Below are 41,914 nucleotides of genomic sequence, written 5' to 3'. Positions count from 1 at the left end.
CGGGGTATCAACATATCTGGCGTTGACTTTTGGCACGCTGTTGAGTTCTCAAGGAACGGACGCTTCCTTCGGTCCCGTTTCACCGGGCTCCTCCGGGCGCTTCCCTTCGTTCTTGCGTTTCCGACTCTATCAGACTCTTTCGTGTCCGATTCCCGGTCGAAGCGGGTTGCTTTCGGTTCTCCGCTTTCGCGTTTCCCTTTCGGCGTGTTCACCACGTTAGCCGATTTCCTCGGTGACTCATAATCGAGCCGTCAGACGAATTCCGGCATGCCGAAATCACGCCCACCAGGGCGAATCGTAGATAGTGGTTGGCCCTCTCACGATGCTCCGGCGCGGTCCCATGGACCGCGCCAACCACGACTGCATCCGTTCAAGCGGCTCGGACTACTTTAGGGAAGAGGTGGGGTCGCGTCAAGCGGCGGGGCGACGGCAGGACGTATGCGCGCGGCGGGCGGCCGGGCCACCGTGGCGTCCCGCCAGTCGGCGGTCCCTTCCCGCAAGCCGCCCACGGGCCGGCCGGTGACCCCGGCGAGGCGCCCAGCGGCTCAGGCTCCGGCGGACCGCTCGGCTCTCGGACTCAGCCGGTACGCCGAGACCGTCGGATCACCGGCGAGGTAGAACCGGTGCTGCCAGTCATGGGCCTTGCTCACGCCCACCCGGGGGCCGGCCTGGATGAGCGCGGTGGGTACCGGCTCCCCCTCGGACAACACGACCGAGGTGCCTGCCAGGAGGTCCGCGCCGTTGTGCTCCGCCGTGATGCCGAGTGCCTGGCAGAAGTTGCCCGGCCCCCGGGCGAGACGCCGGTCCTCGACCTTCTCCCCCCGCCGCCGGCGTGCCAGTTCCTCCCCCTCGACGACCCTGCCTGCCCGGATGAGGACGGCCGAGGCGATGCCGTCCGTCCCGGTGACCACGTTGGCGCACCAGTGCAGACCGTGGGACCGGTAGACGTACAGGTGTCCCGGGGGCCCGAACATGACGGCGTTTCGGGGTGTACGGCCCCGGTAGGCGTGGGAGGCCGGGTCGGCCGTACCGGAGTAGGCCTCGGTCTCCGTGACGACGACGCTCACGGTCCCCTCGGAGGTCTCGCAGGTCAGGAGGGCCCCGAGCAGCTGGGGTGCGACCTCTTCAGCGGGATGGGCGAGGCGGCCGACCTTCATGACGCCCGCCGTGCCGTGCCGTGGGTGACGTCCACGTACGAGCGACCCGGCGTACCGGAGGTGACGGAGGTGCGTGCCGTCCCCCCGCGAAGGGCGGGGGCGCCGCGGTCGGCCTCCGCTCCGGCAGGCGTCGGCTCGACGACGCCCGCGCCGGTGGTACGGGCCGGGGCGCGGCCCGGCGGGTCGGGTGCCACGTCCGGGACGGGCAGGTCGAAGAGGTCCCGCGTGCGCGGCGTACGGTCCATGCCTTCGTTCATGGCGTCCGAGGGTACTGGGAAGCCCGTACCGGGAACCGGCTACGGTCGTCGCGCGTATGTAGAGGTCAGGACCAAGGAGGAGTAATCATGGGCTTCAAGCGGCTGCTCGCGAGCATGGGTGCCGGCGGTGCTTCGGTGGAGACCGAGCTGACCGAACTCAACGTCGTCCCCGGCGGGGTCGTCCAGGGCGAGGTACGGGTCCAGGGCGGATCCGTGGACCAGCAGATCGAGGGGCTCTCCGTCGGTCTCCAGGCGCGCGTCGAGGTGGAGGGCGGGGACCAGGAGACCAAGCAGGACATCGAGTTCACCAAGCTGCGTCTCGGTGGTGCCTTCGAGGTGAAGGCGGGCGCCGTGCACGTCGTGCCGTTCGGGCTCGAGATCCCCTGGGAGACGCCGATCACGATGTTCGCGGGGCAGCACCTGCGCGGCATGAACATCGGGGTGACCACGGAGCTGGAGATCGCCCGGGCGGTGGACTCCGGAGACCTGGACGCGATCAACGTGCACCCGCTGCCGGCCCAGCAGGCCATCCTGGACGCCTTCGGGCAGCTCGGCTTCGGTTTCCGCAGCGCGGACATGGAACGCGGCCACATCCGCGGTACGCGCCAGCGCCTGCCGTTCTACCAGGAGATCGAGTTCTTCCCGCCGCAGCAGTACCGCGGGCTGAACCAGGTCGAGCTGACGTTCGTCGCGGACGACCGTGAGATGGACGTCGTCCTGGAGATGGACAAGAAGCCCGGCCTCTTCAGCGAGGGCAGCGACTCCTACCGCGCGTTCAAGGTCGGGCTGGACGACTTCCGGAACACGGACTGGGCCGCCTACCTCAACCAGTGGCTCGCCCACGTCGGCGGACAGCGCAACTGGCTCTGAGGGCCCCCGCGGACCGGCCCGCTCCCGTGGACGACGCGGTGCCCCGAGGCGGTGCGTCGCAGGACGGTGGGGCGTCCGTGTACGGAATGCCGTGAGGACGTGCCGGCGACGTGGCGAGGAACCGCGGCTGTCGTCGCGCGCCCACCGGGAATCGGCGGCACAGCCCTTAGGGTCGACGGGAGACCCATCGCAGACGACCAGGAGAGGTGCTGACGTGACCGAGTCGAAGAGGGCGCCGCTGCCGCACGACTTCCATCCCGAGGTCCCCTCGTTCACCGTGGTGAGCGACGATCTCGCACCGGGAGGCGTTCTCGCGGACGCGCAGGTGCACTCGGCGGGGAACACCTCACCGCACCTGCGGTGGGAGGACTTCCCCGCCGGGACGAAGAGTTTCGCGGTGACGTGTTTCGACCCGGACGCCCCCACGGGCAGCGGGTTCTGGCACTGGGTGGTCTTCGACATCCCGGCAACGGTGACCGAGCTCCCGGCGGGCGCGGGTTCCGGCAGGTTCGACGGTCTCCCCCGGGGCGCGGTCCAGGTGCGCAACGACTACGGGGCGAAGGAGTTCGGCGGCGCCGCGCCGCCGGCCGGTGAGAACCACCGGTACGTCTTCACCGTGTACGCGGTGGACGCCGAGAAGCTCGGGCCGGGCAGCGACGCCACGCCCGCCGCGATCGGATTCAACCTCCGGTTCCACACCCTGGCCCGCGCCCATCTGATCGGTGAGTACGCCTCGCCCGACAGCTGACAGTTCTCCTCCTGTTTGCCCTGCCCTGGTCTTGGAGAGATCAGGGCAGGGCACTTTTTATTGCGTTGTCCATCACGGCTCGCCCGGACAGAGTTGATCCGGGCCCGCCGGGGGGCGGGCGGCACACGGGAGGTGGGCAGGATGCGGGACACACTGGTCCTCAACGCGAGCTTCGAGCCGCTGTCGACGGTGACGCTCAACCGTGCGGTGGTACTCATCCTGCAGGACAAGGCGGTCGTCGAGCAGGCGGATCCCGGCCTGCGTATGCGAGGTGCCGCCGTCGACATCCCGGTGCCCCGGGTCATCAGGCTCTGCCGGTACGTACGGGTGCCTTTCCGAAGACACGCCCCGTGGTCCAGAAGGGGGGTCCTCATACGGGACCAGCACCGGTGCGCGTACTGCGGGCGGCGGGCCAGCACCGTGGACCACGTGGTGCCGCGTGCCCAGGGCGGTCAGGACACCTGGCTGAACACCGTCGCCTCGTGCGCGGAGGACAACCACCGCAAGGCGGCCCGGACGCCCGAGCAGGCGGGCATGCCCCTGCTGCGGCAGCCGTTCGTCCCCTCGCCGGCGGACGCCATGCTGCTCGCGCTGGGGGCCGGGGACCGGTCCGCGCTGCCGGAGTGGCTGGCTCGGTCCGCGGCGTAGCCGCCGTACACGGCCGTGCGCGAGCGGCCCGTCCCCCCGCGACCGACGGGGAGACGGGCCCCCTCGGCGTCAGCGCAGCAGCAGTTGGACGATCGCGGCGGTTCCCACGACGACGACGAGGGCGCGCAGCAGGCGCGGGCTGAGCCGGCGGCCCACCCTCGCTCCGATCTGTCCGCCGATCGCCGAGCCCACGGCGATGAGCACGACGGCCGTCCAGTCGAAGTCCGCGACGAAGAGGAAGAAGAGTGCGGCGACGCTGTTGACGACGGCGGCGAGGATGTTCTTGACGGCGTTGATCCGCTGCATGGTGTCGTCGAGCAGCATGCCCATGAGGGAGAGGTAGATGATCCCCTGGGCCGCCGTGAAGTAGCCGCCGTAGACGCTGGCGAGCATCAGGCCGACGAACAGGAGCGGCCCGCCGTCCGGGCGGGCGACCGTACCGGTGCGGGCACGGCGCCGCTGCACCGCCCTGCCGATCCGGGGCTGAAGGACGACCAGGACGAGTGCGAGGGCCACGAGGACGGGGACGATCGTCTCGAAGGCCGTGGAGGGCAGAGCCAGCAGGAGGGTGGCGCCGGTGAGGCCGCCGACGAGTGCTCCGGCGCTCAGTTTGAGTATGCGGCGCCGCTGGCCCGCGAGTTCCCTGCGGTAGCCGATGGCGCCGCTGACCGACCCCGGGATCAGGCCGAGGGCGTTGGAGACGGTGGCGGTGACCGGGGGCAGCCCGGTGGCGAGCAGGACGGGGAAGGTGATCAACGTGCCTGACCCGACGATGGTGTTGATCGTGCCGGCGCCGACCCCGGCCGAGAAGACCGCGAGCATTTCCCAGACGGACAAGGCCATCTCCTTCGATGGTCAGTGATGCCTCCCCGCCATGAAGGTCGAGGGGCTTCACCGATCATGCACGAAGGGGTCCGCCGGTCAGTCGACCGGGGGCTGTTCCCGGCGCTCCGTACCGGTGTTGAAGCCGGGGACGCCTCCGCCGAGGTTGCCGAAGGCGCCGCTGAGGCCCTTCAGGGCGTCGCCGATCTCGCTGGGAACGATCCACAGCTTGTTGGCGTCGCCCTCGGCGATCTTGGGGAGCATCTGGAGGTACTGGTACGAGAGGAGTTTCTGGTCCGGGTCCCCGGCGTGGATGGACTCGAAGACCGTGCGGATGGCCTGGGCCTCGCCCTCGGCGCGCAGGGCGGATGCCTTGGCCTCACCCTCGGCGCGCAGGATGGCGGACTGCTTCTCGCCTTCGGCGGTGAGGATGGCGGACTGCCTGATGCCTTCGGCGGTGAGGATGGCGGCGCGCTTGTCGCGGTCGGCGCGCATCTGCTTCTCCATCGAGTCCTGGATGGAGGTCGGCGGTTCGATGGCCTTGAGCTCGACGCGGTTGACGCGGATGCCCCACTTGCCGGTGGCCTCGTCGAGGACGCCGCGCAGCGCCGCGTTGATCTCTTCGCGGGAGGTGAGGGTCCGCTCGAGGTCCATGCCGCCGATGATGTTGCGCAGGGTGGTGACGGTGAGCTGCTCGATCGCCTGGATGTAGCTGGCGACCTCGTAGGTCGCCGCGCGGGCGTCGGTGACCTGGTAGTAGATGACGGTGTCGATGTTGACGACGAGGTTGTCCTGGGTGATCACCGGCTGCGGCGGGAAGGGGACGACCTGTTCGCGGAGGTCGATCCGGTTGCGGATCGAGTCGATGAACGGGACGACGATGTTCAGCCCGGCGTTGAGCGTGCGGGTGTAGCGGCCGAAGCGCTCCACGATGGCGGCACTGGCCTGCGGGATGACCTGGATCGTCTTGATCAGGGCGATGAAGACGAGCACCACCAGAATGATCAGGACGATGATGATCGGTTGCATCGTGTGCCTCGTGCCCTTCGGTTGCCGACGGATCGCGGTGTTCGAGCTCGGACGGTCGCGACGGTCACGGTTCTTGTGACAGTCGCGGTCTCATATTTCTTATGAAAGTCGCGGTCTCATGATGATCGACTTCGAGTGTGGCAGAACACGGCCTGCCGTGGGGCGAGTTCGCTCACATGACGAGGGCCGTCGCACCGTCGATGTCCACGACGTCGACCTGGCGGCCCGGTTCGAAGCTCTGGTCGCCGTCGAGGGAGCGGGCGGACCAGATCTCGCCGGCGAGCTTGATGCGGCCGCCGCTGCCGTCGACCCGTTCCAGGACGACGGCCTGACGGCCCTTCAGGGCGTCGATGCCGGTGGCGTGCGGGGCCCGGCCGGACCGGTGCCGGGCGGCGATCGGGCGTACGACGGCGACGAGCGCCACCGACACCCCGACGAAGACGAGTACTTGGGCGACGATGCCACCGCCGAGGGCCGCGACGACCGCTGCGGCCACCGCTCCGACGGCGAACATCCCGAATTCGGGCATGGCGGTCAGGACGAGTGGGATGCCCAGTCCCACCGCGCCGATCAGCCACCACACCCACGCGTCGATGTCCACCCGGTCATCGTAGGACGCCGGTCACCTCCGCCGACAGGGCGCCGGAGGGGCGGCTGCCGGAAAGGGAGTTCAGGAGAGCGGGAGTCCGCGGGCCGTGTAGCGGTCACCGTGGTGCTCGACCACGAGCGGCAGACCGAAGCAGAGGGAGAGGTTGCGGGAGCTGAGCTCGGTCTCCATGGGGCCGGCGGCGAGGATCCTGCCCTGGCGGATCATCAGGACGTGGGTGAAGCCGGGCGGGATCTCCTCGACGTGGTGGGTCACCATGACCATCGACGGGGCGTACGGGTCACGGGCGAGGCGTCCCAGGCGGCGGACGAGGTCCTCGCGTCCGCCGAGGTCGAGGCCCGCGGCGGGCTCGTCGAGGAGGAGGAGCTCGGGGTCGGTCATCATGGCGCGGGCGATGAGGGTGCGCTTGCGCTCCCCCTCCGAGAGGGTGCCGAACCTCCGGTCGAGGTACTCGGTCATGCCGAGCCGGTCGAGGAAGGCGCGGGCGCGCTCCTCGTCGACGGCCTCGTAGTTCTCGTGCCAGGTGGCGGTCATGCCGTACGCGGCGGTGAGGACCGTCTGCAGGACCGTCTGGCGCTTGGGCAGCTTCTCGGCCATGGCGATCCCGGCGATCCCGATGCGGGGGCGGAGCTCGAAGACGTCGGTGCCGACGCCGCCGAGCTGCTCGCCGAGGATCCGGGCCGTGCCGGTGCTCGGGAAGAGGTAGCTGGAGGCGATGTTGAGGAGGGTGGTCTTGCCGGCGCCGTTCGGGCCGACGATCACCCAGCGCTCCCCCTCCTTGACCGACCACGAGACGTCGTCCACCAGAGCGCGTCCGTCGCGGACCACGGATACGTCCACCAGCTCCAGTACATCGCTCATGGCGCGTTGTCTCCCCATGCAGTGTCGAGATCGTCGCGTGCCGGTGGGCACGGCTCCCAGGGAAAACCTACGCCACCCGCGGAGTGCTCAGGCCCTGGGGCCGTTCCCTAAGGGCTGTCCCGCAATTCCCGGTGGATCAGCGGGCGGCGTCAGATGCGGGGCATCGCAAGGCGGAGGGACGTCCGCATACTGGATGTATGGGGACGTTCCGACAACGCGGCGAGGTGCCGTAGCTGTCGTCGCACGCCCGCCGGGAATTGCGGGACAGTCCTTAGGCTGTTCCCATGCTTTCGGAACCACGCTCAGGGCGGCTCGCCGCATGGGGAAACGCACTTCTGTCAGGACGTGTGTCGCCGGACGACGCGGCGCTCGCGATCGTCGGTGAGGACGCGGTGCACCGCGTCCTGGGACTACCGGGTGAGGCGGGGCCGGTCGGGCTCACGCTGGCGCTCGGGCGGCTGAGGTCGCTCGGTGCGACCGGTTTCCGGGTCGCGCTTCCGGTGCCCGGTCATCCGCTGGGGCTGAGCGGGCCGCCCGCCTTCAACGCACGGGCACTGGAGGCGGAGGAGGCGGTCGTCACGTCCGGGGCGCCGTACGGGCTCGTACCGGAGGTGACGGAGGCGGGGCCCGCCGGTGACCTGCACGTCGAGGTGGCGTGGCACTGTCTTCCGGTGCGGGAGGCGCCCCCGGCCGACGTGCCGTCGCTGGGTGAGGCGGAGCGGGAGCTCGCCGAGGCGCTGCGGGAGGCGACGGCGGTGCTCGCGCGGCTGGACGTCGCCGGTTCCGGGCCGGTCGCGGAGGCGGCGGTGGACGCGTACCGGGCGCGGGCGGCGCGGGGCCGGGAGGTGCTGGCTCCGGGCTATCCGGCGCGGGCGGCGCGGGTCCTGGAGCTGGCCCGGCGGGTGGGGCTGCTCGTCTCGGTGGCCCATGAGAACGGCCACGGGGGCGCGGTGAGCGCTTCGGAGATCGCGGCCCGGGGTGAGGCGCTGCGGCCGGTGGAGCGGGTGGCCCGGCGCGCGCAGGTCGCGGCGTACAACGCGTACGTGGAGGAACGCGGGCGGTGAGCGCGCCGGGCGGCCGGGGTGGGCCTGCCCGGCCGCGGGCCGCGGGACGGCCGCAGGAGGGGAAGCGCCGGACAGCCCGCTTCCCCCGGCCGGCCGCACCCTCGGTCCGCCGCTCCGTACCTGACCGCTGACCGGCCGCTCCCCTCAGTCCGCAGCTCCGTGCCTGACCGCCCAGAGCGCGGCCTGCGTCCGGTCCGACAGGTCGAGCTTCATCAGGATGTTCGAGACGTGTGTCTTGACGGTCTTCTCCGACAGCACCAGCGCCCGGGCGATCTCCCGGTTGGAGCGGCCGTCGGCGATCAGCCCGAGTACCTCCCGCTCGCGTTCCGTCAGGGTGCTCCCCCGCCCCGTACCGCTTCCGGAGTCCTCCTGGGCGAGGAGGGCGTCGGCGACCTCCGGCTGGAGCAGGACGTGCCCGGCGTGGACCGAGCGGATGGCGCCGGCCAGGGCGTCCGGGTCGACGTCCTTGTAGACGTACCCCGACGCGCCGGCGCGCAGGGCGGGGACTACCGTGCGCTGCTCGGTGAAGCTCGTGACGATCAGGACCTTGGCGGGGTTCTCCAGCGCCCTGAGCCTGCGCAGGGCCTCGATGCCGTCCGTACCCGGCATCTTGATGTCCATCAGGACGACGTCGGGCCGCAGCTCCTCCGTCCTGGCGACGCCCTCGGCCCCGTCCGCCGCCTCGCCGACGACCTCCACGTCGTCCTGGATCTCCAGGAAGGTACGGAGTCCGCGTCTGACCACCTGGTGGTCGTCGACCAGCAACACCCTGATGATCTTGTCAACCACTGGGGATCTCCATCCGGATCGTGGTGCCCTTGCCGGGCTCCGAGGCAACGGTGAGCCGGCCGCCGACGCTGCCCGCCCGGTGCCGCATCGAGACGAGGCCCAGATGACGGCCGGCCCGCCGGACCGCGTGGACGTCGAAGCCGCTGCCGTCGTCGGTGACCCGCAGCACCGTGACGGCGTCCCGCCTGCCGAGCGAGACGGAGACACGCTCGGCGCCGGAGTGGCGCAGGGCGTTGTGGAGGGCTTCCTGGGCGACCCGGAGCAGCGCCTCCTCCTGGGCCGAGGGCAGGGCGCGTACGCCGCCGCTCTCGAAGGTGACCCGGGCGGCGTGGGCGCGGTCCATGACCCGGATCTGGGTACGGAGGGTGGCGACGAGGCCGTCCTCGTCCAGGGCGGCGGGCCGCAGCTCGACGACGGCGGCGCGCAGTTCGTCCACGGCTTCCGCGGCCAGGACCGCGACCTGCTGGAGTTCACCCTTGGCGCGGGCCGGGTCGCGGTCGACGAGGGCGGCGGCGGCCTGGGCGGTCAGCCGGAGGGAGAAGAGTTTCTGGCTGACGGCGTCGTGCAGTTCGTGGGCGAGCCTCGTGCGCTCCTCGGCGATCGTGAGCTCGCGGCTGCGCTCGTACAGCCGGGCGTTGGTGAGGGCGATGGCGGCGTGCTGGGCGAGGATGCCCAGCAGTTCCTCGTCCTCCTCCGTGAATCCGCAGCCGCCCTGCGGCTTGGGGCAGCGCTTGTTCGCGAGGAAGAGGGCGCCGATGATCTCGTCGCCGTCCTGGATGGGCAGGCCGAGGAAGTCGGACATGTCGGGGTGGGCCTCGGGCCAGCCGCCGAAGCGCGGGTCCGCGCGGACGTCGGCGAGCCGCTCGGGCTTCGCCTCGTGGAGCATCGCGGCGAGGATGCCGTGCTGCCGGGGCAGCGGGCCGATGGCCTTCCACTCCTCGTCGCTGACCCCGTCCACCACGAACTGGGCGAAACCGCCGTGGTCGTCCGGAACGCCCAGGGCCGCGTACTCGGCGTCGAGGAGTTCCCGGGCGGACTGGACGATCGTCTTGAGGACGTCCCGCATCTCCAGATGCCGGCTCATGGCGAGCAGCGCGGCGCTGACCGCGGCGAGGCCCGACGGGGGGCGATGGCTCATGGCTTCACCGTACCGGCGGGCATCCGGCGGCCGTATCCGCCTGAGGGCGGCCGCGGGGTAGGGCCGCAGGCCTAGTCCTCCCGTTCGGTGCGGGCCGGGCTCGCGGCCCGTGGCAGGGGACCTCGGTCGCGCACCCGACGGCCGCCGGGCCCGTCCAGGCCCGAGGGCGTCCGCCCTGCGCGGGAGGGCGGGGACACCCCCGGTTCCGGCCGGTCGCAGGCGCTCACTCTCTGCATTACACAAGCAACATTTCGTGAAGCGAAGAGGCTCCGCGTGTGAGCCCAGGCATAGGACGCACGTCACTTACGAAGACGGATAGTTGACCCAAAACGGGCAATACGGCAAGCCCCAAAACGGACAGAGCGTCACGAACGGCGCCCCATTCCACTATCCAGCTTCGTACGTCACACCTTTGCCAGGCCATTTTGCTGCCGCTAAGAATTGCATCTGTCCCCGACGGAGATGCGCCCCGGCGCTTCCGTCCGCGTCCTCGCCGAGGACTCCTGCTATTCGAGAGGTGCGACTACATGTCTGTCTCCCGCATCACCAGCCGTAACCGTCGCCTGAACAAGGCGCAGAAGCTCTCCGTCGCGGGTGTGTCCACCCTGGCCGCCGCCGCGCTCGCGTTCTCGCTCGTCCCGGACGACGCTTCGGCGACGACCGAGCCGCAGGCCGCCGCGGCCGCGCCGGTCGTCTTCGCCGGTGCGGCGCAGACGAAGTCCGTCCAGAACAGCATCCTCGACCAGCACTCCACGGCCACCCAGCTGGTGAAGGCCGCCGACGCGGCCAAGGCCAAGGCCGCCGCCGACGCGAAGAAGGCGGAGGAGAAGGCCAAGGCCGTGGCGAAGGCCAAGAGCAAGGCCGCCGCCGCGAAGAAGGCGAAGGCCGCCGCCGACGCGAAGAAGCGTTCCGCCAAGAAGGCCGGCCGCGCGGCCGACCGCAAGCCCGTCTTCGCCGACAACCTCGACGGCTGGATCCGCGAGGCCCTCTCGATCATGCACGAGAAGAAGATCCCCGGCACCTACGAGGGCCTGCACCGCAACATCATGCGTGAGTCCAGCGGTAACCCGCGCGCCATCAACAACTGGGACATCAACGCGATCAACGGCGTCCCGTCCAAGGGCCTGCTGCAGGTCATCAAGCCGACCTTCGACTTCTACCACGTCAAGGGCACGAAGCACGACCAGTACGACCCGGTCGCCAACATCACCGCTGCCGCCAACTACGCGGCGGACAAGTACGGCTCGATCGACAACGTCGACAGCGCGTACTGAGCCGGCCCGACAGAGCCGGGGCACCGGCCCGGCCGGACCGCGTGACGGCCGGCGCGCATGCCGAAGGGCGGCACCCCACGGGGTGCCGCCCTCGGGCGTTTCCGGGTACGGGACGGCGCGTTACTTGCGCATGACCTCCGGCTCGTGGCGGCGCAGCAGCCGCGCGACGGCGACGAAGCAGATCGCACCCAGGAAGAGCAGCACCGCGATGTTGATCCCCCACTGACCGGCCGAGTGCTCCCAGAGCGGGTCCAGGTCGGTCGGGTTCTGCGGGTCCCACGGCGGCATGAGGTGGGCGAGGTCGAGGGTGGTGCCGGCCGCCGCCATCGCCCAGCGGGACGGCATCAGCCAGGCGAACTGCTCCAGGCCGGGCGAGCCGTACAGCTGGAAGAGCACGCCGGTGAAGACCACCTGGACGATCGCGAACATGACCAGCAGGGGCATGGTCTTCTCGGCCGTCCGCACCAGCGAGGAGATCATCAGGCCGACCATCATCGACGTGAAGCCGAGCGCGATGATCGAGAGGCAGATCTCCGCGGCCGGGTTCATGAACAGGCCCTCCTCCGGCAGATCGCGGGTGGAGAAGCCGATGCCGCAGATGATCACACCCTGAAGGGCGGTGATCACACCGAGGACGATCACCTTGGAGACGAGGTACGCGGAGCGGGAGAGGCCGGTGGCCCGTTCCCGCTCGTAGATGACCCGCTCCTTGATCAGTTCTCGTACCGAGTTGGCGGCGCCCGAGAAGCACATGCCGACGGCGAGGATCAGCATGATCGTCCCCGCCTTGCTGTTGAACCTGGCGGGCGGGGTGGGCTCCGCCAGTCCGAAGTCCGACGGGATGACCACGCTGACGATGCCGAGGACCGCCGGAAGGATCACCATGAGGCCCAGGAATCCCCGGTCGGATGCGATCACCGAGACGTACCGGCTCATCAGGGTCCACAGCTGGGCGGTCCAGCCCTGCGGCTTCGGCGGGCGGACCTGCTGCCGCGAGGGCATGTGGACGGGCTGCGCGGCCACGGCGTCGATGTCCGCGGCGTACATCTGGAAGTGCTGGGACCCGCGCCAGCGGCCCGCCCAGTCGTAGTCGCGGTAGTTCTCGAACGCGGAGAAGACGTCGGCCCAGCTCGTGTACCCGAAGAAGTTCAGCGCCTCCTCCGGAGGGCCGAAGTAGGCGACGGACCCGCCGGGCGCCATGACCAGGAGCTTGTCGCAGATCGCCAGCTCGGCGACGGAGTGCGTGACGACCAGCACGGTACGGCCGTCGTCGGCGAGGCCGCGCAGCAGCTGCATGACGTCGCGGTCCATGCCCGGGTCGAGGCCGGAGGTCGGCTCGTCCAGGAAGATCAGCGACGGCTTGGTCAGCAGTTCGAGGGCGACGGAGACGCGCTTGCGCTGACCACCGGAGAGGGAGGTGACCTTCTTGTCCTTGTGGATGTCGAGCTTGAGCTCGGCGAGGACCTCGTGAATCCGGGCGGTGCGCTCGGCCTCGGTGGTGTCCGCGGGGAAGCGGAGCTTGGCGGCGTACCGGAGAGCCTTGGTGACCGTGAGTTCCTTGTGCAGGATGTCGTCCTGCGGGACGAGACCGATGCGCTGCCGCAGCTCGGCGAACTGCTTGTACAGGTTCCGGTTGTCGTAGAGCACGTCGCCGCGGTTGGCGGGCCGGTAACCGGTGAGTGCCTTGAGCAGGGTGGACTTGCCCGAGCCCGACGGGCCGATGACCGCGATCAGCGACTTCTCGGGGACGCCGAAGGAGACGTCCTTGAGGATGTCCTTGCCTCCGTCGACCGTCACCGTGAGGTGGCGGGCCGAGAAGGAGACCTCACCGGTGTCGACGAACTCTTCCAGCCGGTCCCCGACGAGCCGGAACGTCGAGTGGCCGACACCGACGATGTCGTTCGGGCCGATGAGCGCGGAGCCGGACCTGCTGAGCGGCTGGCCGTTGACGTACGTGCCGTTGTGGGATCCGAGGTCCCGGATCTCGAAGCGGCCGTCGGGCGTCGCGCAGAATTCCGCGTGCAGGCGCGAGACCTGCAGGTCGGAGACGACCAGCTCGTTCTCCAGGGCACGGCCGATGCGCATGATCCGGCCGAGGTCCAGCTGGTGGAAGGTGGTCGGGCTACGGTCGCCGTGGACGGGGGGCGCCCCTGCGGCGGAGCCGGGCCCGCCCGCGCCCGGTGCCCGGGAGGGGCCGCCCTGCTGATGGGGTACGGGAGGCTGGTGCGCCTGCTGCTGCGGGGCGGGGGGCTGGTGCGCCTGCTGCCCCTGCTGCCAGGGCGCCTGCTGCTGCGGGGGCTGCTGCCAGCCCGCCGGGGCGCTGCCCTGCTGCGGCTGCCGCGCCGCCACCGCCTGCGCGCCAGGAACCCCCGCGGTCCCGGCGCCGGCCGCGGCGGTGAGGTTCAGCCGCGGTCCGTCGGTGGCGTTGCCCAGGTGGACCGAGGTCCCCGCGCCTATCTCCGTCTGCTGGACCCGCCTGCCCTGCAGATAGGTGCCGTTGGTGCTGCCGTGGTCCTCGATGGACCAGCCGCGGCCGTTCCAGCTGATCGTGGCGTGGCGCCACGACACCCTGGCATCGTCGATCACGAGGTCGCCCTGCGGATCACGTCCGAGGGTGTACGGCCTGGACGGGTCGAGCGTCCAGGTCCTGCCATTCAATTCCAGTACGAGTTCCGGCACTCCGCGCCCCACTAGTCGTCCCCCGTGTCGCCCCCGTCGCAGGGAGCCTAGGGATGCTGAACATCGTGGGGAACTATTCCAGGACCGGCCCCGGAACGGAAAGCCGGGCGGTCCGAAGACCCCGTGGAGTGCTCACCGCCCCCGGCACCGCCCGGGCGATACCGGTGCGGAGTGCCGCAACCGGGGCGGCCGGCGCACCTCGTCGCAGTCCCGTCACGGTCTGTCCGCCACTCGGGACGGGCTTCGGCGGGCCCCTGGCCGACCTATACGGTGGGACTCACCATGAGCGCACCTCAGCCCCCTCAGCCTCCCCGGTCCCCTGAGCTTCCTGAGCCCCCTCAGGGCCCGGACACGCCCACACTTCTCGTCAAGATCTTCGGGAAGGACCGGCCGGGCATCACCGCCGGACTCTTCGACACCCTGGCCGCCTACGCCGTCGACGTCGTGGACATCGAGCAGGTGGTCACCCGTGGCCGTATCGTCCTGTGCGCTCTGGTGACCCCTCCGGCCGCGGGCGGTACGACCGAGGGGGACCTGCGGGCGACCGTGCACAGCTGGGCGGAGTCACTGAAACTCCAGGCCGAGATCATCTCCGGTACGGGCGACAACCGTCCCCGGGGCGTCGGCCGTTCCCATGTGACCGTGCTGGGCCACCCGCTGACCGCCGAGACCACGGCGGCCATAGCGGCCAGGATCACCTCGACCGGTGGCAACATCGACCGGATCTTCCGCCTGGCCAAGTACCCGGTCACCGCGGTCGAGTTCGCGGTGTCCGGCACCGGGACCGAGGAGCTGCGGACCGCACTGGCCGTCGAGGCGGCCGGCATCGGCGTCGACATCGCCGTGGTGTCGGCCGGACTGAGCCGCCGGGCACAGCGGCTGGTCGTGATGGACGTGGACTCCACGCTGATCCAGGACGAGGTCATCGAGCTCTTCGCGGCCCACGCCGGCTGCCAGGACAAGGTCGCCGAGGTGACCGAGCAGGCGATGCGCGGAGAGCTGGACTTCGAGCAGTCCCTGCACGCACGCGTGGCGCTGCTGGCGGGGCTCGACGCCTCGGTGGTGGACACGGTACGTGCGGAGGTCCGGCTCACGCCGGGGGCGCGGACCCTGATCCGTACGCTGAAGCGGCTGGGATACCAGGTGGGGGTGGTCTCGGGCGGCTTCACCCAGGTCACGGACGACCTCAAGGAACGTCTGGGGCTGGACTTCGCCTCGGCCAACACCCTGGAGGTCGTCGACGGCAAGCTGACCGGCCGGGTCGTGGGTGACATCGTGGACCGGGCCGGCAAGGCGCGTCTGCTGCGGAGCTTCGCGGAGCAGGCCGGGGTACCGCTGGCGCAGACGGTGGCGATCGGCGACGGGGCGAACGATCTGGACATGCTGAACACGGCCGGCCTGGGCGTCGCGTTCAACGCCAAGCCGGTCGTCCGTGAGGCCGCCCACACGGCGGTGAACGTCCCCTTCCTGGACACCGTGCTGTACCTGCTCGGCATCACCCGCGAGGAGGTCGAGGCCGCCGACGGCCTGGTCGACTGAGCACGTAGGAAGACGGGACCCCGGCACTTCACCTGTGCCGGGGTCGTGTCGTACGTACGCACCGGGCCGTCGCTCGGGGGGCCGCCCGGCGCCCCTGCGGGGGTCCGGGCCGGCCTCGGTCACCCGGCGGACGGGGTGGACGACGAGGCCGGCGACGCCTCAGTCGTTCGGTGTCCAGTAGTCGACGAGTGTGCCCACGCCGTGCTCCAGGCCCTTCCAGGAGCCCGGGAACTCGACGACGGCGTAGGCGGCGGTGGGGAACCCGTCCCTGGTCAACCGGGCGAGCGTGTCCCCGTCCCCGTGACCGGAGAGGGCGTCGGCCGCCCCGTGCATGCCGGGGTTGTGGCCGATGACCAGGAGGTTCCGCACGTCGTCGGGGGTCTCGTTGAACAGGGCGATCAGTTCGCCGAGGGAGGCGTCGTACAGCCTCTCCTCGTACACGGTTCTGGGGCGCTGCGCGAACTCGTGGACCGCGAGCTTCCACGTCTCGCGGGTCCGGACGGCGGTCGAACACAGGGCCAGATCGAAGACGATGCCGGAATCGGCGAGCTTGCGGCCGGCGACGGGGGCGTCTTTGCGGCCCCGCTCGGCCAGTGGCCGCTCATGGTCGGACTGCTGCGACCATTCCGCCTTTGCGTGCCTGAGAAGGACGATCCTGCGAGGTGTATCGGCGCTCATACACCTCAGCTTCGCACGAATCGAGCGTCCGGGCGCAGGGTGTTGACGTGCTCGTCCGGGCGGGTGACGGAAGCCGGACGACGTCCCGCGACCCGCCCGGACCGCCGGACGGCTCCGCCCGGGCGGAGGGCGGACCGGGGCGTGCGAGCCGCTCCGCCCGGGGCGCGGGAGCGCTCTCCCCGCGGGGCGGCGGCCCCTCTCAGCGGGCCAGCTCCAGAACGCGCCCGAGCAGCCGCCCTACCGCGGGGTCCCCGGGGGCGGCCTGCGCCTGGCCCGGCCCCGAGACCAGCAGGAGGAGCGCGGCGAAGGCGAGCGCGGGGAGCGCCACGGCCCACCACGGCAGCCGCACCTCGACGGTGTCCGAACCGTCGCGGTGGGTGCGGGTCTCTGTACGGGCCGGCATGTCCGCCTCCTGGGGCCTCGGTTGTGGTACCGAGAACCTACGGAACGGCGGGCGGCGGTCCCATCCGGTGACCCACCCAGTCGACCCTGAACCTGGCCCCTAAGGGCTGTCCCGCACTTCCCGGTGGATCAGCGTGCGGCATCGGATGCGGTGCATCGCAAGGCGGAGGGACGTCCGCATACTGGATGTATGTGGACGTTCCGACAACGCGGCGAGGTGCCGTAGCTGTCGTCGCGCGCCCGCCGGGAATTGCGGGAGAGCCCTTAGGGGAGGGTGGGGCCAGCACCACCGAGGGCGCCGGGGAGCGGCCGGATACTCCGTCGATTCGTCACGGGGAGGCGATCGTGGCGATCACGCCGATGATCACCGAGATGAGAAGCATCGTCCCGAACACGAGGAGCAGCTTCTTCTGGCCGTTCTTGGGATGCGGATCGAGCACTGGCATGGGCCCAGTCTCGCATCTCAGCATTCGTCCTCGATCGTCCGGTCCCGCCCGGCGAGTACACCCGCCGCCATCTGCGGGATCATGAGGGCCGCCATGAGCGCGATCGGCAGGCCCCAGCCACCGCTGTGCTGGTAGAGCACGCCGACGAGGAGCGGGCCGGGGATCGAGATCAGATAGCCGGTGGACTGGGCGAAGGCCGAGAGCCTGACGACGCCGGCACCGGTGCGGGACCGCATGCCGATCATGGTGAGGGCGAGCGGGAACGCGCAGTTCGCGACGCCCAGCAGCAGGGCCCAGAGCCAGGCGCCTCCGGCCGGGGCGAGGTAGAGGCCCGCGTAGCCGAGGAGGCCGCAGCTTCCGAGGACGAGGACGATCGGGCCCTGGTTGCGCAGCCGGGCGGCGGCCCGGGGAATGACGAAGGCGAGGGGCACCCCCATCGCCATGGTCACGGCCAGCAGGATGCCCGCGGTACCGGCCGACAGGCCCGCGTCGCGGAAGATCTGGGGCATCCAGCCCATGGTGATGTAGGCGGCCGTGGCCTGGAGGCCGAAGAAACAGGCCAGGGCCCAGGAGGTCCGGCTGCGGGTGATCCGGAGCGCCGGCGCGGGCCTGGGCTGCTCGGCCGGCTTCCCGGACGCGGCTGTGCGGTCCCGTACGAGGAAGAGCCAGGGGACGACGGCAGCGGCGGCCGGCACGGCCCAGAGGACGAGGCCGGTCTGCCAGCTGCCGCCCAGCCCGTTCGTCAGGGGCACGGTCAGGGCGGCCGCGAGGGCGGTGCCGAGGGCCAGGGCCATCGAGTAGAGGCCGGTCATGCTGCCGACCCGGTCGGGGAACCAGCGCTTGACGATGACGGGCATCAGGACGTTGCTGACGGCGATGCCCATCAGGGCGAGGGCACTGGCCGCCAGGAAGGCCGCGGTGCTGCCGGCGAAGGGCCGGATCAGCAGTCCCGCGGCGATGGCGGCCATGCCCGCGCACACGACGGCGCCGGGCCCGAACCGGCGGGCGAGCCGTGGGGCCGCGAAACCGAAGAGGGCGAAGCAGAACGGCGGTACGGACGTGAGGACCCCGGCGACGCTGCCGCTCATGTGGAGCCCGTCCCGCACCTCTTCGAGGAGGGGGCCCAGGCTGGTGATGGCGGGCCTCAGGTTGAGTGCGGCCAGGACGAGACCGACGGTGACCACGCCCAGCAGCCAGGGAGCGGGGCCGGCGGCGGGCACGGGCGTGTGGGCGTCGCGCACGGGCGCGGGGTTCCGGGTCGAAGTCTCGTCAGGGGACATGGGGCTCATCATAGAATCATGGGATGATTACTTGTCCACTCGCGGTGCCTCCGGGCTGAGAGAATCCGGCACACGCTTCACGGATCCGAACAAGGAGCACCATGGCGCTGACGTCCCCCCGGCGTTCGGCTCTCGCCGACCAGGTGATTGCCCAGCTGAGGAACCAGATCACCTCGGGCGAGTGGCCCGTGGGTTCCCGCATCCCGACCGAACCCGAACTGGTGGAACAGCTGGGGGTCGCCCGCAACACGGTCCGCGAGGCCGTACGCGCCCTGGCGCACAACGGGCTGCTGGACATCCGCCAGGGCTCCGGCACGTACGTCGTCGCGACGAGCGAGCTGGCCGGCGTGATGCAGCGCCGGTTCGCGGACGCCGACCCGCGGCACGTCGCCGAGCTGCGCTCAACCCTGGAGTCGTCGGCGGCCCGGCTCGCCGCCCGGCGGCGCACGGACCGTGACATGCGGCAGCTGGACGCGCTGATGGCGCAGCGGGAGGCCACCTGGGCCGCCGGTGACGCCGAGGCGTTCGTGGCCGCCGACGCGACGCTGCACCTGGCGGTGGTCGCGGCCTCCCACAACGACGTGCTCACCGAGCTCTACGCCGACCTGAACGACCTGCTCCGTGACTACCTGCGCGACGACGTCGGGCCGGAGCTGCGGCCCGAGCAGTACATGGACCACGCACGGCTGGTCGAGGCGATCCGGGCGGGCGACGCGGAGACGGCGGCCGCCGAGGCGGCGGGACACGCCCTGAACTGCCTGCGGGAGCGGGCGTAGGCCGTACCGGCGCCCCGGGAGGGGCGGGGCCGGGTCAGCCGGGGTGGTGACTGACCCAGGCCGAGTCGACCTCTTTCCAGCAACGGTCCTGGAGCTTGACGGTCGCGCCCGGCCGCACGGCGACCGGCTTGGCGTCCGCGTCCACGTCCCACCAGCGGGCACACTCGGTGTGGAGCTGGACGAGATCGGTGGTGGGGTAGGGGTTGTGGCAGTAGGCGACGACCCGGGAGCCCGCCACCGACGTGCGGCACTCGGAGCCGGAGGGTTCGGGGGCCGGCGCGGACGGAGCGGCCGCCGAGCCGCTGCCGGCCCGGTTCGCCGCGCTCACGGCCACCGGCGCGAGGAGACCGGCGGCGACCCCCGCCGTGGCCAGCAGGGCCCAGGTCCGGCGGCGCACGCAGTGCGGGGCCCTGGTGCGGCGACCTGTGGAGCGCACGGCGATCTCCTCCCCACAGCCTGACCAGAAGTCCGGTACCACCACATTCTGCGGTGGAACGGCTCCCTTTTCGACTCGGGACGCGCCGGCACCACGGACGCCGGGGCGCCGCGGAAGAGGGAGTCCCCGCCCGTGGCGTGCACGGAAGCCGTGCCCGGCGCACGACGGCCGCGTACCGCCCCGGAGGGAGGCGGTACGCGGCCGTACGACCGTGCGGGGGAGTCAGGCGCCCATCATGTGCACGCCACCGTCGACGTGGACGATCTCGCCCGTCGTCTTCGGGAAGAAGTCGGAGAGCAGCGCGACCACACCGCGGCCGGCCGGCTCCGGGTCGGCCATGTCCCAGGCCAGCGGGGACCGGGTGTTCCAGACCTCCGCGAGATCGCCGAAGCCCGGGATGGACTTGGCGGCCATCGAGCCGATGGGGCCCGCCGAGATCAGGTTGCAGCGGATGCTGTCGCCGCCAAGGTCGCGGGCGAGGTAACGGGAGGTCGCCTCGAGCGCGGCCTTGGCCGGGCCCATCCAGTCGTACTGGGGCCAGGCGAACTGCGCGTCGAAGGTGAGGCCGACGATCGATCCGCCGTCCGCCATCAGCGGCTTGCAGGCCATGGCGAGCGACTTCAGGGAGAACGCCGAGACGTGCATCGCGGTGGCGACCGACTCGAAGGGCGTGTTCAGGAAGTTCCCGCCGAGCGCGTCCTGCGGCGCGAAGCCGATGGAGTGCACGACGCCGTCGAGCGAGCCGAGCTCCTCCTTGACGAGGCCGGCCAGCCGGCCCAGGTGCTCGTCGTTGGTCACGTCGAGTTCGATGACCTTGGCGGGCTTCGGAAGCTTCTTGGCGATGCGCTCGGTCAGCGTCGGCCGGGGGAAGGCCGTGAGGATGACCTCGGCGCCCTGCTCCTGGGCCACCTTGGCGGTGTGGAAAGCGATGGACGACTCCATCAGCACACCCGTGATGAGGATGCGCTTGCCGTCGAGGATTCCGCTCATGGTGATCAGTGACCCATGCCCAATCCGCCGTCAACGGGAATGACGGCTCCAGTGATGTACGACACGTCGTCGGACGCGAGGAAGCGCACCGCGGCGGCGATCTCGGCGGGCTGCGCGTAGCGGCCGAGCGGCACCTGCGACACGATGTCCTTGCGCTGCTCGTCGGTGAGCACCTGCGTCATGTCGGTGTCGACGAACCCGGGCGCGACCACGTTGAACGTGATGTTCCGCGAGCCCAGTTCGCGGGCCAGCGACCGGGCGAAGCCGACCAGGCCCGCCTTGGACGCGGCGTAGTTCGCCTGGCCCGCCGAGCCGAGGAGGCCCACGACGGAGGAGATCAGGACGACACGGCCCTTCTTGGCGCGGAGCATCGCACGGTTGGCGCGCTTGACGACGCGGAAGGTGCCGGTGAGATTGGTGTCGAGTACGGAGGTGAAGTCCTCCTCCGACATCCGCATCAGCAACTGGTCCTTGGTGATACCGGCGTTGGCGACCAGCACCTCCACCGGACCGTGCTTCTCCTCGATCTCCTTGTAGGCCTGCTCCACCTGCTCGGTGTCGGTGATGTCGCACCGGACCGCGAGAACCCCGGCCTCGGTGAGCGCCTGGGGCGGCTCGCCGGACCGGTAGGTGATCGCGACCTTGTCGCCGTTGTCGGCGAAGGCGCGGGCGATGGCGAGGCCGATGCCCCGGTTTCCTCCGGTGACGAGAACCGAGCGGCTCAACGGATCACCCTTTCCTTGACGGTCTGATACCTCGAAAACCTATCGGTACCACCGTCCGTACAGGGAATCCGTCTCCGACAGTGGCTCCGTCACGGCACTGTCGGGTTCCTACAGGGGGCGTCCGGCCGGGCCGCACCGGGCCCGCCGGGGGGGGGTGCCTCTATGTCTTTCGTCAAGGCAGCCCTGTCGGTTTTGGGGTGGTTGGGGGTGCTGGGGTCATGCGGCGAGCTCGACGTTCTTGGGCGTGCGGGATTCGTAGAAGGTGCCGTCGCGGAGCATGGCGAACAGGACACTGATGCGTTGGCGGGCGAGGCGGAGGAGGGCCTGAGTATGGGTCTTTCCGCGGGCTCGCTGGCGGTCGTAGTAGAGCCGGGAGGCGGGGTCGGCGTTCATGCAGGCGAAAGCGGACAGGAACATGGCGCGTTTGAGCTGCCGATTGCCGCCTCGGGGTGCGTGTTCGCCGTGGATCGAGGTCCCGGACTGTCTGGTTGCGGGGGCGAGTCCGGCGTAGGAGGCGAGGTGGGCGGCGGTGGGGAAGCTGGTGCCGTCGCCGACGGTGACCAGCAGGACTGCGGCGGTCCTGACGCCGACGCCGGGCATCGACGTCAGGACCGGGGAAAGAGGGTGGGCCTCCAGCAGGGTGTTGATCTGGGCTTCCAGAGCCCGGCGCTGGGTGTGGACGGCGGCCAGGGAGGCGGCCAGGGAGGGGATGACGATGTCGAGGGTGCCGGTGCCGGGGACGACGACGGTCTGTTCGTCGAGTGCGTCGAAGACGTCGTCGATCAGCCGCTGGGCCATGCGTGGGGCTTTCGGGCGGATGAGTTCGACGAGTCTGCGGCGGCCGGCTTTGCGTAGGGCGGATGGGGATCCGTGGCGCTCGAGGAGCCAGGTGACGGCCTGGTGGTCCAGGCGTGGGCCCAGGACGCGTTCCAGCGACGGGTGGAACTGGGTGAGCAGGCCGCGTATCCGGTTGGAGGTGCGGGTTGCTTCGGCGGCGAGGTCCTGGTCGAAACCGGTCAGGACGGTCAGCTCGGCGGTGATCTCGTCGGTGAGTTCGAGCGAGCGCAGGGTGTGGGGCAGGGTGCGGGCGGCGTCCGCAATCACCGCGGCGTCCCTGGCGTCGGTTTTCGCTTCACCGGGGTAGAGGTCGGCGATCCGGCGCATGGCCAGGCCGGGCAGGTAGGCGACCTGGCAGCCGGTGTCCCGGGCGACGGCCAGCGGCAGGGCGCCGATGGAGGCGGGCTGGTCAACGATCACCAGGACGGTGCCGAACTTCTCGGTCAACTTGTCGAAGACGGCCCGCAGCTTCGGCTCGCTGTTGGGCAGCTGCTTGTCGAAGACCTTCTTCCCGGCCGGGGTGAGTCCGTGACCGTGATGGGCGCTCTTGCCGACGTCCAGGCCGAGGAACACACCCACGTCTTCAGTGTCGAACATCGCACCCTTTCCGCGGAGTTGGTGGTGCCGGCCTCAGTAGTGGTGTCGTGCGCGCGCATCCACGTTATGCAGACCTGCCGCCCGCGAGCTGCCCGGCTTTGCGCCAGGCCGGACGGTGGCCGGACCTCTCATCAGCGTCTCCGACGGCACCTCCCGGGCCCGGTGACACCACCCCCCAGGTCATGCCTTCGACAGGGGGACACAGTCATGCCGGGCCCGGAGGCCAGCGGTCCCGTTGCAGGACCGCGAAAAAGATAACGGGGGGCGGCGACGCCCCCGCGCTCACGAACCGGTAGCCGCCCGACGACCCTCCGCTCCGTGATTCACTGCCAGCACTGTCAAAGGAGGGGAGCCCTTCGTGGCCCACGAGGTAGATCAGTCGTTCCTGGCGCTGCCGCTACGTGCCCTCGCCGACGCGGCACTAGCCCGCGCGCGTGCGCTCGGCGCCGTACACGCCGATTTCCGGTTCGAGCGGGTGCGCGGCGCCTCCTGGCGGCTGCGGGACGCGCGGCCTTCCGGGACGTCGGACAGCACCGACCTCGGGTACGCGGTGCGGGTGGTGCACGGCGGGGCGTGGGGGTTCGCCTCCGGGGTGGACCTGACGATGGACGCCGCGGCGAAGGTGGCCTCGCAGGCCGTCGCCATGGCGAAGCTGTCGGCGAAGGTGATCGCGGCGGCGGGTTCCGACGAACGCGTCGAGCTGGCGGACGAGCCGGTGCACGGTGAGCGGACCTGGGTGTCGGCGTACGAGGTCGACCCCTTCTCCGTACCGGACGAGGAGAAGGCGGGGCTGCTCGCCGAGTGGAGTGCGCGGCTGCTGGCCGCGGACGGGGTGGCCCACGTGGACGCGTCGCTGATGACCGTCCACGAGAACAAGTTCTACGCGGACACGGCCGGCACCGTCACCACCCAGCAGCGGGTGCGGGTCCATCCGCAGCTGACCGCCGTGGCCGTGGACGGCACGACCGGTGAGTTCGACTCGATGCGGACCATCGCACCGCCGGTGGGCCGGGGCTGGGAGTACCTGACCGGCACCGGCTGGGACTGGGACGCCGAGCTGGAGCGGATCCCCGGTCTGCTGGCCGAGAAGATGCGGGCGCCGGGCGTCGAGGCGGGGACGTACGACCTGGTCGTCGACCCGTCCAACCTGTGGCTGACGATCCACGAGTCGATCGGCCACGCCACCGAACTGGACCGGGCGCTGGGATACGAGGCGGCGTACGCCGGGACCTCCTTCGCCACCTTCGACCAGCTCGGGAAGCTGGCGTACGGCTCCCCCGTGATGAACGTGACCGGCGACCGCACCGCCGAGCACGGGCTGGCGACCGTCGGGTACGACGACGAGGGCGTCGAGGCGCAGTCGTGGGACCTGGTGAAGGACGGCACGCTGGTGGGCTACCAGACGGACCGCCGGATCGCGAAGCTCACGGGCCTCGGACGCTCCAACGGCTGTGCGTACGCGGACTCCCCGGGCCACGTCCCGGTACAGCGCATGGCGAACGTGTCGCTGCGGCCGGATCCGGGCGGGCTCTCCACGGAGGACCTGATCGGCGGCGTGGAGCGTGGGATCTACGTGGTCGGCGACCGGTCCTGGTCGATCGACATGCAGAGGTACAACTTCCAGTTCACCGGGCAGCGGTTCTTCCGGATCGAGAACGGCAGGCTGGCGGGCCAGCTGCGGGACGTCGCCTACCAGGCGACGACCACGGACTTCTGGGGCTCGATGGAGAAGGTCGGCGGGCCGCAGACCTACGTCCTGGGCGGCGCCTTCAACTGCGGCAAGGCCCAGCCGGGCCAGGTCGCCGCCGTCTCGCACGGCTGCCCCTCCGCCCTCTTCCGGGGCGTGAACATCCTCAACACGACGCAGGAGGGCGGGCGATGAGCGGTCACCGCGGAACCGGCCGGGGGTCCGGGGGCCGGCCCCCGGGCAGGCACAGTCTCAACACGACGCAGGGGGGCGGGCGATGAGCCGCGTCAGTAAGCCGTACGAGATCGTGGAGCGCGCACTCGAGCTGTCCACCGCGGACGGCTGCGTGGTCGTCGCGGACGAGAACTCCTCCGCCAACCTGCGGTGGGCCGGCAACGCCCTCACCACGAACGGGGTGACGCGGGGCCGGAGCCTGACCGTGATCGCGACCGTGGACGGCGCGCAGGGGACCGCGTCCGGTGTGGTGTCACGCTCGGCCGTGACCACCGAGGACCTGGAGCCGCTCGTGCGGGCCGCGGAGGCCGCCGCGCGCGGCGCGGGTCCGGCCGAGGACGCGCAGCCGCTGGTCTCCGGGGTACCGGTGTCCGCCGACTTCACGGAGGCACCGGCCGAGACCGGTTCCGACGTGTTCGCCGACTTCGCCCCCGCGCTCGGCGAGGCCTTCGCCCGCGCCCGGGCCGGCGGCCGTGAGCTGTACGGCTTCGCCCACCACGAACTGAGCTCGACCTACGTGGGGACGTCGACCGGGCTGCGGCTGCGCCACGACCAGCCGAACGGGACGCTGGAGCTGAACGCCAAGTCGCCCGACCGGACCCGGTCCGCCTGGGCGGGCAGGGCGACCAGGGACTTCAAGGACGTCGACCCGGCGGCCCTGGACGCGGAGCTCGCGCGACGCCTCGGCTGGGCGGAACGCCGGATCGAGCTGCCGGCCGGGCGGTACGAGACGCTGCTGCCGCCCACGGCGGTGGCCGACCTGCTGATCTACCAGTACTGGTCGGCCGGCGCCCGGGACGCGGCGGAGGGCCGCACGGTGTTCTCCCGGCCCGGCGGTGGCACGCGGATCGGCGAGACGCTCTCCCCGCTCCCGCTGACCCTGCGCAGCGACCCGCACGAGCCGGGGCTGGAGTCCGCCCCCTTCGTGATCGCCCACGCGTCCGGCGACGGGGCCTCGGTCTTCGACAACGGGCTGCCGCTGGCCCCGACCGACTGGATCAAGGACGGCCGGCTGGAGCGGCTGACCACCACCCGGCACTCCGCCGGGCTGACGGGCCTGCCGGTGGCCCCCGCCATGGACAACCTGGTCCTGGACGGGGGCGGTGAGCGGTCCCTGGAGGAGATGGTGGCCGCGACGAGCGGGCGGGCGCTGCTGCTGACGTGCCTCTGGTACATCCGCGAGGTGGATCCGGCGACGCTGTTGCTGACCGGGCTGACCCGGGACGGCGTCTATCTGGTGGAGGACGGCGAGGTCGTCGGCGAGGTGAACAACTTCCGGTTCAACGAGTCGCCGGTCGGGCTGCTGTCCCGGGCGTCGGAGGCGGGACGTACGGAGAAGACGCTGCCGCGTGAGTGGGGCGACTACTTCACCCGGGCCGCGATGCCCGCGCTGCGCATCCCCGATTTCCATATGAGCTCGGTCAGCCGGGGCGTATGACCCCCATAGACTGACCGGTACGACCCATCGCACCTGGGGCGTTTTTCCGGGAGTGGCGTCGTCTGCCCGCAGGGCAGGCCCGGCGGCGTCCGGTGCGTGCGATCGCACGGCGGAGGGCCGACCCGATACTGGATGTACCGGGAAGAGCCCGAGAACGCGGCGCGTGAACGTACCGGGCGCCGCCGGGCCGACGGGACTCGCGGAACACGCCCCAGGAACCCTCAGAGGAGAGAAACGACCGTGACGGACATCGTCGACGAGCTGAAGTGGCGCGGGCTGTTCGCCCAGTCCACCGACGAGGACGCCCTGCGCAAGGCTCTCGCGGACGGCCCGGTCACGTTCTATTGCGGCTTCGACCCGACCGCGGCCAGTCTCCACGTCGGCCACCTGGTGCAGGTGCTCACCATGCGCCGCCTCCAGCTGGCCGGACTCCGGCCTCTCGCCCTGGTCGGCGGGGCCACCGGTCAGATCGGCGACCCGCGGCCCACCGCGGAGCGCACGCTGAACGACCCGGAGACCATCGCCGCGTGGGTCCAGCGGCTGCGCGGGCAGATCGAGCCCTTCCTCACCTTCGAGGGCCCGAACGCCGCCACGATGGTGAACAACCTGGACTGGACCGCGGGCCTCTCCGCGATCGAGTTCCTCCGGGACATCGGCAAGCACTTCCGGGTCAACAAGATGCTCACCAAGGACTCGGTCGCCCGCCGGCTGGAGTCGCAGGAGGGCATCAGCTACACGGAGTTCAGCTACCAGCTGCTGCAGGGCATGGACTTCCTGGAGCTGTACCGGCGTTACGGCTGCACCCTCCAGCAGGGCGGCAGCGACCAGTGGGGCAACCTCACGGCGGGCATCGACCTGATCCACCGCCTGGAGCCCGGGGCCGCCGTGCACGCGCTGGCGACACCGCTGATGGTCAAGGCGGACGGCACCAAGTTCGGCAAGTCCGAGAGCGGGGCCGTCTGGCTCGATCCGCAGATGACCACGCCGTACGCGTTCTACCAGTTCTGGCTGAACGTGGACGACCGGGACATCTCCACCTACATGCGCATCCTCAGCTTCAAGAGCCGGGAGGAGCTCGAGGAGCTGGAGCGGCTCACGGAGGAGCGCCCCCAGGCCCGGTCGGCTCAGCGGTCGCTGGCCGAGGAGCTGACGACGCTGGTGCACGGCGGTGCGGAGTGCGCGGCGGTCATCGCCGCGTCGAAGGCCCTGTTCGGGCAGGGGGAGCTCGGTGAGCTGGACGAGGCGACGCTGGGCGCCGCCCTGTCCGAGGTACCGCACGCCCGGGTCGCCGAGCTGGCCCCCGTGGTGGACCTCCTGGTCGAGGTCGGCCTGTCGGCCAGCAAGTCGGCCGCCCGCCGTACGGTCAAGGAGGGCGGGGCCTACGTGAACAACGTGAAGGTCACGGACGGTGAGAGCGCGCCGGCCCGCGAGGAGCTGCTGCACGGACGCTGGCTGGTCCTGCGCCGGGGCAAGAAGAATCTCGCCGCCGTCGAGGTCACCGCCGGCTGATCGGGAGCCGGCCTGCCCGGATCACCACCGGTGCGCCGGGGCGGGCCCCCGACACGGCACTGCGGCCGGTCACGCGTGACGCGTGGCCGGCCGCAGTGGCGCGTGGCGCGGTTCAGATTCTCTCACGGGTGCCCCGGTTCCCGCGGATCGACTGCCAGAGCATGTCACCGAGCCCGACGACCACCACGGCGCCGATCAGCTGCAGCAGGTGGCGGATCCAGTCGATGCCCTTGGTCTCGTTGACACCGATCCAGGTCGCGACCGCGTTGCCGAGGACGCTGCCGAGGATACCGAACACCACCGTCAGCCAGAGGGGGATGTTCTGCTTCCCCGGGAGGATCGCCCGGGCGATCACACCCAGCACAAGACCCACGATGATCGCCCACAACCAGCCCATGACGCCTCCTCACGCGGCGCGGTGTGCGCACGTCCACCCAGTCTCGGCCCGGGGGATGGAGGGCGCATGCCGGGCAGGCCCGTTCGCGGTACGGCGGTGGCGGCCCGCCCGGGTGGCGCGCGCCCCGGTCTCGAACACGGCGGAACCCGGGCGTACCGTATATGCGGACCGGTCCGGGAAGTCCGGCACAGCGATCTGGTGGTGGAGCATGATGGGGAAGCGAAGCGGCCCGGAGGTCTTCCGGATCACGGGCGCCCGGCAGGGTCTCGCCGACGACGTGCGCGGCAGACAGCGGCGCTACATCATCTCGATGTCCGTGCGGACCGTCTCCGTGGTACTGGCCGCGACCCTGTGGAACGTCGAGCGGCATGTGGCGGTCGTGGCGCTCGCACTGGGTGTTCTGCTCCCGTACGTCGCGGTGGTGATCGCCAACGCGGGCCGGGAGAACGCTCCTTCGCTGCCGTCGGCATTCGTGCCCGCGCCGCTGCGGCCGGCCGTCGGCGCCGCGCCTGCTCCGGGCGCCCCGGAGCCCGCGCCGGAGCCCGGTCCGGCGGGCCGGGCCGCGGATCCGCAGGCCACGGGCTGACCGACCGAGGAGCCGGGAGCTCCGATCAATCGTGAAGTTCCGGTGCACCGCACCCAGGTCCCCGTGACATACTTCAGAACGCGCTCCGCATCCCCCGTCGGAGCGACGGACTGACGCCGGGCAGCTCCCCCCGTGGCTGCTCGGCGTCGCTCTTTCTCCGGCGGGGATGCGTACGGAGCCCGGCGCGGAGCCTCCCTTAGGGTTGAGGCCGTGAACCTCCCCGAATCCACCGCCGAGAGCGCCTCCGGTGCGCCGGTCTGTTCCGCCAAGGGCTGCCGCGCCGATGCCGTGTGGGTGCTCGCCTGGAACAATCCGAAGCTGCACACCCCGGAGCGCCGCAAGACCTGGCTGGCCTGCGAGGAACACCGGGAGCACCTGTCCTCGTTCCTCGGGGTGCGCGGCTTCCTGAAGGACGTCGTGCCGCTGGCGGAGTGGGAGTCCTCAGCCGCCGATCGCTGACATCGGGCGGTCGGGCTGCAGGAAGGCGGGGTCGTCGATGCCGGAGCCCGCCTTCTTGCCCCACATCGCGAGCCGCCAGATCCTGGCGATCTCCTCGTCCGGCGCGCCCGAGCGCAGGGCGCCCCTCAGGTCCGTCTCCTCCCGGGCGAACAGGCAGGTACGGACCTGGCCGTCCGCGGTGAGCCGGGTGCGGTCGCAGGCCCGGCAGAAGGGCCTGGTCACGGAGGCGATGACGCCGACGGTGTGGGGACCGCCGTCCACCGTCCACCGCTCGGCGGGTGCCGAGCCGCGCTCGTCCTTCCCTTCGGCGGTGAGGGTGAAGCGGGTGCGCAGCGAGGCGAGGATGTCTCCCGCCGTGATCATTCCGTCGCGCTTCCAGCCGTGCTGGGCGTCGAGCGGCATCTGCTCGATGAACCGGAGCTCGTACGCGTGCTCCACGGCCCAGGCGAGCAGCTCGGGGGCCTCGTCGTCGTTGAGTCCCGGCATGAGGACGGCATTCACCTTGACCGGGGTGAGACCGGCCTCGCGGGCGGCCTGGAGTCCGTCCAGGACGTCCTTGTGGCGGTCGCGGCGGGTGAGCGTCTTGAAGACGTCCGGGCGCAGGGTGTCCAGCGAGACGTTGACCCGGTCCAGACCGGCCGCCTTCAGTGCGGCGGCGGTGCGCTTGAGCCCGATGCCGTTGGTGGTGAGCGACATCCGGGGGCGGGGGTCCAGGGCGGCGCACCGCTCGACGATGGAGACCAGCCCGGGGCGCAGCAGCGGCTCCCCGCCGGTGAAGCGGACCTCCGTGACGCCGAGCTCCGTGACGGCGATGCGGACGAGTGTGACGATCTCGTCGTCGGTCAGGAGGTCGGGTTTGGAGAGCCACTGCAGGCCCTCCTCGGGCATGCAGTAGGTGCAGCGCAGATTGCACTTGTCGGTCAGTGAGACACGCAGGTCGGTGGCGACCCGGCCGTAGGTGTCGATGAGCACTGTGGGCCCCCTCCCCCGGTGATGTCCGCCGTCGTGGTCTGACTCCTCCGAGAGTACGCGAGACCTGTGACATCGGGAGTGCTCGTTCGGTACGAGGTGTGGTGGGGCCCCGTCGTAGGACTCTACGACGGGGCCCCGGAGCTGTTCTGAACTGTTCGGCGGCGCGGTCAGTGGGCGCCGGTGCCGGTGAGGGACTTGACCTCCAGTTCGGCGTACTTGCCGGCGTCGGGCTCCTCCTTGGAGACGACCGAGCCGACCCAGCCGAGCAGGAAGCCCAGCGGGATGGAGATGAGGCCGGGGTTCTCCAGCGGGAACCAGGCGAAGTCGACGTCCGGGAACATTGAGCTGGCCTTGCCGGAGACGACCGGGGAGAAGAGCACCAGCAGGACCGAGGAGGCGAGACCGCCGTAGATGGACCAGAGGGCGCCCTGCGTGGTGAAGCGCTTCCAGAAGAGGCTGTAGAGGATGGTCGGCAGGTTGGCCGACGCGGCGACGGCGAAGGCCAGGGCGACGAGTCCGGCGACGTTCAGGTCGCGGGCCATGGCGCCGAGGGCGATCGAGACGATGCCGATCGCGACGGTGGCCCACCGGGCGGCGCGCATCTCCTCCTTCTCGGTCGCCTGTCCCCTTCGGATGACGTTGGCGTAGATGTCGTGGGCGAAGGAGGACGAGGAGGCGAGGGTGAGACCCGCGACGACCGCGAGGATGGTGGCGAAGGCGACGGCCGAGATCACCGCGAGGAGGACGGCGCCCCCCGTGGTGCCGACCCCGCCGAGGTATTCCGCGAGTTGCGGCGCCGCCGCGTTGCCCGCCGGGTTCTTCGCCTTGATCTCCTCGGGGCCGATCAGCGCGGCGGCACCGAAGCCGAGGGCGATGGTCATGAGGTAGAAGGCGCCGATGATGCCGATGGCCCAATTGACGGACTTACGGGCGGCCTTGGCCGTGGGCACGGTGTAGAAGCGGATGAGGATGTGCGGCAGGCCGGCGGTACCGAGCACGAGGGCGAGCCCGAGCGAGATGAAGTCCAGCTTCGAGACGCCGGTGACGCCGTACTTGAGTCCCGGCTCCAGGAACGCCGCTCCGTGGCCGCTCTTCTCGGCGGCGGTGCCCAGCAGGTCGGAGACGTTGAAGTCGAACTTCCACAGCACCATGAAGGTCATCAGCAGCGCGCCCGCGATGAGGAGCACGGCCTTGACCATCTGGACCCAGGTGGTGCCCTTCATGCCCCCGATGGTGACGTAGACGATCATGAGTACGCCGACCAGGGCCACGATGAGGATCTTGCCGGCGTCGCTGGTGATGCCGAGCAGCAGCGAGACGAGGACGCCCGCCCCCGCCATCTGGGCCAGCAGGTAGAAGATCGACACGACGATGGTGGAGACGCCCGCGGCGGTGCGGACCGGCCGCTGGCGCATCCGGTAGGCGAGGACGTCGCCCATGGTGTAGCGGCCGGAGTTGCGCAGCGGTTCGGCGACCAGCAGGAGGGCCACGAGCCAGGCGACGAGGAAGCCGATGGAATAGAGGAAGCCGTCGTATCCGAAGAGGGCGATGGCACCGGCGATGCCGAGGAAGGACGCGGCGGACATGTAGTCGCCGGAGACCGCGAGGCCGTTCTGGAAGGCGGTGAACTGGCGGCCGCCCGCGTAGAAGTCGGACGCGTTCTTCGTCTGCCGGCCGGCCCAGACGGTGATGGCGAGGGTCGCGGCGACGAAGACCGCGAAGAGGCTGATGATCAACGGGCGGTGCTCGGCCGTCGAGGAGGCGGCGAGCTGGATCGCGGGGTGCGGGTACGCGGCGCTCATGCGTCGGCCTCCATACGGGACTTGATGGCCGCAGCCTGGGGGTCGAGCTTCCTCGTGGCGTGGCGCGAGTAGAACCAGGCGATCAGGAACGTGGTGGCGAACTGGGCCAGGCCGAACACGAAGGCCACGTTGAAGTTGGCGACGACCTTGGTGCCCATGAAGTCCCCGGCGTAGCTGGACAGCAGCACGTAGAGCAGGTACCAGGCGACGAAGCCGACGGTCAGCGGGAAGGCGAAGGACCGGTGGGAACGGCGCAGTTCGGCGAAGTCCGCACTGTGCTGCGTCTCGAGGAACGCCTCGGTGGTGGGCTGGGCGGGACGCTGGTCCGTACTGCTCTCGGGCGGCGGTGCATCGGTAGCCACGGATTCTCCTCGCGACGCGGGTGCGGTGGTCGGGACGGTGATCTTCACAGGGAGTCCTCGGAGTGGGGTGCGGTACGACTCCCTGACAACGGCACGGAGAGCGCGGCGAAGCGGTTCACCGGGGGTTAGTCCTTCTCGGACTGACGTCTGCGGGTGTCACCCCTTCAGATCACACCTCGAACTCACTTGCCCATATTCATTGATGTATCGCACTGATCAGCGATAACTTCACTCGTCATGTACGTGACCGGATACAGACTTGTGTCCGGCCATCAAGCACGGATGATGTGGAGAACCCATGGCTCATCTGGCATCCGGACGGACCCGCGTACTCGCGCCGGCCGTCGGACTCGCCCTCACGGCCTCGCTCGGTTTCCTCCCGACGGGGATCGCTGCGGCGGCACCCGTGGACGAGCCGGCCGCGGCGGTCCGGGCCGACGGCCCCGAGTTGTCGTACGTGGTGAACACGCGGGGCGGTCAGGGCACCGTCAAGCAGGTGAAGAAGGCGATAACCCGGGCGGGTGGCACCGTCATCACGTCGTACGACAAGATCGGCGTCATCGTCGTCCACTCGAAGGACCCCGGCTTCGCCGCCTCGGTCCGCAAGGTCCGGGGCGTGGTCTCGGCGGGTGCCACCCGCACCAACCCGATCGTTCCGCAGGCCACGAAGGACATCGGAGTCGAGCAGCCCCTCACCGCGGCGCAGGCGGAGGCCGCGGCCGCGGAGGCGACGGCGGGTCAGGACCCGATGGAGCCCCTGCAGTGGGACCTGCCCGCCATAAAGGCGGACAAGGCGCACGAGAAGTCGCTCGGCAGCAGCAAGGTCACGGTCGCCGTCATCGACACGGGTGTGGACGACACGCACCCGGACCTGGCGCCGAACTTCGACCGCCGGGCCTCGGTGAACTGCGTGTCCGGCGCTCCGGACACGACGGACGGCGCCTGGCGCCCCGCCGCCGGGGAGAGCGACCACGGCACGCACGTGGCCGGCACCATAGCGGCGGCGAAGAACGGCACCGGCATCACCGGTGTCGCGCCCGGCGTGAAGGTCTCCGGCATCAAGGTGTCCAACCCGGACGGCTTCTTCTACACCGAGGCCGTCGTCTGCGGCTTCGTCTGGGCCGCCGAGCACGGCGTCGACGTGACGAACAACAGCTACTACACCGACCCGTGGCTGTTCAACTGCAAGAACGACCCCGACCAGGGCGCCCTGGTCGAGGCGGTCACCCGTGCCACCCGCTACGCGGAGGGCAAGGGCGTCGTCAACGTCGCCGCGGCCGGCAACTCGGACCACGACCTGGCCCTCGACGCCATCGAGGACACGACGAGCCCGAACGACACGACGACGGTCACCCGCACGGTCGACCCGAGCGAGTGCCCGGACATCCCGACCATGCTGCCGGGTGTCGTGACGGTCTCCGCGACCGGCGCGAAGGGCCTGAAGGCCTCGTACTCCAACTACGGTCTCGGCGTCATCGACGTCGCGGCCCCGGGCGGTGACCGCACGGCCTACCAGACCCCGGCACCGCCGGCCACCAGTGGCCTGATCCTGTCCACCCTCCCCGGTGGCGGGTTCGGCTACAAGGCCGGTACGTCCATGGCCTCCCCGCACGTCGCGGGCGTCGTGGCCCTGATCAAGTCGACCCACCCGCACGCCTCGCCGCGCACGGTGAAGGCGCTGCTGACCCACCAGGCCGACGCCACGGCGTGCGGCGCCCCGTACGACATCGACAGTGACGGCACCGTCGACGCGGTCTGCGAGGGCGACGCCGACTACAACGGCTTCTACGGAGCCGGTGTGGTGGACGCGCTGGACGCGGTCCGCAGGTAACGCGCCCCGCACGACCTGACGAGGGGGCCGGGGGCAACGACTGCCCCCGGCCCCCTCCGCCGTACGGAACCGGGGGCGCCCGGCTCAGTTCCCGACGTCCGCCGCGCGGTCCGCCCGGGCGGGACGCACGCGGGCGGCGAGTGCCCCCTCGGTGAGCAGGTACTGGGCGGCCAGGTAGGTCAGCATGATCCAGAAGTCGTGGGCGGGCGGCTGCGCCCGGTCCGCGATACCGGCGGCGATGAGCCCGTCGGAGAGCAGGAACAGCGCGCCGCCGAGTGCGGCGCGGGGACCGAGGGCGCCGGCCCGCCAGGCCATGGCGGTGAGCAGCAGGCCGTAGCCGGTCAGCGGGGCGCGCAGTTCACCCGGCAGGCCGGGCCACAGGAACGCGACGAAGGCCACGAGGACGGCGGCGTAGGCGAGTCCGGCGGCGGCCCGGACACCGGCGCGGCCGAAGAGCAGGAGATAGCAGAGGTGGCCGGCGGCGAAGCAGGCCATTCCGGCGAGGAAGGCGGCGTCCTCGCCGGACAGCAACAGCACGTCCCCGCCCCAGCCCGCCAGCAGGGCGGCGACGAGAAGCCGGGGGCCTCCCCGGGCGACCGCGTAGGCGGCCAGCAGCGGCATCAGCAGTGGCTTGGCGACGAGGTGGGCGGCGGACACGCCGGCCAGCAGGCCGGCCAGGTCCAGTGCGGCCACCGCGAGGAAGGCGACGAGCAGGGGGCGGGCGGCACCCCGGGGGGCGCCGGCGGGGCGCCTCATCCGGCGCGCTCGGTGGTGACGCGCGGCTGCACCGGCACCCGGTCCTCCGGCACCCTTCCGGCGGGCTGCCAGCCGGGTCCGCGGAAGATCCGGCCCGCCCGCTCGCTCCAGCTGCCGGCCGCGCGTACGTCCCGCGCGATGGCGGCGTACTCGTGCGTGGCGACGCGGACGGGATTGTGGGTGGCGATGTTCTTGGTGAGGCCGAAGACGGGCCGCTCGGTCTCGGGGGCGAAGGAGCCGAAGAGCCGGTCCCAGACGATCAGGATGCCGCCGAAGTTCCGGTCGAGATAACCGCCCTGGGAGGCGTGGTGCACCCGGTGGTGCGAGGGCGTGTTGAGGACGTACTCGAAGGGACGGGGCAGCGTGCCGATCCGCTCGGTGTGCACCCAGAACTGGTAGACGAGGTTGACCGAGGAACAGAAGGCGAGCGCCGCCGGGTGGACCCCGCAGGCGACGAGGGGGACGTAGAACGGCCAGACGGTCAGTGAGGTCCAGGGCTGGCGCAGGGCGGTGGTGAGGTTGAACTTCCGGCTCGAGTGGTGGACCACGTGGCAGGCCCAGAGGATCCGGACGACGTGGTGTCCCCGGTGGGACCAGTAGTAGAGGAAGTCCTGGGCGAGCAGCATCAGCAGGACGGTCCACCACAGGACGGGGAGGCGCAGCGGGGTCAGTTCGTACACCGCGGTGTAGACGGCCACGATGGGTATCTTCCACAGCAGGTCGAAGACCAGGCTGCCCAGCCCCATGGTGACGCTGGTGGCGGCGTCCCGGGCGTCGTACCCGGTGGCTTCCTCGTCCGGGTGAAGCCGGTGGACCGCCACCTCCAGGACGGTGAGCAGCACGAAGGCGGGGATGGACCACAGCACGACATCGGGCAGGTTCGGCTCCATCCGAGCACCGTAGAGCCGCCGGGGGGCTACGCATAGAGGTTGTTACCGACAAGTATGTGAGACCTGGCGTCAGGAGTGGTTGTCGGATCCCGCCAAGACCCCCACGTCTCATGGGTCGTGAGCACCTCGGGCGTCGAGCACCTCGGGCCGCCGGCACCGCAGACCCCACACACCTCGGCCCCTGAGCACCTCGGCCCGTGAGCGTCCGTCCCCGCGGACGCCGCCCGGCACCCCGGCACGCCTCCGGCCCCCGGTCTACACCCCCGCCGCGCCCAGCAGCGCCCCCACCGCGTACGTCACCGCCATCGCCACCGCTCCCCCGGCCGTGTTCCGCAGCACCGCACGCCCCGCCGGCGCCTCGCCCAGTCGCGCGCTCCACCAGCCGGTGAAGGCCAGCGCGGCGAGCACCGAGACGACCGTGACGGGCAGCCGCACCGCGACGGGCGGCAGCACGATGGCCAGCAGCGGCAGCAGCGCCCCGACCGTGAAGGCCAGGAAGCTCGCGCCCGCCGCGTGCCAGGGGTTGGTCAGCTCGTCGGGGTCGATGCCCAGTTCGACCTCGGCGTGCGCGCGCAGGGCGTCGCGCCGGGTGAGCTGGGCGGCGGCCTCCCGGGCGACCTCCGCGCTCAGCCCCTTGTCCTCCAGCATGCCCGCCAGTTCGACGAGTTCGGCCTCGGGGGTCTCCGCCAGCTCGCGCTTCTCCATGGCGAGCGCCGCCCTCTCCGAGTCGCGCTGGGTGGACACCGACACGTACTCCCCCGCCGCCATCGACAGGGAACCCGCGAGCAGTCCGGCCAGCCCGGCGGTCACCAGGGTGCCGCGGTCCTGGGTGGCCCCGGCCACGCCGACCACGAGGCCGGCGGTGGAGACCACACCGTCGTTGGCCCCGAGCACGGCGGCCCGCAGCCAGTTGAGCCGGACCCCGAGTCCGTTTTCGTGCGGTTCGTTGTGGTCCTGCGGCTGCGTCTCCGTCACCCCGGAAGCGTCTCACCGCACCCTCGCCCGGCGCACCTCGACCCGCCCTGCCGGGCGCGGCCGCCAACTCCGCAGCGCGCCTCCGGGGTTCACGTCCCGCCCTCGGCCCCGGCCGACCGGATAGGAGGCTGTCGGTCCCGGCCCGTATTCTCTGTGACCATGCTCGACGACCGTCAGACCGCAGTGCCGTGGCCGACCGCGTACCCCCGGGGGTACGCGGTCGTCGACGTGGAGACCACCGGACTCGCCCGCGACGACCGGATAGTCTCCGCCGCCGTCTACCGCCTGGACGCCCTGGGCAACGTCGAGGACCACTGGTACACGCTGGTGAATCCCGAGCGGGATCCGGGCCCGGTCTGGATCCACGGGCTGACCAGCGACGTACTGGAGGGCGCGCCCCTCTTCCCGGAGGTGGCCACGCAACTGTCCGAACGTCTCGCCGGGCGGGTGCTCGTCGCGCACAACGCGGCGTTCGACTGGTCGATGCTGGCCAGGGAGTACGCGCGGGCTGCGGTCACCGCGCCCGTGGAGCAGCGCCTGTGCACCATCGCGCTCTCCAAGGAGCTCCGGCTGCCCCTGCCCAACCACAAGCTGGAGTCGCTGGCCGCGCACTTCGGTGTGGTCCAGCAGCGCGCGCACCACGCGCTGGACGACGCCCGGGTGCTGGCCGAGGCGTTCCGGCCGAGCCTGCACGCGGCGGCCCGGGACGGTGTGCGCCTGCCGTTGCTGGAGTGCCGCCCGCTGACCGAGTGGCAGGACTCCCCCGTCGTCCCGCGCGCCGGCTACCGGCCGTCCCGCGCCCAGGGCAGCTGGCGCCCCGCACGCAGGCGCCCCGCGTGTCCGTACCCGAACCCGGGCAGGTACCGGCCGGACCGGCCCCTGATGCAGGGCATGCGGGTGGCGTTCTCCGGGGACACCTCCGTCGACCGCGAGCTCCTGGAGGACCGGGCGGTGGAAGCCGGGCTGCACGTGGCGACCAGCGTCTCCCGGCTGACGAGTCTGCTCGTCACCAACGATCCGGACTCGGCGACGTCCAAGACCGTCAAGGCGAAGTCGTTCGGTACCCCGATCGTGGAGGAGAGCGCCTTCACCCATCTGCTGCGTGACGTGGCCCCGGCCCGCACGGTGGCGGTGCCCCCGCCGTCACCGTCATCGGAGTGAACCGGCCACGACTCGCCCGTCAACCGCTCGCCCGCCGCCGCCCGGCATCCCACCCTGTGGCGCATGGCACGTTGTGAGGTTTGCGGAAACGACTACGGGATGTCCTTCGAGGTGCACGCGCAGGGGGCGGTACACGTCTTCGACTGCTTCTCCTGCGCCATCCACCGCATGGCGCCCATCTGTGAGCACTGCCGGGTGCAGGTCATCGGCCAGGGCGTCGAGGTCGACGGCCACTGGTACTGCGGCGGTCACTGCGCCCGGGCCGAGGGAAGGGCGGGCATCGTGGACAAAGTATGACGGGCCCCACGGGGACCCCTCCGTGCCGCACCCCATGGCCCCGGTTGTACGGTCATGGGGTGTACCGCTTCCTGTTGACCCGGCAGTGGGTGATCGTCACCCTCCTCGTCCTCGCCCTGATCCCCACGATGGTCGAGCTGGGTTTCTGGCAGCTGCACCGGCATGAGCACCGCGTCGCCCAGAACGCGCTGATCACCCGGAACCTCGAGGCCGCTCCGGCCCCCGTCACACGTCTCACCTCACCGGGGCACACGGTTCCCCGCTCCGACTACTGGCGGACCGTGACGGCCACCGGGACGTTCGACACCGCGCACGAGGTGGTCGTGCGGCGCCGTACCTCGCGGGACGAGCGCATCGGCGTCCTCGTACTGACCCCCTTGGACCTCAAGGGCGGTGGCACGGTCCTCGTCAACCGCGGCTGGGTCCCCGCGGCCGCCACCCAGGAGGCCTTCCCGAAGGTCCCGCCGCCGCCACGCGGCGAGGTCACCGTCACCGGCCGGCTCAAGGCGGACGAGACGACGGGCGCCAGCGGCATCAAGGACCTGGCGGGTCTGCCGGACCGCCAGGTGATGCTCATCAACAGCGCCCAGCAGGCACAGGTGCTCGGCCGCCCGGTCATGGGCGGCTACCTCGAGCTGACCGCCCCCGAACCGGCCGACGGCAGTCCCGAGACGATCGCGGCCCCCGACGACGGCTCCATCGGCCCGCACATGGCTTACGCGGTCCAGTGGTGGCTCTTCGCTGCCGGGGTCCCCGTCGGCTGGGTGATTCTCGTGCGCCGGGAGAAGAAGGACCTCGACCAGGCCGCCCGGGACGGCGCGACGGCCGCCGAGCCGGAGCCGGCACACGCGTAGATCCTTCCCGTACCGCTTTCGCCCCGGCCGTCCTGCTTAACAGGGCCCGGCTTCGGGAAGACGCCACAGCGTGACCCCACGCATCGAGGACTACGCCCTCATCGGCGATCTCCAGACCGCCGCCCTGGTCGGCAGGAACGGTTCCGTGGACTGGCTGTGCCTGCCGCGCTTCGACTCCGGTGCCTGCTTCGCCGCCCTCCTGGGCGACGAGGACAACGGCCACTGGCGCATCGCCCCCCAGGGCACGGACAGCGACGACACCTGCACCCGGCGCGCCTACGTGGACGACTCCCTGGTCCTGGAGACCTACTGGGAGACCAGGACCGGGACGGTCAAGGTCATCGACTTCATGCCGCAGCGCGACAAGGCGCCCGACGTCATGCGGATCGTCGAGGGCGTCAGCGGCAGCGTCGAGATGAGTTCGGTCCTGCGGCTGCGCTTCGACTTCGGTTCCGTGGTGCCGTGGATGCGCCGCTCCGAGGGCCACCGGGTCGCGGTGGCCGGCCCCGACTCCGTCTGGCTGCGCAGTGAGCCACCGGTCAAGACCTGGGGCCAGCAGTTCAGCACCTGCTCCTCCTTCACGGTCACCGAGGGCGAGAGCGTGGCGTTCGTGCTGACCTGGCACCCCTCGCACTCCCCGCGCCCGAAGCTGATCGATCCGCACAAGGCGCTGAGGCACACCCTCACCGACTGGGCGAAGTGGTCGGCGCAGTGCACCTACCGGGGCAGGCACCGGCAGGCGGTGCTCCGCTCCCTCATCACCCTGAAGGCACTCACCTACGCCCCGACCGGCGGGATCGTGGCCGCCCTGACCACCTCCCTGCCGGAGGAGATCGGCGGCGTACGGAACTGGGACTACCGCTACTGCTGGCTGCGGGACTCCACCCTCACGCTCGGGGCCATGATCTCGGCCGGATACGTCGAGGAGGCGGCGGCCTGGCGGGACTGGCTGCTGCGGGCCGTCGCCGGCGACCCGGCGGACCTGCAGATCATGTACGGGCTCGGCGGCGAACGCCGGCTGCCCGAGACGGAACTGCCGTGGCTGAACGGGTACGAGAACTCCCGGCCGGTCCGCACGGGCAACGCGGCCGTGCGGCAGCGGCAGCTCGACGTGTACGGCGAGGTCATCGACTCGCTCAGGGTGGCCCGCGAGGCCGGGCTCGACGACAAGCCGCACGCCTGGAACCTGCAGCTCAGCCTGCTCGGCTTCCTGGAGTCGACCTGGCGCGAGCCGGACGAGGGTCTGTGGGAGATCCGGGGACAGCGGAGGCACTTCGTCCACTCGAAGATCATGGCGTGGGTCGCGGCCGACCGCGCGGTACGCACCCTGGAGCAGTACCCCCAGCTGCCCGGCGACGCCGACCGCTGGCGGGTGATGCGGGACGCGGTGCACGCCGAGGTCTGCGAGAAGGGCTACGACCCGGAGCGCAACACCTTCACCCAGTACTACGGCTCCCGTGAGCTGGACGCGGCGACGCTGCTCATCGTGCGGACCGGATTCCTGCCGCCGGACGACCCCCGGGTCGTCGGCACGGTCGACGCGGTCCGCGACGAGCTCGCCCACGACGGGCTGATCCGCCGCTACAGCACCGAGGGCGCGTCCGTGGACGGTCTGCCCGGCGGCGAGGGCGCCTTCGTCGTCTGCTCGTTCTGGCTGGTCGACGCGTTGCAGCGGACGGGCAGGACCCAGGAGGCCGAGGAACTCTTCGAGCGTCTCCTCGCCCTGCGCAACGACGTGGGGCTGCTGGCGGAGGAGTACGACCCGGTGAACCGGCGCCAGCTCGGCAACTACCCGCAGGCGTTCAGCCACATCGGCCTGGTGAACAGCGCGGTCGACCTCAGCGCCGGGGACGCGGCAGGATAGAGCCATGGATCTTGGACTGAAGGACCGCGTGTACATCGTCACCGGCGCGACCCGCGGGCTGGGCAACGCCACCGCGCACGCCCTCGTCGCCGACGGCGCGAAGGTGATCATCTCCGGCCGGGACGAGAAGAGCGTCGCGGCGGCCGTCGGTGAACTCGGGCCGGACGCGGCCGGCCTCGCCGCCGACAACGGCGACCCGGAGGCGGCCCGGCGTCTCGTCGATGCCGCGAAGGAACGGTTCGGCCGGCTGGACGGCATCCTCATCAGCGTCGGCGGTCCGGCCCCCGGCTTCGTCGCGGACAACACCGACGAGCAGTGGCACTCCGCCTTCGAGTCGGTCTTCCTCGGTGCCGTACGCCTGGCCCGCACGGCCGCCGCCGAACTGGGCGAGGGCGGCGTCATCGGCTTCGTGCTGTCCGGGTCGGTGCACGAGCCGATCGCCGGTCTGACCATCTCCAACGGTCTGCGTCCCGGTCTCGCCGGCTTCGCCAAGTCCCTCGCCGACGAACTGGGCCCGCGCGGCATCCGGGTCGTCGGGGTGCTGCCGTCCAGGATCGACACCGACCGGGTGCGCGAACTGGACGCCCTGTCGGGCGACGCGGAGGCCTCCCGCACGGCCAACGAGGCCCGCATCCCGCTGCGCCGCTACGGCACCCCGGAGGAGTTCGGGAAGACCTCGGCCTTCCTGCTCTCCCCCGCCGCCTCCTACCTGACGGGCATCATGGTGCCCGTCGACGGCGGCGCCCGGCACGGATTCTGACCGGCGGGCCGTCAGTTCACCCGATGCGCACGGTGCTTGACGGCCTTGAGGCGGACCTCGGCCGGCAGCTCGTCCAGGCCCGCCGAGGTGCGCGCGTGGTACAGCGCCCCCTCGGACAGGCCGCGCAGCGCCTGCTCCGGGGCGGCGTGCGGCTCCAGCAGCAGGCGGACACGGGCCCGCGGGGCGGTCCGCCGGCCAATCAGCGCGACCTTGGCGTCGGACACCCCGTCCATCGCACCGGCCTCGTCCCCGAGCACGCCCTCCAGGGCCCTGCCCCTGAGCAGGGCGCCCTCGCCGTCCCCGCTGTCCACCAGCACCTCGGCGAGGCGCGCGCGCCGCAGCTGGGCCAGCAGCCACCACAGGGCGAGGAGCACCAGGACGGCGAGGACCGCGATGACGGTCGGCCACCACCAGCCCTCGTCCCGCCAGCG

At 71.1% G+C, this 41,914-nt stretch carries 43 protein-coding genes (1 of these 43 cut by a window edge); 18 read left to right on the top strand and 25 right to left on the bottom strand.

Annotated elements, in window-relative coordinates:
• Nucleotides 1-545 precede the first annotated feature (545 nt).
• Nucleotides 546-1,157, bottom strand: coding sequence for a DNA-3-methyladenine glycosylase (locus tag BA175_RS17025; protein WP_069172284.1), 612 nt, complete (start codon nt 1,155-1,157; stop codon nt 546-548).
• Nucleotides 1,154-1,414 (bottom strand): hypothetical protein, encoded by a 261-nt coding sequence (locus tag BA175_RS17020; protein WP_139131403.1) that lies wholly within the window; start codon nt 1,412-1,414, stop codon nt 1,154-1,156. Before BA175_RS17020 ends, BA175_RS17025 begins: the two co-directional genes overlap by 4 nt.
• Before the next feature lie 87 nt (nt 1,415-1,501).
• Here BA175_RS17020 and BA175_RS17015 point away from each other — a divergent pair, with 87 nt between their 5' ends.
• The 3 genes from BA175_RS17015 to BA175_RS17005 all read left to right on the top strand — a co-directional run bounded on the left by BA175_RS17015 (nt 1,502) and on the right by BA175_RS17005 (nt 3,680).
• On the top strand, nt 1,502-2,284 hold the full coding sequence (locus BA175_RS17015; protein ID WP_069172282.1) for a sporulation protein: 783 nt from the start codon (nt 1,502-1,504) through the stop codon (nt 2,282-2,284).
• Nucleotides 2,285-2,498: 214 nt separating this feature from the next.
• Nucleotides 2,499-3,032 (top strand): YbhB/YbcL family Raf kinase inhibitor-like protein, encoded by a 534-nt coding sequence (locus BA175_RS17010; RefSeq protein ID WP_069172281.1) that lies wholly within the window; start codon nt 2,499-2,501, stop codon nt 3,030-3,032.
• A gap of 141 nt (nt 3,033-3,173) precedes the next feature.
• Nucleotides 3,174-3,680 (top strand): HNH endonuclease, encoded by a 507-nt coding sequence (locus BA175_RS17005; protein WP_069172280.1) that lies wholly within the window; start codon nt 3,174-3,176, stop codon nt 3,678-3,680.
• Between the two features lie 69 nt (nt 3,681-3,749).
• Here BA175_RS17005 and BA175_RS17000 read toward each other — a convergent pair whose 3' ends face one another.
• From BA175_RS17000 to BA175_RS16985, 4 genes are all read right to left on the bottom strand, one after another.
• Complete coding sequence (locus tag BA175_RS17000) at nt 3,750-4,523, bottom strand: sulfite exporter TauE/SafE family protein (RefSeq protein ID WP_175420859.1); 774 nt, start codon at nt 4,521-4,523, stop codon at nt 3,750-3,752.
• Nucleotides 4,524-4,601: 78 nt separating this feature from the next.
• Entirely contained in the window at nt 4,602-5,531 is a 930-nt protein-coding gene (locus BA175_RS16995) for an SPFH domain-containing protein (RefSeq protein WP_069172278.1), read from the bottom strand.
• A 172-nt stretch (nt 5,532-5,703) separates the two neighbouring features.
• Entirely contained in the window at nt 5,704-6,132 is a 429-nt protein-coding gene (locus BA175_RS16990) for an NfeD family protein (protein ID WP_069172277.1), read from the bottom strand.
• 69 nt (nt 6,133-6,201) lie between these two features.
• Nucleotides 6,202-6,999 carry an ABC transporter ATP-binding protein gene (locus BA175_RS16985; RefSeq protein ID WP_069172276.1) on the bottom strand — a complete coding sequence of 266 codons (798 nt, stop codon included), beginning with the start codon at nt 6,997-6,999 and terminating at the stop codon, nt 6,202-6,204.
• A 284-nt stretch (nt 7,000-7,283) separates the two neighbouring features.
• Between BA175_RS16985 and BA175_RS16980 the strand changes: the two genes are divergently transcribed.
• On the top strand, nt 7,284-8,063 hold the full coding sequence (locus BA175_RS16980; RefSeq protein WP_069172275.1) for a hypothetical protein: 780 nt from the start codon (nt 7,284-7,286) through the stop codon (nt 8,061-8,063).
• A 144-nt stretch (nt 8,064-8,207) separates the two neighbouring features.
• Here the strand turns inward: BA175_RS16980 and BA175_RS16975 are convergent, their stop codons facing one another.
• Nucleotides 8,208-8,852, bottom strand: a complete 645-nt coding sequence (locus tag BA175_RS16975; protein WP_069172274.1) for a response regulator — start codon at nt 8,850-8,852, stop codon at nt 8,208-8,210.
• On the bottom strand, nt 8,845-9,990 hold the full coding sequence (locus BA175_RS16970) for a GAF domain-containing sensor histidine kinase (protein ID WP_069172273.1): 1,146 nt from the start codon (nt 9,988-9,990) through the stop codon (nt 8,845-8,847). The genes BA175_RS16975 and BA175_RS16970 overlap by 8 nt, the downstream gene beginning before the upstream one ends.
• A 527-nt stretch (nt 9,991-10,517) precedes the next feature.
• On the opposite strand from BA175_RS16970, the gene BA175_RS16965 reads away from it, so the two are divergent.
• Nucleotides 10,518-11,264 (top strand): transglycosylase SLT domain-containing protein, encoded by a 747-nt coding sequence (locus tag BA175_RS16965; RefSeq protein ID WP_069172272.1) that lies wholly within the window; start codon nt 10,518-10,520, stop codon nt 11,262-11,264.
• A 120-nt stretch (nt 11,265-11,384) separates the two neighbouring features.
• Here the strand turns inward: BA175_RS16965 and BA175_RS16960 are convergent, their stop codons facing one another.
• Nucleotides 11,385-13,955 carry an ABC transporter ATP-binding protein/permease gene (locus BA175_RS16960; RefSeq protein WP_069172271.1) on the bottom strand — a complete coding sequence of 857 codons (2,571 nt, stop codon included), beginning with the start codon at nt 13,953-13,955 and terminating at the stop codon, nt 11,385-11,387.
• A 270-nt stretch (nt 13,956-14,225) separates the two neighbouring features.
• On the opposite strand from BA175_RS16960, the gene serB reads away from it, so the two are divergent.
• The gene (gene serB, locus BA175_RS16955; RefSeq protein WP_069172270.1) at nt 14,226-15,482 is read left to right on the top strand and encodes a phosphoserine phosphatase SerB; all 1,257 of its coding nucleotides are present in this window, start codon (nt 14,226-14,228) and stop codon (nt 15,480-15,482) included.
• 159 nt (nt 15,483-15,641) lie between these two features.
• Here serB and BA175_RS16950 read toward each other — a convergent pair whose 3' ends face one another.
• From BA175_RS16950 to BA175_RS16940, 4 genes are all read right to left on the bottom strand, one after another.
• Nucleotides 15,642-16,160 carry a SixA phosphatase family protein gene (locus tag BA175_RS16950; protein WP_069172269.1) on the bottom strand — a complete coding sequence of 173 codons (519 nt, stop codon included), beginning with the start codon at nt 16,158-16,160 and terminating at the stop codon, nt 15,642-15,644.
• Nucleotides 16,161-16,359: 199 nt separating this feature from the next.
• Complete coding sequence (locus BA175_RS16945; protein WP_069172268.1) at nt 16,360-16,563, bottom strand: hypothetical protein; 204 nt, start codon at nt 16,561-16,563, stop codon at nt 16,360-16,362.
• A gap of 328 nt (nt 16,564-16,891) precedes the next feature.
• Nucleotides 16,892-17,008, bottom strand: a complete 117-nt coding sequence (locus BA175_RS31810; RefSeq protein ID WP_254667904.1) for an SGM_5486 family transporter-associated protein — start codon at nt 17,006-17,008, stop codon at nt 16,892-16,894.
• Between the two features lie 17 nt (nt 17,009-17,025).
• Nucleotides 17,026-18,297: a CynX/NimT family MFS transporter gene (locus tag BA175_RS16940; protein ID WP_438947352.1), complete on the bottom strand. Its 1,272-nt coding sequence runs from the start codon at nt 18,295-18,297 to the stop codon at nt 17,026-17,028.
• Between the two features lie 92 nt (nt 18,298-18,389).
• Here BA175_RS16940 and BA175_RS16935 point away from each other — a divergent pair, with 92 nt between their 5' ends.
• Nucleotides 18,390-19,064: a FadR/GntR family transcriptional regulator gene (locus tag BA175_RS16935; RefSeq protein WP_069172266.1), complete on the top strand. Its 675-nt coding sequence runs from the start codon at nt 18,390-18,392 to the stop codon at nt 19,062-19,064.
• 34 nt (nt 19,065-19,098) lie between these two features.
• On the opposite strand, the gene BA175_RS16930 is transcribed toward BA175_RS16935, so the two are convergent.
• The 4 genes from BA175_RS16930 to BA175_RS16915 form a co-directional block, all read right to left on the bottom strand.
• Nucleotides 19,099-19,500 (bottom strand): hypothetical protein, encoded by a 402-nt coding sequence (locus tag BA175_RS16930; RefSeq protein WP_254667903.1) that lies wholly within the window; start codon nt 19,498-19,500, stop codon nt 19,099-19,101.
• A 222-nt stretch (nt 19,501-19,722) separates the two neighbouring features.
• Nucleotides 19,723-20,490, bottom strand: a complete 768-nt coding sequence (gene fabI / locus BA175_RS16925; RefSeq protein WP_069172265.1) for an enoyl-ACP reductase FabI — start codon at nt 20,488-20,490, stop codon at nt 19,723-19,725.
• Between the two features lie 5 nt (nt 20,491-20,495).
• Nucleotides 20,496-21,215: a 3-oxoacyl-[acyl-carrier-protein] reductase gene (gene fabG / locus BA175_RS16920; RefSeq protein WP_069172264.1), complete on the bottom strand. Its 720-nt coding sequence runs from the start codon at nt 21,213-21,215 to the stop codon at nt 20,496-20,498.
• 216 nt (nt 21,216-21,431) lie between these two features.
• Nucleotides 21,432-22,649 carry an IS110 family transposase gene (locus BA175_RS16915; RefSeq protein WP_069172263.1) on the bottom strand — a complete coding sequence of 406 codons (1,218 nt, stop codon included), beginning with the start codon at nt 22,647-22,649 and terminating at the stop codon, nt 21,432-21,434.
• Between the two features lie 358 nt (nt 22,650-23,007).
• Between BA175_RS16915 and BA175_RS16910 the strand changes: the two genes are divergently transcribed.
• The 3 genes from BA175_RS16910 (at nt 23,008) to tyrS (ending at nt 27,517) form a co-directional block, all read left to right on the top strand.
• Nucleotides 23,008-24,531 carry a TldD/PmbA family protein gene (locus tag BA175_RS16910; RefSeq protein ID WP_069172262.1) on the top strand — a complete coding sequence of 508 codons (1,524 nt, stop codon included), beginning with the start codon at nt 23,008-23,010 and terminating at the stop codon, nt 24,529-24,531.
• 82 nt (nt 24,532-24,613) lie between these two features.
• Nucleotides 24,614-26,008, top strand: a complete 1,395-nt coding sequence (locus BA175_RS16905) for a metallopeptidase TldD-related protein (protein ID WP_069172261.1) — start codon at nt 24,614-24,616, stop codon at nt 26,006-26,008.
• 240 nt (nt 26,009-26,248) lie between these two features.
• Nucleotides 26,249-27,517: a tyrosine--tRNA ligase gene (gene tyrS, locus BA175_RS16900; protein ID WP_069172260.1), complete on the top strand. Its 1,269-nt coding sequence runs from the start codon at nt 26,249-26,251 to the stop codon at nt 27,515-27,517.
• 112 nt (nt 27,518-27,629) lie between these two features.
• Here tyrS and BA175_RS16895 read toward each other — a convergent pair whose 3' ends face one another.
• Nucleotides 27,630-27,914, bottom strand: coding sequence for a GlsB/YeaQ/YmgE family stress response membrane protein (locus tag BA175_RS16895; protein ID WP_069172259.1), 285 nt, complete (start codon nt 27,912-27,914; stop codon nt 27,630-27,632).
• Between the two features lie 211 nt (nt 27,915-28,125).
• On the opposite strand from BA175_RS16895, the gene BA175_RS16890 reads away from it, so the two are divergent.
• Together BA175_RS16890 and BA175_RS16885 are read left to right on the top strand one after the other, a co-directional pair.
• Complete coding sequence (locus BA175_RS16890; protein WP_069172258.1) at nt 28,126-28,500, top strand: DUF3099 domain-containing protein; 375 nt, start codon at nt 28,126-28,128, stop codon at nt 28,498-28,500.
• Between the two features lie 210 nt (nt 28,501-28,710).
• Nucleotides 28,711-28,959, top strand: coding sequence for a hypothetical protein (locus BA175_RS16885; RefSeq protein WP_069172257.1), 249 nt, complete (start codon nt 28,711-28,713; stop codon nt 28,957-28,959).
• On the opposite strand, the gene moaA is transcribed toward BA175_RS16885, so the two are convergent.
• The 3 genes from moaA to BA175_RS16870 all read right to left on the bottom strand — a co-directional run bounded on the left by moaA (nt 28,942) and on the right by BA175_RS16870 (nt 32,095).
• Nucleotides 28,942-29,931 (bottom strand): GTP 3',8-cyclase MoaA, encoded by a 990-nt coding sequence (gene moaA, locus BA175_RS16880; protein WP_069172256.1) that lies wholly within the window; start codon nt 29,929-29,931, stop codon nt 28,942-28,944. The two genes, BA175_RS16885 and moaA, sit on opposite strands and share 18 nt — an antisense overlap.
• Before the next feature lie 167 nt (nt 29,932-30,098).
• Nucleotides 30,099-31,733, bottom strand: a complete 1,635-nt coding sequence (locus tag BA175_RS16875; protein WP_069172255.1) for a solute symporter family protein — start codon at nt 31,731-31,733, stop codon at nt 30,099-30,101.
• Nucleotides 31,730-32,095 (bottom strand): DUF485 domain-containing protein, encoded by a 366-nt coding sequence (locus tag BA175_RS16870; RefSeq protein ID WP_069173077.1) that lies wholly within the window; start codon nt 32,093-32,095, stop codon nt 31,730-31,732. The genes BA175_RS16875 and BA175_RS16870 overlap by 4 nt, the downstream gene beginning before the upstream one ends.
• 298 nt (nt 32,096-32,393) lie before the next feature.
• Here BA175_RS16870 and BA175_RS16865 point away from each other — a divergent pair, with 298 nt between their 5' ends.
• Nucleotides 32,394-33,926: a S8 family peptidase gene (locus tag BA175_RS16865; RefSeq protein ID WP_069172254.1), complete on the top strand. Its 1,533-nt coding sequence runs from the start codon at nt 32,394-32,396 to the stop codon at nt 33,924-33,926.
• An 84-nt stretch (nt 33,927-34,010) separates the two neighbouring features.
• Here BA175_RS16865 and BA175_RS16860 read toward each other — a convergent pair whose 3' ends face one another.
• The 3 genes from BA175_RS16860 to BA175_RS16850 all read right to left on the bottom strand — a co-directional run bounded on the left by BA175_RS16860 (nt 34,011) and on the right by BA175_RS16850 (nt 36,547).
• Entirely contained in the window at nt 34,011-34,682 is a 672-nt protein-coding gene (locus tag BA175_RS16860; protein ID WP_069172253.1) for a lysoplasmalogenase, read from the bottom strand.
• Nucleotides 34,679-35,572, bottom strand: a complete 894-nt coding sequence (locus tag BA175_RS16855; RefSeq protein WP_069172252.1) for a sterol desaturase family protein — start codon at nt 35,570-35,572, stop codon at nt 34,679-34,681. Before BA175_RS16855 ends, BA175_RS16860 begins: the two co-directional genes overlap by 4 nt.
• 255 nt (nt 35,573-35,827) lie before the next feature.
• Nucleotides 35,828-36,547 carry a VIT1/CCC1 transporter family protein gene (locus tag BA175_RS16850; protein WP_069172251.1) on the bottom strand — a complete coding sequence of 240 codons (720 nt, stop codon included), beginning with the start codon at nt 36,545-36,547 and terminating at the stop codon, nt 35,828-35,830.
• Between the two features lie 153 nt (nt 36,548-36,700).
• On the opposite strand from BA175_RS16850, the gene BA175_RS16845 reads away from it, so the two are divergent.
• The 5 genes from BA175_RS16845 (at nt 36,701) to BA175_RS16825 (ending at nt 41,483) form a co-directional block, all read left to right on the top strand.
• On the top strand, nt 36,701-37,708 hold the full coding sequence (locus BA175_RS16845) for a DEDDh family exonuclease (protein ID WP_069172250.1): 1,008 nt from the start codon (nt 36,701-36,703) through the stop codon (nt 37,706-37,708).
• A gap of 63 nt (nt 37,709-37,771) precedes the next feature.
• A complete protein-coding gene (locus tag BA175_RS16840; RefSeq protein WP_073747930.1) occupies nt 37,772-38,005 on the top strand; it encodes a hypothetical protein in 234 nt (77 codons plus the stop codon).
• 59 nt (nt 38,006-38,064) lie between these two features.
• Nucleotides 38,065-38,859: an SURF1 family cytochrome oxidase biogenesis protein gene (locus BA175_RS16835; RefSeq protein ID WP_069172249.1), complete on the top strand. Its 795-nt coding sequence runs from the start codon at nt 38,065-38,067 to the stop codon at nt 38,857-38,859.
• 70 nt (nt 38,860-38,929) lie between these two features.
• Nucleotides 38,930-40,723 (top strand): glycoside hydrolase family 15 protein, encoded by a 1,794-nt coding sequence (locus BA175_RS16830; protein ID WP_069172248.1) that lies wholly within the window; start codon nt 38,930-38,932, stop codon nt 40,721-40,723.
• A gap of 4 nt (nt 40,724-40,727) precedes the next feature.
• Nucleotides 40,728-41,483, top strand: coding sequence for an SDR family oxidoreductase (locus tag BA175_RS16825; RefSeq protein ID WP_069172247.1), 756 nt, complete (start codon nt 40,728-40,730; stop codon nt 41,481-41,483).
• An 11-nt stretch (nt 41,484-41,494) separates the two neighbouring features.
• On the opposite strand, the gene amaP is transcribed toward BA175_RS16825, so the two are convergent.
• Nucleotides 41,495-41,914, bottom strand: partial view of an alkaline shock response membrane anchor protein AmaP gene (amaP, locus tag BA175_RS16820; protein WP_069172246.1) — the 3' portion only. It continues 159 nt past the right edge of the window; 420 of the gene's 579 nt are visible here — the last part of the coding sequence; its start codon lies beyond the right edge, outside the window — the gene reads right to left on this strand; its stop codon occupies nt 41,495-41,497.

Origin of the sequence: Streptomyces griseus (genome assembly GCF_001715295.1) — a bacterium.
Classification (GTDB): Bacteria; Actinomycetota; Actinomycetes; order Streptomycetales; family Streptomycetaceae; genus Streptomyces; species Streptomyces griseus_G.
Note: the sequence above shows the minus strand (reverse complement) of the source record. Positions and strands in the feature narration are given on the sequence as shown.

Excerpts from the sequence above, each read along its gene's own strand:
- BA175_RS17025 (WP_069172284.1), bottom strand. The coding sequence starts at position 1,157 with ATGAAGGTCGGCCGCCTCGCCCATCCCGCTGAAGAGGTCGCACCCCAG.
- BA175_RS17020 (WP_139131403.1), bottom strand. The coding sequence starts at position 1,414 with ATGAACGAAGGCATGGACCGTACGCCGCGCACGCGGGACCTCTTCGAC.
- BA175_RS17015 (WP_069172282.1), top strand. The coding sequence starts at position 1,502 with ATGGGCTTCAAGCGGCTGCTCGCGAGCATGGGTGCCGGCGGTGCTTCG.
- BA175_RS17005 (WP_069172280.1), top strand. The coding sequence starts at position 3,174 with ATGCGGGACACACTGGTCCTCAACGCGAGCTTCGAGCCGCTGTCGACG.
- BA175_RS17000 (WP_175420859.1), bottom strand. The coding sequence starts at position 4,523 with ATGGCCTTGTCCGTCTGGGAAATGCTCGCGGTCTTCTCGGCCGGGGTC.
- BA175_RS16995 (WP_069172278.1), bottom strand. The coding sequence starts at position 5,531 with ATGCAACCGATCATCATCGTCCTGATCATTCTGGTGGTGCTCGTCTTC.
- BA175_RS16985 (WP_069172276.1), bottom strand. The coding sequence starts at position 6,999 with ATGAGCGATGTACTGGAGCTGGTGGACGTATCCGTGGTCCGCGACGGA.
- BA175_RS16980 (WP_069172275.1), top strand. The coding sequence starts at position 7,284 with ATGCTTTCGGAACCACGCTCAGGGCGGCTCGCCGCATGGGGAAACGCA.
- BA175_RS16970 (WP_069172273.1), bottom strand. The coding sequence starts at position 9,990 with ATGAGCCATCGCCCCCCGTCGGGCCTCGCCGCGGTCAGCGCCGCGCTG.
- BA175_RS16965 (WP_069172272.1), top strand. The coding sequence starts at position 10,518 with ATGTCTGTCTCCCGCATCACCAGCCGTAACCGTCGCCTGAACAAGGCG.
- serB (WP_069172270.1), top strand. The coding sequence starts at position 14,226 with ATGAGCGCACCTCAGCCCCCTCAGCCTCCCCGGTCCCCTGAGCTTCCT.
- BA175_RS16950 (WP_069172269.1), bottom strand. The coding sequence starts at position 16,160 with ATGAGCGCCGATACACCTCGCAGGATCGTCCTTCTCAGGCACGCAAAG.
- BA175_RS16945 (WP_069172268.1), bottom strand. The coding sequence starts at position 16,563 with ATGCCGGCCCGTACAGAGACCCGCACCCACCGCGACGGTTCGGACACC.
- BA175_RS31810 (WP_254667904.1), bottom strand. The coding sequence starts at position 17,008 with ATGCCAGTGCTCGATCCGCATCCCAAGAACGGCCAGAAGAAGCTGCTC.
- BA175_RS16940 (WP_438947352.1), bottom strand. The coding sequence starts at position 18,297 with ATGAGCCCCATGTCCCCTGACGAGACTTCGACCCGGAACCCCGCGCCC.
- BA175_RS16935 (WP_069172266.1), top strand. The coding sequence starts at position 18,390 with ATGGCGCTGACGTCCCCCCGGCGTTCGGCTCTCGCCGACCAGGTGATT.
- fabI (WP_069172265.1), bottom strand. The coding sequence starts at position 20,490 with ATGAGCGGAATCCTCGACGGCAAGCGCATCCTCATCACGGGTGTGCTG.
- BA175_RS16915 (WP_069172263.1), bottom strand. The coding sequence starts at position 22,649 with ATGTTCGACACTGAAGACGTGGGTGTGTTCCTCGGCCTGGACGTCGGC.
- BA175_RS16905 (WP_069172261.1), top strand. The coding sequence starts at position 24,614 with ATGAGCCGCGTCAGTAAGCCGTACGAGATCGTGGAGCGCGCACTCGAG.
- BA175_RS16895 (WP_069172259.1), bottom strand. The coding sequence starts at position 27,914 with ATGGGCTGGTTGTGGGCGATCATCGTGGGTCTTGTGCTGGGTGTGATC.
- BA175_RS16890 (WP_069172258.1), top strand. The coding sequence starts at position 28,126 with ATGGGGAAGCGAAGCGGCCCGGAGGTCTTCCGGATCACGGGCGCCCGG.
- BA175_RS16875 (WP_069172255.1), bottom strand. The coding sequence starts at position 31,733 with ATGAGCGCCGCGTACCCGCACCCCGCGATCCAGCTCGCCGCCTCCTCG.
- BA175_RS16865 (WP_069172254.1), top strand. The coding sequence starts at position 32,394 with ATGGCTCATCTGGCATCCGGACGGACCCGCGTACTCGCGCCGGCCGTC.
- BA175_RS16860 (WP_069172253.1), bottom strand. The coding sequence starts at position 34,682 with ATGAGGCGCCCCGCCGGCGCCCCCCGGGGTGCCGCCCGCCCCCTGCTC.
- BA175_RS16855 (WP_069172252.1), bottom strand. The coding sequence starts at position 35,572 with ATGGAGCCGAACCTGCCCGATGTCGTGCTGTGGTCCATCCCCGCCTTC.
- BA175_RS16840 (WP_073747930.1), top strand. The coding sequence starts at position 37,772 with ATGGCACGTTGTGAGGTTTGCGGAAACGACTACGGGATGTCCTTCGAG.
- BA175_RS16825 (WP_069172247.1), top strand. The coding sequence starts at position 40,728 with ATGGATCTTGGACTGAAGGACCGCGTGTACATCGTCACCGGCGCGACC.